Consider the following 40,492-nt stretch of genomic DNA (forward strand, 5'->3'; position numbering starts at 1 on the left):
GCTGCATACCATTGAATAGCTGTTCCTGTTGCCACTAAATTAGCAACTGTCGCTGAATTACAAAAAGTTTGAGCTGATGCCGTTGGTGGCGCTGTAGATGGACCTCCTAAAAAGGTTGGCCCTACATTAGTTACTACTAAAGGACGATTTGTAATAGTTCCCGTTGTAAATTCATCACAACCAACATCTTTTAAAGTTGCAAGAGGATGACGAGATTGACCGCTAATATCAAATAATAAACTAGCATCATCATCTATATTTGGAATGTGTAAAATAGCAGGATAATTTGAACTTGATGCATCAATAGCTGGACTTCCTGTTGATAATCCAAAATAACCATCCGAATTTGTTGACAAAAGAGGATTAACAGAAGTCATACCTGAAGCGATAGTAATTCCTAAAGTTCCTTGATACATATTTCCTGCAAAAGTGGTTCCACCATTGGCATTCATGAAAATATTACCTGAATCTTTTTTGAAGATATTATTTGCCCAAGTATTATTTGTAGCACCAATTCCACCAAAATCAATATCGGCACAATTATAAAAAGTGTTGTGAACAAAATTTATATTATTTAAAACTACGGGATAAGTTGTAGTATCGTATTCATACGTTACGGCATCCGCATTAGAAGCCCCAGTTGTGCTTCCCGAATTTTCGAAATAGTTATTATAACAATAAATGTTATTGGCCTCTTTGACTCTAATACCTCCCGCATTGATGAAGAAATTACTGTAAGCCACATTATTATCACCATTTCTAAAAACTAACATTGCATTTTGTTGGTTAGTAAAAGTACAAAAACGTATCGTATTCTCCTGCGATTTAACAGAAACCGATTCGCTATCTCCAAGACCCGTATTATTAAAATAACAATATTCAACAATAGATCTTGATTTATTAGCGTTTTCTGTACTTATACCGATTCTGATTGGCTCATTGCCGTAATCACCACCTGTTCCTGCAAAATTTTGGAACGAACAATATCTAATTTTGTGATACCCTGGTGTTGTATAGGATGTACGTATTTGAATTGCACATCCTAATTCATCTATATTGTCATCGGCTAACTTAGATATATTAGAATATTCTACAATATTATATTGCGAATCTTTAGCAATTTCAATGAATTTTTTAGCTCTATAACCGTCAAAGTTCAATTGTGATAATATGTTGTGACTTCCATTAACTTCAATTAAATAAAGACCTCCTACATCACCCGAAGTAAACTGAAAACCATTAAATTTTATATAATTTCCATTAATATTGATATCATTAATACCATCTAAATAAACTCCACCATTAGTAGCAGCTTTAACAGTAATATTACTTCTCCCAATATTCAAAGTGGTATCGGTATAATGTCCGTCGGCAAGTATAATAATATCTCCACAATTGGAAGCATTTATTGCGGATTGTAAAGCTGCAATTGAACTTACATTTACAACACTTGCATTAGCATTAGCAGTTACTGTAACTGCAACTGCAGTTCTTGAAGTTTCGCTGATTCCAGCATAAGAAAGTGATACATAATAAGTTCCGGTTGTTAAAGCAGTAGAAGCATCTAAAGCAGTTCCACCAGTAGCAGCTGAATACCATTTAAAAGAAGTTCCTGAAGAGGGAACTAAATCTGCAACGGTAGCACTACCACAAAAACTCTGAGCTGAAGCAATTGGTGCAGCAGTATTGCTTTCTCCAATTGCAAAACTTCCGAATCCTGTATTTCCTGTTGCAGATATTGTTGTAGTAGTTGGTGTTCCTACAGTTGTAAGAGGACTCCAAGTACTATTATCATATCTACGCACTACATAATTTGAAGCGGTTGTGCCCGCATCATTATCAGTACTAGCATAGTTGAACGTTGCTTCATACGTTCCAAAACCTGCTAAATTAGTATTCGTTAACAACCAATATCTATTTAATTTTTTAGTATTATCGATACCTGAATCTGATAAATCTGATAAAGCTATTGGATACGATTTAATAGCTAATTCTCCATCAGCAGATGTGTTTCCTGAAAAAGTTAATGCTAAAGGAAAATAATTTGTAGCATCTCCAATTGCAAAGTTAAATGATGGAGAATTACCAGAAGATGTAGCTTTTTTCAAGTTTCCAACAACCCAACCTGTACTTGAACTTGCTCCTGTAATACTACCTAAAGGACCAACATTCAATTTTAAAGCACTAGTATTTCCGGGTGTAGTTATTGAAGAAACAATTGGATAATAATCAACAGAATTAACAACAACAGCTGGAACAGAGTTGGTAGCAACCGTTACATAATCACCAGTAAATAATTTACCAGAAACAAAATTTAATGTTCCATTTACAGTAATGTCATTTCCTCCTGTATATGTAATTGTAGTTACAAATCCTGAAGCATTTGTATTGGCAGTTCCTGTATATGTAGATGCAAAATAAACACCCTTAGGACAGTCAATTGTCATATTCTTAATACCTGTTGCAGGATTAATTTCACCACCATTATAAAAAGAAGTTCCGATACTAATTGGGTTAAATCCATCATTTTTAGCGAAAACAAAGTTGATTCCTGAGCCAAAAGTACGTGCAGTAGATGTTCTAATATTACCATCAGTTGTTCCTGAAATACCTTTACTAGATGTAATAACAAGAGTACAATCAGATTGAGCAGCAAATGATCCCGTACCTGTTAAATTATAAGTGCCTGAATTGTAAGTATCAGCAGCAATAGCCCCTGAAGCCTCATTTCCATCTCCAAACGAAAACTTTCCAGTGCTTGTAACTGTTAAAATACCTGGTGTATTTAATCTAATGCTTTGATTCATGGTTACACCTAGTGGATTAGAAACAGTAATGTTTCCTGTAAGTGTAGTAGTGTAGTTTTGACTACCATTAGCAGCCGAGGGAGATGTTAAAGTAGAACCTGGCAACCCACCTGTGTGTTGCGCTACAGTTGTTCCATCAAAAAAGTAATTAGAACCCGCATTTAAAGTCGTAGTAGTGGTAGTAATAGCTGTAGCAATAGAAACATTGTTTCCTAATTTCAAAGAAGCCGCTGCATTTAATACAAAACTACCCGCTCCTGAAATTGTATAACCCGCTAAATTAATAGTCCCTGCTACAGTTAATGTTTTTCCGGTATCTACGGTAAAGTTACCCTCTAAAGCAATGGTATGTCCAGCAGAGATTGTAATATTATTGGTACCTGAAGGAGCCGAAGTAGCTGTTAACCATGCAACACCATTATAGTACTCCCAAATATCTGTACTAGTTAAATTTCCTGAAGCAGTAGACCTAAAATTGGCTATTGTAGAAGAGATGTTCACAAAACTACCGATAAGATTCGATTTAATAGAGTTAGAAGTGGTAATATTATCTCCCCTAGCTATTACATCATAATAATAATTCCCTTGAGCTAGACCAGTAAGCACCCTAGACGTTCGTGAAGCTGAAACTGTAACTGGATATCCGGCTTCAAGAGACAAATTTCTTCCTCTTACAAATACGTCATCCAAAGAAATACCCCCTGCCGTAATAGTATTAATTCCATCCGTAGCTAAGGTAGTGTAATTAATCCAACGAAGATATACCAGAGGTTGATTATCACATTCAACTGGTAAAGGAACATTATTTAACACACCCGTAGTCCAATCTCTAGCAACAATTATGGTAGCTGAAGGAACATCTGTATAGGTTCCGTTCGCTCCAATTTTATATTGTACTTTGAAATCACGAGCTGCTGTTGCAGCTTGAGAAGCATATTGTTTAGAAGATACGGTTGTGTTATAATACCCTAAGGTATTTACCTGTATTTCCCAGTTAGTACCAGAAGCTAGCCCACTTACAGGTGTCCAAGCCGATGTCGTTGCAGTAACACAAGTGTTTGAAGCAACTGTTCCAATCCCAGCAGTCCCTTTTGATTGCACTACAGCATTTGTAGTATTGTTGGCAGATGTAGTAGTTGCCAAAAGGTTGGTATCAAAATTCCAACCTACAATATCAGATTGCGTAGGAGTAGCATATAAAGAAAACCTATAATCAGTGGCACCAGCAACAGCACCCCAGTTAGCAGTAAAACCAGATTCAGTAGGATTACTCGAAGCGGTGGCCACAGGAGCCGTTAAAGGCGTCAGTGTAGCCCCTTGCATTAGATTCGAATTACCAGAGTTTACATATTTAGATACAATACCCGTAGTACCAGTAACATCATCTTTAGAAACCACTACATCATAATAGTATGTACCAACATCTAAACCTGTAATGGCTTTTGAAGTAGCCAAATTATTACCTTCAGTAACTGCTTTTACAACAGTAAGTAGATTTCCTTTTACCAAAATATTGTCAATACGAGAAGTTCCTCCAGTAGAAGGAGTGGTCATTTCAGCACCTGAAGTATTAGTAAATGAAGTTTGTACCCAACGCAAAACTACGTTTGGATTGTTATCACATACCTCAGGTAAAGCGATGTTGTTTACACTAGAATTCCATGCATCAGTTGCCAATGTAAGTGTAGTTCCTAAATCTGTAAAAGTTCCACTAGTTCCTGTACTACTGTATTGTAATTTCCAGTCTCTAGGACCTGTACTCGTAGAAAATTGATCCGAAGAGATCGTTACATTTTTATAGCCTACGGTATTCGCCGTTACTTGCCAATACTTGTCCGGAGCAGCTTTTGGAGTACCATAAACGGCATCTACACCCTCTGTACCAGATAGTAGAGCAGTAGAATAATAAGTGGCACCTCTAGCAGCAAAACCAGTACTTGGGTTACCTGAAACTGTCGTGTTTATTGCACCACCCCCATTCTGGGTCAAGGTTTGTGCTGTATTGTTCGCCGTAGTCAGATTGGCTACTACTGAAGTTGCAGCAGTTTGTGTACCATCAGTAATTGTCCAGCCCACAACAGTAGAGGCACTAGCCGCAGCCGAGTACACGTTGATGTTATAGGTAGAAACTACAGGAGCCACAATCCAATTTGCTGTAAAACCTGAAGCAGTAGGAAGACTACTCGCTAAAGCTACCGGAGTAGCGATTTGCGTCGCCGTTTTTCCTGAAACAAATGATGCTGAGGAATAATTATAAGAAGCATCAAAAGTATAAATCTTAAAATGACTGGTATCCGCAGGGTTTAAACCCGTTGACACATAAGACAAATCAGTTCCAATATAGACCACTTTCCCATTTTTTGGAGGTGTAATTGGATCTGTAACGGGCGGAATTCCAGTATTAATGATATCATTAACCGCATAAATAGTTTTTTGTGTTGGATTTGCTCCTGGATTCCCAGTTTCTAAAGATGGATCACCAGAATAACGAACCACCATATAACCCCCACCATCAACACCACCTGAAGCAGCTATCCAATTAGTCGTCATTGAAGACAAGGTCTGATTCGTTATCGAAGCAGTACCTGGCGAATTTGGTGGAGTATCGTCAGCAGCAGCAGTTGTTGCTCCAGTACCCGAAGACTCTCCAGAATAATTTCTCGCCTGATCAAAAGTATATACTTTATAGTAATAAGTAGCATCTGTTGTCAAACCTGTATCTGTAGTTAACAATCCAGTTCCTACATAAACAACAGTACCAGTCAAACTACCTGTTCCGTTAGTAAACGTATTTCCAACTGCATAAGTTGTTTTTTGAGTTGGGTCATTATCGGCATTAGGACTTGTTGCATAACGCACCACTAAATAACCACCACCGTCAATACTTGCGGCGGCATTCCAACTTACTGCCAAGGTAGTAGCGGTCGCTCCAGACACCGTGACAGCACCAGGATTACCAGGAGGTGTATTATCCGATTGAGTAACTAAATTTAATGCAGAAGAATAATTAAACGCTTTATCAACCGTAAAAATTCTGTAATAATATGTCACTGCGGTATCAGCCACAGTATCTATAAAACTAGTAGTTCCTGTTCCACCTATATACACAACAGTTCCTGTACCTATAGTATTATTCACACCATAGATACCATTTACATTTGGAAGAGGCTGAGCAGTTGGGTCAGCGGTATAACGTACTACCATATAACCTGTTTTGTCAGCGTCTGCAGATGCTGTCCAACCCACATTAAATGTAGTTGCTGAAACAATAGAAACCGTTGAAGCCGTTGCAGCTGTTGGAGGTGTAGTATCAACACCACCTGCATACACTACGAAATCATCAATAAGAACATTTGAAGATGTTATTGCAAGATGTCTAACACCTGCAAAATTTGTGCTAGCTCCTGCAGCTACAGTATTTGTCGTCGCAGTATAGGTTGCCTTAACCCAAACCCCTGACGAATAAGTAGAGGTTACAAGTCCAGATTTACTATCATTAGTAGTATTATAAATTGAACCTTGCAAACTAGCCGTTTGATCTGTTGTCGTATTATAATAAAATTGTACAGTGTGATTAGTATTGGCAGCAGGCGCATTTGCGGCTGTAGCCGTGGTAGGTGATTGTATTCTTGTAGTAACATCATTGGTTGTATGACTCGCATACTTACTCCCTGTTCTAGCTACTGCAGCATTATTTAAAATTGCTCTGACAGGTGATTTACCAGTGCTATTTACACTCCAAACAGTCGTTGACAAAGTACCTGCTAATGTACTTGCGGCATAGTTTTCAAACCCTCCCTCCATATACGGAAAGGATCCGATGGTTTGGGCTTGCCCCCAACTTGCATTACTTCCAAGCAGTAAAAATAATATACTGCAAATAAGAAAATTAAATCTTGTTTTGTTAAATAATAATTTTTTCATAATAATATAGGTTTGATTAATAGGTTTTTTATTTTGATTGATAGTCATTGTCTTGATGACAAACAAACATCAATCAAAATACATTGACAAATTAAGCAAATGTAATTTAAGGCTAAGTCCGAAAAATAGGGTAAAATTGTCCACACCTCTATTTTTTAGTATTAATTTGCTAAATAAAATTCATTATGTAAAAAAAATCAACAAAATTTTTACACATAGTATAATTAATAAATCTTTGGGAATTATTAGTTTTCATAATAAAATTTATAGTAGTAGGCAAAACTAAACCTGTCAAAGTGTCCCTTTTTTTCTTCGAGAATTTTTATTTTAAATTCATAAATTATTATTTATAATTTTTCATTAATTTTACACAGAAGATTTATCTTATATAATGTGTAATTGAAGATAATAAACTACATTACAGGGTCTTTACTGATTATCGGCTTATGTTATTCTGTACAATTTTACCCCTACATTCGTATTTTGAATACTATTTAGAGTGCTATTTTTGAAATCTATAATACAAACAAAAAAATATTATAACCAATACCTTATTTTTTAAAAACTTTATTAAAAAAATGAATTTAAAACAAACCATTATGAAAAAATCATTACTCAATCACAAATCTTTACATTTTGCAATTTTATTGCTTTTGCTGTGTGCTAATGTATCAGTAGCACAGAGAACTATAATTCATGAAACATTTGGTGGAGTTGACATTGCAGATCCATACACTGGTGGAACTTCTACTACACCAGCATCTCCAAATCAAATTACTTACACAAAAGCAACTTCAGCCACAGTTTCTGCTGCAGTTTCAGTTGGAACTTCAAGTAGTAGTGGTTATCTTTCAATTACAGCTGGTGCTGTGCCAGCACCAGTTACTACAACTGGTAGAACATATTTATCTGCACCTATAACTTCAGGCAACTTTGTGCAAATTTTAAAGAACAACCCCTATCCTATTACTTGGACATTTAATATGAGATTAAACAGATCTTCAAATATTGCTGGTTTAACAAGTAATGCAAATTCTAATTATGCACCTGCCGTAGTATTGGCTGCAAGTAGTTCTGATTTACTAAGCGAAACTACTAAAGGATATGCGGTTTCTATATCTTTAGGTTCAGTGGCATTACAACAAAAAATTGAGTTAAGTTCCTTTACAGGAGGATTAGGTTTTGCTGGTACAACACCTGTGGCTCCAGTAAGCATTATTTCTTCACCTGATTTTCTAAATGGTAGTTACGTTAGCGTAAAAGTAACTTATACCCCTTCAACAGACACTTGGTCTCTTGCAGTAAAAGATAGTGGAACAGGTCCTTTTACAGATCCTGCAACTGATACTTATCCAACACCTCAAACTGCTATTAATACAGTCAATACTTCAGAAACTATGACGCATTTTGGATATTTTTATTGTCATAAAAGTAATGGTAGTGTTTCAGGAACAGTATTCCGTACAGACAACTATAAAGTAGTTTTAGAATCTCCATTTGTTCCACTACCAACAGTAGAGAAAAGACAAGCTTTTAACAGTATTACTTCACCAACAGTATTTGATTTAGTGGCAACAGGCGTTAATGGTGGGACTATAAATTGGTATGATGTGCCATCGGGAGGACTTTCTTTATCTTTATCAACGCCTTTAGACTATAAAAATTATTATGTTTCTCAAACAGTAAGTGGTGTAGAAAGTGATAGAGTTGTTTCTCAAGTATTTGTAGGCGATACCACTTTAAAAACATTGCCGTTTCATGAAGATTTTGCTAATTATAACACTAATGACAAGCTAATAGTTATAAATAATGATTCATTATCAGGTACTGGTTTAGGCTCATGGAGTGTTAATAACCCTTCAATTACAGCGCCATTTGGGGCTGATACAGATGATGCTTTGATCGCAGCACAACCGTCTAGTTGGATTTCAAGTGTATTACCAACTCCAACAGGAAAAGCAATTACTTTTGATAAATCAGGTATTGATCCTCAAATTCTTTTCAATGCCCCTACGGCAGGATCAGTCTATGCATCTTGTTTGTTTATGGTAACCAATCTTTTATCAGATAGCGGTGCATCTATAACTAATGGTACCTCTGGAACGAGTGCAGATACACCAAAAGCTCCAGGACAATTTTTTAGTTTAGGTTATTCTGCAGGAGCAGGACAAAACACTGCTTACACAGCAGCTGTTTATCTTAAAACAAGTACTATAGATGCAACTAAATTCAATATTGGTATCAATGCCTCACCTTCTGATCCTATATTAGCTGATGATATTAAATGGGATACAACTGATTATGAGGTTAACACTCCTATCACTTTAGTGACAAGTTATTCTTATGATGATTATGTTTCTAGATTATGGATTAACCCAACTGATAATTCAGCAGAACCAACTGCAAATGCTACTACGTTACCAAGATCAGCAGCTCTTGCCGTAGATAGACTTCGTTTGACTCAACAGTCCTCTGCAACTACTCCGTTTATTACTTTAGACGAAATTAGAGTGGCAAACAACTGGGGTGAAGCTCTAGGTGCTTCCTCTACTTTAGGAATTACTCCTGTTAAATCTACAGGAATTAAAATCTATCCTAATCCAGTTTCAAACGGAAAATTATACATCGCTTCTGCTACTAATTTAGAAAAAGAAGTTGCTATTTATAACACTTTAGGTCAAGAAGTACTTCAATCTAAAACAAACAATCAAGCAATTAATGTTTCTAATTTAAGTAAAGGAACGTATTTTGTAAAAATTACAGAAGCTGGAATAACGGTTACAAAAAAATTAATTATTCAATAATTAATTATTAGATTCAAGTGAAAATGCGGTATTTTTATATAAAATATCGCATTTTTATTTCATAAAATCAACCTCATGAAAGTAAAAGCAACCCTTTTTGTTATTGCACTGCCCTTTTTTAGTTATTCTCAAGTAGTTTTAAAAGCTGATGGCCAAGGAAATACCTACGAATTAATAAATAGCGTGTTAGCGCCAGGAAATGAAGCTGTAGAACATCCTGAATGTGTTCACGGTGCTTTTGGAAGACACATCGCCGAAGTTTGGGATGAAGATGCAAAAGCAAATGTGTTTGAATTTTATTCCCATGTGACTCCAGACAACGATCGTTGCGAAAAATTTGATAGACAGCGTGTAGAAATTAAAACCTATGAAGCTTCGCCCGATAATCTGAAAGGAACGCTAGGGGAAACTATCACCTATAAATGGAAATTTAAATTGCCTAAAGGATTTCAACCTTCAGGCAGTTTTACCCATTTACACCAAATTAAAGCCGTTGGCGGTTCGCAAGACTTGCCTATTTTTACAATAACAGCTAGAAAAGCTAAGATAAATCAACTTATTGTAATTCATGATAACGAAACAACTGTTGCAAGTGCTAATCTTTCTGAATTTGAAGGCGTTTGGGTTGAAATTACAGAGAAAATCAAAATTGGCGCTAACGGAACCTATTCTATTACGATTAAAAAAGTAAAAAATGGCGAAGAATTGCTATCTTTTAGTAGTAACGACATCATGACCATTAGACCCGACAATGACTTTATTAGACCAAAATGGGGTATTTACAGAAGTCTTAAAAAAGCCGCTGATTTAAGAGATGAAGCAGTTCGATTTAATGATTTTTCTATCCAAGAAGGAGTTAACTAATTGTATTTAATTAAATAATAAAGTGAAATTAGCAGCAATTATAGTTCTTATTACTATTAATATTTCCTATTCGCAAGTTGTTCTTAACGCAAATGGACCCGGAAATACATACGAAAGAATTACCAATTTTTTTGCGCCTGGAAACGGAACCGGAGCAGTAGAAGCACCCGATGAAACTCCCGATGGTTCACACCAAGATTTTGGAAGGCATATTGCAGAAGTATTTGACACGGATTTAAATAAATATGTTTTTGAATTTTATTCACATTATGCATTAGATAATGATGTTGCTACTTTATCTACAGATCGTCAAAGGATAGAAATTAAAACCTATGCCGCTTCACCTGATAATTTAAAAGGAACTTTGGGAGAAACAGTTATTTATAAATGGCGGTTCAGATTACCTACTGGGTTCCAACCCTCAGGAAATTTTACGCATATTCATCAAGTAAAAGGAGTAAATGGGGATGATGACAGTCCGATTTTTACTTTAACTCCAAGATTAGGAACTCCCAATAAATTAGAATTAATTTATGTTGCCAACTCGACTTCTGGAACAGATAAATTAAACATAGTAGATTTATTACCATTTGAAGGCAATTGGATTGAAGCTGAAGAAATAATACAAGTTGGAAGTTCTGGAAGCTACTCTATTACATTAAAAAAACACAGCGACGGAACTATTTTACTATCCTATAGCAATGCTACTATGGCAACTATTCGTCCTGATAATAGCTTTATACGTCCGAAATGGGGGATTTATCGCAGTTTAAATGATGTTGTAAACTTGCGCGATGAAGCTGTCCGATTTTCTGATTTCAGCATCGAAGAAGTAAATTTAAACACAACTGCTATTCAAAATGAGAAGCAAATAGCTAGTTTACCCAACCCTGTGCATGACAAATTAGAAATTTCAAATAAGATCATGCAGCAGTTCGACAAGTTACGATTGTTTGATATAACGGGTAAATTATTACTCGAAAAAGGTAATTTGTTGAATGAAATTGATGTTTCTTTTTTAAAAACAGGAATGTATTTTATACGATTTAGTAATAAACAAAACCAATCCGTAAGTATTAAAATTATTAAAACATAAATCTATGAGAAATTCAATACTAGCTTTCCAAATGTTTTTCTTATTTTATTGCAACACTGCAACTTTTGCCAAAATAAAATTACCAAGTATAATTGCCTCCAATATGGTATTGCAACGCAATACTACAGTAAAAATATGGGGCTGGGCAAATCCAAGCGAAAAAATAACAATAAAAACAAGTTGGATTTCAGAAGCATTGAAAGTCACAACACCTGATAATGGTCGTTGGGAGATTGCAATAAAAACAACTTTAAGTAAGGAACCACAAACAATTCAACTAAAAAGCAGTGAATCAACTATCAACATAGAGAATATAGTATTTGGAGAAGTTTGGATTTGTTCGGGTCAATCTAACATGAGAATGCCATTAAAGGGATATACTGGACAACCAACTTTTGACGGAAATTCATCTATTGCAACTGCAAAAAACATCAATTTACGCTTATTTTCCATTACTGAAAACGGCTCACCAAACCCATTAGATTCTGTAAGTAATTATAAAAAATGGAGTGTTTCTTCGCCCGAAACGGTAAAAGACTTTAGTGCTGTTGCCTATTTTTATGGGAAACAATTACAAGAAATTTTAGACGTTCCTGTGGGTTTAATAATGACTTCTTGGGGAGGAACGCGAATTCAACCTTGGATGAGTAAAGAAGCCGTAGCGCCTTTTTTGGATGTCAATAAAGTTAAAAAAGACACCACCGATAAATACAAAAGAATTCCTTCGGCCATTTTTAATGCGATGATAAATCCAATTACTTCTTATACTATCAAAGGAGCTTTATGGTATCAGGGAGAAACCAATCGAGACGAACCAAACATTTATCAAAAATTACTTCCTGAAATGGTAAAAGATTGGCGTAAAGAATGGAATATTGGGGATTTTCCTTTTTACTATGTTCAGATTGCTCCCAATAAATACATCGATAAAAGCAATTCGCAATACCTTAGAGAAGCGCAACTTAAAGTATTAGAAGTAATTCCAAATTCAGGAATGGCTGTGCTTTCGGATATTGGTTCCGATGCAACAATTCATCCACCAAGAAAAAAGGAAGTCGCTGAACGCTTATTATTCCTTGCTTTAAACAAAACCTACGGAATGAAAGACGTTGATTGTACTGGGCCTATATATAAATCAATGAGTGAGAAAGAAGGTGCTTTGTTACTGAGTTTTGATGCGGCAGAAACTGGCATTTTTTCACCTGAAACTGAATTAAGCAATTTTGAAATAGCAGGTGAAGACAAAATATTCTATCCTGCAAAAGCTGAAATTATTGCCCATAAACAATTAAAAGTTTCAAGCTTGGATGTAAAAGTACCTGTTGCAGTTCGCTATGGCTGGAAAAATTGGTTTGTAGGAACATTATATGACAATAACATGCTTCCAGCTTCTTCTTTTAGAACGGATGATTGGGAATAAGAAAAAAATTTATAAATAAAGTTTTATTGTTGCTATTTAATTTTAACAATCAAAGGATTATTGATTTTAGAAGCATAATTAGTTAAATAATTTTCCCAAGCTTCTTTGGTTGTAAATTCACCTTGCTTTTTCCAACCGAAACCAGTGTAATAAACCACTTTGTTGTCTTTTACTTTTAGCAAAGCATATAAATTGCACAATTCCTTTTTAGGATTCATGTATTTTTCAAAACTAACCATAGTTTTTTTAGGAAACACTATTCCTGTTCCTAACTCAGAATCATCAATTGGTTGCCAATAATCAATCCAACCTTGTTTGCTATTTCCTTCGGTTTTCCCATCGTTATTATGCAAAGTTATTCCTGCTGATAACCTAGTAGTGCCTGAAACCGTAATTTCAAATTTAGATAGAAAACTACCATAATCCAAGCTGATGCGTTTTACTTCTGTTATTTTGTTTCCTGCTGCATCCCAATCGGCATAGGTTAAAACAAAACTAGTTCTTATAGGACCAGTGGTAATTGTTTTCCAAGTAGTGAAATTTTTAGAATAGTAATAGGTTGTATCTACTTTTATCGCTATTCCGCCTATTCCTCGACTATCACCTACGTGAAAATTATCTAAACCTTCACCCGTATCTTTGTGATAAGTTCCTGTTCCAGTAGTATATTTTTCGTACCATTTGTTCAAAATGGGATACTCTACTCTTTTCAACCAAGCGTCAATTCCACTGGTTAATGTTCCGCCTTTTACTTTGTCTTCTGTCATTTTTTGAGCTACAGGACCATAGGTTCTAAAAGCCACTTTATTATTTTCCCATGCGTAATCGTCTGTTCTTTCAGGAACAAATCTAGAGTAGCAATAAGTTACTGGCTCATCAGTTTTAGCATCATTATTTACTAACAGCTCATATTTTTTGGAAGCTGAAGCTTTAATTTTTGGTTGAAATAAAAGCAAATCTGTAATTCCATCACCATTTTCATCAACACATTGAGCAATTAAAAAAGTGGTGGTTCCAACCTCTCTGACACCAAATTTTTCTAATACATCTGAAGATTTTAAACCCAAAGCACTTTTAGATACTTCAATCGTTTCAAATTCACGGTCTATCTTTAATGGATTGGATATTGTAATAATTATTGGTTTTTGAGCATACGAAAATAAGGTGCTCAAAAGTAGTAAAACTACTATTTTATAAGTAAATTTCATATTAATTCTCGTTAGAAGGCTTTCCAATTGTAGCCAATATTCCGCCATCAACATACAAAATATGTCCGTTGACAAAATCACTCGCTTTTGAAGAAAGAAATATTGCTGCACCTGACAAATCATTTGGATTTCCCCATTTAGCTGCAGGAGTCCTATTAATAATAAATTCGTTAAAAGGATGTCCATCTACTCTAATTGGTGCCGTTTGTGTAGTCTCAAAATAACCTGGACCAATTCCGTTGACTTGAACATTGTATTTTGCCCATTCTGTTGCCATATTTTTGGTAAGCATTTTTAGTCCTCCTTTTGCAGCAGCATACGCCCCTACTCCATTTCGACCTAACTCACTCATCATGGAGCAGATGTTGATGATTTTACCTTGTTGTCTTGTAATCATGCCTTTAGCAACGTGTTTTGACACGATAAAAGGGCTCACTAAATCAATATCAACCACTTCTTTAAAATCAGCAACTTCCATTTCGATTAAAGGAATACGCTTGATAATTCCCGCGTTATTAATTAAAATATCTATTGGACCTACTTCACTTTCAATTTTGCTAATAGCGGCCATTACTTCGCTTTCAAGAGCAACATTAAACTTGTAACCAAAAGCAGTTATGCCTTCATTTTTAAATTCTAATACCGCTTCATCAATTTTAGCTTGGGATGAATTTCCATTAATAATAATTGTTGCTCCTGCATGACCTAGACCTTTGGCCATTGCCATTCCTAAACCGTGAGTACTTCCAGTAACTAAAGCTATTTTCCCGTTTATGTCAAATAATGAATTTTCCATATTATCTTAATTCTGTTATTTTGCATACATCCATATCTCCATAATCAAGGTTTTCCCCTGCCATTCCCCAAATAAAAGTATAATTGGATGTTCCTGCCCCTGAATGAATTGACCATGGTGGAGAAATTACCGCTTGGTGATTGTTCATCCAAATATGACGCGTTTCTTGAGGTTGACCCATAAAATGACACACGGCTTGGTTTTCTGGAATATCTAAATAGAAATATACTTCCATTCTTCTGTCGTGAACGTGTGCTGGCATTGTGTTCCAAACACTTCCTGTTTTCAATTCTGTCATTCCCATTTGCAATTGGCAAGTAGCTACAATTCCGCCTATAATCATTTGGTTTACCGTTCTATGATTAGCAGTTTCTATAGAACCCAATTGCAGTTTATTTGCTTCAGCAAGGCCAACTTTTTTATTCGGATAATTGGTATGCGCGGGAGCAGAATTCAAATAAAATTTAGCTGGATTTGAAATATCATCACTTTTGAAAACTACTTCTTTAGTACCACTTCCAATATATAAGGCATCTTTGAAACCCAATTCATAAATTACCCCATCGGCAATAACAGAGCCACTTCCACCAACATTAATGATTCCTAATTCTCTTCTTTCTAGAAAATAACTAGATTTTAGAGGGTCAATAGTTTCTAAAGTTAATGGTTCCAAAGGCACTGCAGAACCCGCAATATACCTGTCGTAATGAGAATAGGTAAGGTTTACTTTTCCTAATTGCATTAAATTGTCAATTAGAAATTCGGCTCTTAATTGGGCTGTATTATATTCTTTTACGGCTTGTGGATTTGAAGCGTATCTTGTTTCGTAGGATGTGGTCATTGTGTATTATTTTTTTTATTTTGATATAAATTTAAAAAAAGCTGATATAAAAATTGATAAATAATGTTTAAAAAAAAAGTGATTATAATTTTTAATAATCACTGTTTTTTTATTCTTAGTAACCTGGATTTTGAGGAATCGTTAAAAACGAATTTGTATCAATTTCATACTGAGGAATTGGCAATAAAAAACGATCCACGTTAGCATTTGATTGAAGTTCGGTTAGTGTTACTGGTAATACATTAAAGCTACTATATATTTTTCTATACATATTTGTAAAATGTTTTTTCATAATATACTCTGCGCCTTGTAATTTTAATCCAGGAAAAGGATCTGTAGATGCAGATAAAGAAGACATTGTTGTAGAAAATCTAAGAATATCAAACCAACGTTGATTTTCGAAAGCAAATTCCCACCTTCTTTCATCTGCCAATGCTTTTTCAAAAACAGCTAGTGTTGCAGTTGTTGGTAAAAGAGGAATAAGCGCTCTGGTTCGTATTCGATTTATAATATCTATACTTGCAGTACTATTACCGTCAGCTTCTGCTTTCATTAGTAATACATCTGCATATCGAATAACTGGCCAATCATTTTCGGAGTCATTTGCTAAAACAGTTGGCGAAATATATTTTTTTACATAAAAATCACTAGTCCCATACAAACCAATATTAACTCCCTTTCTTACTGCAGATGGGTCAATATTGTTGACGTAGTAATTAGGGGAGCTGGGATTGTTGGACCCAGGCTTAGTAATTTCTAATACTGGAGTATTATATCCTTTCCCATCACCATTAATTATTGCATTTCCAGAATTAGTTGGTGCAAATAAATTAGACAATGGATTACCCATTCCTAGCCCTCCCCCTTTAAATCGAATAGCAAAAAGTATTTCGGAATTCATTTCGTTGTTCACAGAGAAAACGCTTTCATAAGTATCTTGTAAACTATATCCTCCCGAACTAATAATACTATTAAGCAATGTTGCTGCTTCCGCTTTTCTATTTAATGTTAGATATACTTTTGCCAATAATGCTTTTGCCGCCCATACATTAGCATGACCAAGATCAACAGAATTTGCTGTAAATGCAGCTACATTACCATTTGTAATAGCATTTAACAAATCGGCTTCAATTAATTTATAATTGTCTGTAACCGAAGAACGATTTATTGTTTTGGCTTGTTCGGGAGTAATTGGTTCATCAATTAAAAACACACGACCGTACAAACGCACTAAATTAAAATAGTGATAGGCCCTGATGAAAGAAGCTTCTGCAGCAATTTTTTTACATTGATCAGCCGTAGCATCAATTGACACGGACTCATATTCAATAATTCCAGTTGTTGGATTATAATTTGCACCAGCAGCATTCAACACAGTATTTGTATTTTTAATATTATTATAGGTATTTAACCAATATTTATAAAGTCCTTGATGCGTCGTAGGAGGATAAAACTGATCTAAAAAGGCTAAATCAAGATTTGGCGTAGAAGTACTGGTACCACCATCCATTACGGTATTATCACTTCTAAGTTCTGTTAATGACCATTCATCGCTTAATGGCTTTTGAAGCCCGTTATAGCAAGCTGTTAAACCTGTTTGTAATTCAGTATAATTTGAATAATAGTTTTCAGCAATAATATTCGATTCAGAATTTAAATCGATATAATCAGAACAACTAGATATTGCAACTAATAATACAATACTTAAATATTTGATTGAGTTTTTCATTGTAACTACTTTTTAAATTAAAAATTAATATCTATTCCAAAAACAATTGTTTTGGCAATTGGAAATGCTCCTCTTTGGTAACCTGCCACTAAAGCAGAACTGTAAGGCCCTGAGGTAGATCGACCCTCTGAATTAATTCCTCTATACCCGCTGGCTGAACGGAAATATACGTTTTGAGCTGAAGAATACAAACGTAAAGAACTTAACCCTATTTTCTTTGCTAAAGAAACTGGTAATGTGTAGCCTAAATTAACTTCTCTAAGGGCAAAATATGAAGCGTCTTCAACTACGTAATCTGTTAACATCCAGTTAAAACCAATTTCTTCATAAGGAGTTCTTCCGTCGCCAGGATTTGCAGGGCTAATCCAACGGTTTGAATTATAATTAGCATTTCTTGATTTAGTTTCGCCATAGTTTGGATCTCCATTAATTAATTCTCCACCTTGAACACCTTGCCATGTAAAACTAAAATCAAATGCTTTAAAGGTAAAATTGTTTGTAAAACCCCAAGTGAAATCTGGATAGGGATCTCCTATTATTGTTCTGTCATTTGTATCAATAATTCCATTACCATCCACATCAACAAGTCTTAATCCGCCTGGTTTAAAAACCGATGGTAAATCTGAAGTTAATCCAGAAGCGTCAATTTGGGCTTGAGAAATCCAAATACCGTCTGTTTTATATCCGAAAAATTGAACTAAAGGACCCCCAACAACGCTTTTGTAAATTTCATTTCTTTCACCATAATTAAGTAAATACGCTTCATTGCCTAACTCCTTGATTCTATTTTGTGTATGTGATAAATTAGAAGAAGTAGACCATTTAAAGTTATTGGATTTTAAAATTGTAGCCGCTAATTCAAATTCATATCCTTTATTGTAGAGACTTCCTATATTATTCCATGAAAGTGGCACGCCTGAAAAAGCCATTGTTGCTTGTTGCAAAAGTAATTTGTCTGTTACAGAATTATATACATCTACTGACAAACTAAATCTGTTATTCCATAATGCTACATCAAGACCAAAATTAGTTTGATAAGTTCGTTCCCATGTAATGTCTTCATTCGCATTTATGTTGGGGTTTTCAACTTGACCACCAGATTGAGTTCCTGTTCCAGGTCCAAATGAGTAATTAGCAGATGATAACAAATTTTGAAAACCATAATTCAAAATTCTATTATTCCCAGAAACACCATAACTTGCTCTAAATGCTAATTTATTGAGCCAATCTACTTTATCTAAGAACGATTCTTTATTAACAACCCAACCAATAGAAGCCGCTGGAAAACTTCCCCATTTTCTTCCTGGTCCAAAATAGGAACTACCATCAGTACGATAACTCGCAGAGAGAAGGTATTTGCTTTTATATGCATAGTTTATTCTACCTAAATAAGACAGCAACCCCACTTGATTTTTAGATCCAAAAGTACCTGATTTATCAATAAATAGTGCATTGTTTAATGTGGTTATATTGTCACTTGGATAATCTAATCCTGTAGTTTGAGTATTGGTACTCTTGGTTTGTTGTGCCGTAAATCCTGCTAATAATTCTAAGGAATTATTTTCAAATTCTTTTTTATAATTCAAAGTATTTTCAGTTAACAAATCAAGATATGTATTATCATAGTAAATACCTTTGTTTACAATTCCATCACCATCTGCATTTCTATCTGTCCAATCTAACTTGGTGTCATATTTCATATAAAGCGTATTCATTGTTTTGAAATCTAAGCCAGGAAATAAATTTACATTTAATATGGCGCCACTTTGCAAACCATATGATTTTGCATTTATATCATGGCTCAATAAAGAAGCCATTGGATTATTTTGAGCAGAATTGGAAGGAGAACCAGTTGCAGGAGTAAAAGTTGTACCGTCTGGCAAAATCAATTGAGATCCATCAGGATAAGTTCCAGTATATGTTAATCCAATAAAGTGTCTAGGGTGGGCATAATCACCCGGTTGAATACTTACCCACTGTGGGTTTTGGTTTACAAAAGCTGCCGTTAAATCATTGTGTTCATAAGGAAGCCATGTTGGATAACGCCAAAAATTCGTCAAGTTTTCAGAAGGCGATTCTTTTGTAGTGTAAGACGGGTTTATATTCACAGATAATTTAACTCTTTTGCTCAAATCAATATCAAATTTGGTTCTGAAATTTAATTTTTGGAAATTACTCTTCAACATAATACCCTCGTCACCTTGATACCCTCCAGAAATATAATATTTTAGACTTTTTGTTCCTCCAGTAGCACTAAATTGGATGTTTTTGAATTCGGCAGTTCTTAAAACTTCATCCTGATAGTTGTATCCTTTGCCTCCAAGCATTGTTTGTTCTACTATGTAGGCTGCAAGTAAGTTATTTACTTTGGTAGGACTCCCTTGATAGAATATATTTAAAGCATTTGGATTGATTAAACCTTCAGCTTGAATTGCTGGATCGGTATTTCTAATCGCCTGTTCTCTGTAAAGCAACTCCGTATATTCAGAAGTTGATAAAAGATCATATTTTTGATACGCACTTTTAAATCCAGTACTGTATTTAAATGAATATCTTGTCTTATCTGCTTTTCCGCTTTTGGTGGTAATTAATATAACTCCACTTGCTCCTCGAGAACCATAAATTGCAGCAGAAGCAGCATCTTTTAGCACCTCAACAGAGGCTACATCTGCCATGTTAATTGTGCCCAAACCATCAGGAATTGGTTGTCCATCAACAACAACTAAAGGATTTGCTCCTGCATTTATGGAGCTAATTCCACGGACAGTAATTTGAGCATCGGCACCTGCTTCAGAAGAAATATTTTGAACTTGAACTCCAGCAATTTTTCCTTGCAAAGCCTGATCAAGTCTTGAAACCGCGATTTCATCCAATTTCTCATTTTTATATTTGGAAATAGCACCCGTCACATTAGATCTTTTTTGAGTTCCATATCCAATAACAACGACTTCGTCTAGTTGATTTTTTTCTTCTAGAAGCGTAATGTTAATTTCTTTATTTTTCCCAACAACCACAATTTGTGGAGCAAATCCTAGATAGGAAAATCTTAATATTGATTTAGAATTTTTTACTTCAATAGTATATTTTCCATCCAAATCAGTGAAGGAATCTTTATCTTCAAATGTTACAGTTACATTTGGAATTGGAATGCCTTTGTCGTCAACAACTTTTCCTGATACTTTCTTAGGGTCACCTTGGCTGTATACGATTGAAGTGAAAATTAGTAAAAAAAATAATAGTGGTTTTTTCATAACTTATGGTTAATTAAATTTTTTTGGTTGTAAATTATCATAAAATAATGTTAAATAACAAAATTTATTTGAAGCGTAAAAATATAGGTTCTTGGTTTGATAAAAATCCGTTAATGGTATAAAAATTGTACATCTTGTATTTATTAATTTACTTTTTTATAGTTTTCATAAAAAAAATAAAAGTCTATAAAGTTATATGTATTTATTTAATAATGATTTAAAAAAATGTTTGAAGAATTAAAATACTAACTTAATACTTTTATCCATAAAAAAAGGCATTCTTTCGAATACCTTTTTCTTTACTATTTTAGTTAGGCTTAAAACTAACTTATATGGATGGATGGATTATTCTCCTGTTTTCCCCTTTTTCTTATCCACATTACTAGCATGTCTTCCACTTCCACCTGCATTGTCTAAAATGCCTTTTTCAGGACTCAATTCTTGTAGTACTTTTTGAAGGCGATCATGCGCTTGACTCGCTTCTTTATCGGATTTAATATCAGTAACCAACTTTTCTTCAAAAGGTGCATTGCTCATGTCAAATAGCTCTCCTTCACGATTTAATTTCCATTTAGCTTCTCGAACATACCATTTATTTCCTAATTCAATAAAAATCCATTCTCTCGGATTTCCTTTTTTTCCTAATAATTGAGGCAAGAAACTACGACCATCAATGATATTTTTTGTTGGCAACTTTGCCCCAGCCAAATCTGCAAAAGTAGGCAAGATATCACTTGAGTCTATTAATAAATCATTCACCTTACCAGCTTCAATAACTCCTGGCCAGTTGGCTATGGTAGGAACTAAACTCCCACATTCAAGCATAGTCCCTTTTTTGCCTGAAAGTGCTTTCCCTCGAATTGTACTTCTCCCCGCATATTGACTTGCGGTTCCATTGTCACCCATGAAAACGATTAGGGTATTTTCTCTTAATTTTAAATCATCAAGTGTGCTTAATAGTTTTCCCACTAACTTGTCCATATAAGCAGTATTATCCTCATATAAATCACTTCCAGGCTTACTGTCTGGCGTTCGCTGAATTAATGCGTGAACGTGAACCATTGAATAATATAGGAAAAAAGGTTTGTCTTTGTTTAATGTTATAAAATCAACTAAATGTTTATGCATCAAGTCGGGCATATAAGTTAAAGTATCTAACTTTTTATTTATTCCATTTTCGATATAATTTTCTGATTTCTTTTTTTCGGTTGCCCAATAATCTCCACTGCCTTGAAAGGTAATATAATCATCAAATCCAAAATCTTTAGGCGTTAACCCAAACTGGCTCCACTTCCCTACCATAGCAGTAGCATATCCCTCTGGTTTTAAAACTGATGGTATCAAAACCTCATTCTCTGGTTTAATTTGAGCAACCATATCTTGATTTACAGCACCAGTCCTAAATGCATATCTTCCTGTAAGAATCATTGCTCTTGAAGGTCCACAAAGTGGTGCGGTATAGCCATGGGTAAATCTAATTCCTCCTTTTGCCAATTGATCAATAATCGGAGTTTTATTATTATCCGAACCATAGCAACTAACATCTCCAATACCTAAATCATCAGCAAGAATGTATATAATATTAGGTTTAGAAGTTTCCTTTTTAACTTTTTTATTTTGAGCAGAAACACTAAAAATAGTTGCAAATGCAACCAATACAAGAGTGAAAGAGAATTTATTCATGACTTTAATCATATTAATAGGTTAATTCAATAATATCAGATTGATAGGTTTTTAAGTCTATTTTTTTGGCTAATGTTTCATATTCAGGATTGGAATATTTTTTTGCAGCCAGTTTTAAAATCTTAATCGTTTCTCCAAAACTAATTTTTTGAATTTGCTCATATTCCCAAATTTTTTCATTTTTTAAATAAGGGACAATCCATTCCAAGGCATTTTTGATGTTTTTGCCCTCACTTATTTGTTGATTCCAAAGGGATACATTGTTATTTTCTGCCAATTTTGCGATTAAAAAATAGCCATATAAATTCATGTTAACATAGTTCCATGATTTTGTTCTTGCCAATTCAAAAGGCTGACTTCCATCTGACTTTAATTGGCTTTCCATTCTGTTTTTAAAAACTTCAATTTCACTATTAGCGACATCTAATCTATTGGAAAATAGTGCAAATGCAATTACTTGTTCACTATAAAAAGTTCCATGGTTGTTTTTTGAATCAGCTTCATCTTTGCCAATTGGACTTTCAAGCATCCAAGTTAAATATTCAGAAAACCATTTTTTTAATTCCTCGTGGTCTTTGGTGTTCCAATTGGGTGTATTTTGAATTAAAATGGCGGCATCTCCCACTCGAAATAAATCTCGAGTTTCTATTATACCTGTTCCCCGACCAGTATTTAAACCTGGGATTCCTTGACCGAAATTAAGGTGTGGATTTTGTCGTGTTTCAGGATTTAAAAACCAGGTTTTTATGAGTTTTGAAGCAAAATTAGCATACTTCAACTCTTTTGTAAAATAATAAGCTAAAGCCAATGATAAAGAGGCGTCTTCAATCTTGTCAATTTCTTGCGAATCAGAGATATCGTAATAAGTAGGATTTCTTTGCCCGTCTTTTTTAATATAAGGTAATCCATCGGGTTTTGATGGATCTGGCCACCAATAAGGACCGGTACTCATATAATCGTGTTTGTCACCACTAGGAGGCAATTGCTTTTTATTCATTACAGAATATTCATTTGCTTCTTCGATTAATTTATCTGCTTTTTTTATAAGCGATTTTAGTGCTCTAACTTTATCAGCATCGTTAGCCAGAATTAAATCATAATTTTTTTGCAAGTCTTTCCCATCAATAGCCATCGTTTTAGGAAAACCACTTTCTTTAGAGCTATTAATTTGAGCTTGCAAATTTCTTACTATCAAAAAAATAATGAGAAACGAAATAACTACTTTTGGATTTACCATTTTGAAATTATTAAAAATAGGGGCGAAATAAAAGTTAAATATACTAATCTCCGGATGTTTTCCAATTTAAAGTATCTCCTTTAAAATGTCTTAATGCTTCGGCTTCGGTTTTAATACCTTTATCTCCTTGGTCATTCATCCAATTTTTTAATTCAGCAACCAATTTAATTTTTACAGAAGTTAACGATTTATCATCTGCTAAATTATCTAATTCATAAACATCTTTTTTGATGTTATACAATTCAAATTCTGGTCGGTTTCTATACAATTTAGCGTGTGCTGCTTTTTTTGGCGTTGTATTTTTTGCTTTTAACCAACTATTATATAATTTGTTTTTGGGCTGCGAACCAGAAGATAAAAAGGGTTCGTTATAACTTAAATTCCAAATTAATTTATAGTCATGATCTTGAATGGAACGAACTGGGTAATTATCGGATCCATTTTTAATTCCTCTAGTAGTATGAACACCATAAACATATTCACGAACTTCTTTAGATTTTCCCTTGAAAGTAGCATAAAAACTTTTTCCGTCTAGTTTTATTTTGCCTTCTTTATCTCCTCTTAGAGTCTCAGGATCGCCTCCTGCTGCCTCATATAGCGTTGGCACTACATCAATGTATTGAGCTAAAATATCGGTTCTAGTATTTGGCTTAATTACTTTAGGCCAACGAGCAATAAATGCCGATTTTAATCCCATATTATAACAAGTCCATTTAGCAAATGGCATGGAACTTCCGTGTTCACTAGCAAAAAGAAATAAGGTATTGTCTTTATTCTTTTGATTATCTACCATCTTAGTACATTTACCCACAAGACTATCCATGTAGGTGATTTCGGCGTAGTACTTAATCAAGCTTTCTCTGGTTTCTTCGGTATCAACCATATAAGGAGCGACTGAGATTTTGCTTGCATCATATTGTTTCACATCGCCTCTGTTCCAAGGACCATGCGGTTGGTTTGAAGCAACAATCAGTAGATAGGGTTTAGAAGTATCTTTATTAATCCATTTTTCTGCATCAGCTAGTTCTACATCTTTTCCTTCACCATTATCACTGTTTCTTCCTCCCAAATATTCAAAAGGAAAGTTTGCCATTGGAGCGTAATGTTGTTTTCCTATCAAAGCCACACGATAACCAATTTTTTTGAAATGCTGAACAACCGAAACGATGTTGTCATATACTTGAGCATGATTAGGGTAACTACCGTTTTTTACTGGAAATAAACCAGTGTATAAACTCTGACGTGTGGGACCACACATGGCAGTAGCATTATTCATATTATCAAATAACAAACCTTCATTTGCCAATTTTGTTAGATTGGGTGTATGAACGTCTTTATTTCCATAGGGTTCACAATCTATAGAGGTCATATCATCAGCTATAAAAAGGAGAATATTGGGCTTAGCATTTGGCGCTAATATTTTAGTAGAATTATTTACTAAAACTCCTTGATTTGTTAATGAAGCTATAACTGGTTTATTAGTGTTTTCTCTATCTGATAAAAAAGATTCAAAATCGGTTTTAGTAAATTTAGCATTTTTACAGACATTTTTTTCAATTTGGTGATTCTTGAATTTAGAATCCAAAAGTTGAAAAGAAGAAGCAGTAATAATAACTAAACTAGCGAAACCTAGCAGTAATATCGATTTGTTTTTCATGTTGTACTATTTAATCTTATTTATTTTGGTTGATTTTATGTTTTCCCAAACTTCAAAATTTCTGTAGGCAAAATGGGTCCATTGCATTTGTCTAAATCCAATTTTTCCATCTTCTAGAATTTTTCCATATTTGATTCCGTCATCAGTCCAATCGATAACTTTTCTCTCATCTACAAACAAAAGAATTTTACCTTCATGCTTTATTAATTTCATTTTATGAATTGCTTTTGATTGCACTGGAATTCCAATTTCACCTGTTTGCACCAAATGGAAACCTTTATTTTTTCTTAAGTTGGCGGTTTCCCTGTTCGGGTTATCTCTTCCATTAGCATAATAGGAAATATGGTAATCATTCATAGCGCCTTTGGTATAATCGGTAAAAGTCCCTAGGGTTCTTTTTGGCATCGAAACATCAAAAATACTTTCTCCTTTCAATCCTTTAGCCGAGAAAAAAACAATACACAAACCAGCATCTATTTCCTGATTTTGAGCTTCCCATTCCGCAATGAAATTACCAGGAAAATCTTTTGGACACCAAAAAACATGATGGCCTTCTTCATTAGGCGAATATATATGCATCCAATTATTTTTGAATTCCACTTTTGCAGGGCCTTCTAGTATCCAATCTTTTACCATTTCGGAATTAGATAAAGCATTACTATAAAGCAATTTTCCTTTAGAGAATTCTTGCCCATAAATAGTACCAGTAAAAATTACTAGTAAAACAAAAAGGTTATTTTGTAATCTGTTTTTCATCTATTAATTATGCTCAATTTTATATTCAATGACAATATTAAATAATGGGATATCACTAAGGTTTTTAGTTACATGTAACACTGACTCTGCAAATTTTACTGTATTTGCAACTTGAATTCCGGTGCCGGGTTTACCATTTGGAGAATATCGAGGATCGGTTAATTGCACTTGATTAAGTCTCACCACCACTCGTTGCGCATGACTATGTAATGCTCTAGTATCTCCGGGATTTAGTCGTTCTTCAAAAACTCGAAATTCAGTATTCTCATATATAATTTTGTTTTTTAAAGGCTCTAACCATTCACTTGGTTTTGTCAAAGGTGGATGTTCTTTCTTTAAGGCAATTTCAAAATAAGATCCTTTAGGCAAATCATAGAATTCATTCTCTAAAAAAACGGCAATTCCACCTCTATTAATCTTTATTGTACCTCGATTGCTTTTAAATTTTATTTTATCTAATGCAACAATAATTCTTGTTCCAAAATTTGGTGTATTTGCTAAAGTGCAAGCGGCTCCATCTCGAAGGACACGCATATAGGCATTATCTAATGCAATCGAATCTTTAGTACTTTCAAATGGATAATGCAAATGATTTTTTGCTAAAGATATTTCGCCCTTAAATGCTAATAATATAAATATTAAAAAGATAGTCCTCATAAATAATTATTTAATTAGAAACACATCTAAATCCTAAATGTTCCATAGAAGAATCAGCTGAACTTTTCATTCTTGCCGAAACTCTGTAACCACTACAATATGATTCATTGCATAAAAACGAACCGCCTCGCATAACTCTTTTGGCTACCAAAGGTTCATCAGGATCGTAACTTTTTAATGGCCCTTTTGGATTTAATGCCACTTTAACTTTTTTGAAGGAATCATAATAGGTGTTATTGTATTTATCGGCGCACCATTCCCAAACATTTCCAGCCATGTCATATAACCCATAGCCGTTTGGCGCAAAAGATTTTACTGGTGCTGCGCCAATAAATCCATCGGTTGCCTCATTTTTATAGGGAAAATTTCCTTGAAATATATTACAATGAACTTTGCCCTCATCTACGCTTTCATTTCCCCAAGTATAAACATTCTTAATCAGTCCTCCTCTGGCAGCATATTCCCATTCGGCTTCGGTTGGCAATCGTTTTCCAGCCCATTTGCAATACGCATTGGCATCATCCCAACTAACATGAACTACAGGATAATTATCTTTTCCTTCAATATTACTTTCTTTTCCTTTTGGATGTTTCCAATCTGCACCGTGCGACCAACTCCACCACTGACTGTAATCTTGCAAACTCACTTCGCCTTCAGTTGGTACAAACACTAAAGAGGCAGCTTTCAATGTTTCGGAATTTGGTTTTTCGGTATCTGGAGGCAATTGTTTTTTTAGTTCCTCCCAATTGATATCTTTTTCTGCGGTTGTGATGTATCCAGTCGAAGCTACAAATTTTGCAAATTGCGCATTAGTAACTTCTGTAACATCCATATAAAAACCACTAACTTTTACAGCATGTTTTGGAAATTCATCTTGACGCGCTTGGTCGTTATCACCTCCCATAGCAAAAGTTCCGCCGGGTATCCAAACCATGCCCATAGGACTAGTTGTAGGAGTATTTGTTATTAATTTTTCTTTAGAATTAGATTTCGTTTTAACTCCAAATCTATTAGGGATAGTAGCGGTACAGCAGGATTTTGTAGCGCCCTTTTTTTTAATAATAGTTTGAGCCACTATTGTGTAAGGGTTATTAATAAATAAAATAAGCATTAGAAAAATGACTGAAATATTGTATTTCATATTTTTTTAGATTTAGGATACTATAAATTATAAATTAATTTCTTGCCATTGTTAGAACATCTACTTTACTTGAGACGCTAAAAAATCTAGCATTTTAGCTTTCAAATCCTTTGCAACCGATTTATACTCTTTGTCATCTGCCACATTATTAGTTTCATTTGGATCCTTATCGTAATCATATAATTCGGTTCCCACTATCAAATCGGCATTGAAAGTTTGATTGCTTCTAAAATCATTAGTCATCCAAATCGTATATCGGTATCTTTTATCTCTCAAAGAATAGCCCATCACTTTTGATGAAGCGTAACCTTGACGTTCGGTTTCACTTTTAGTTCCGCTGCGTGGATATTGACTAATAGAAAAGTCTTTTACTGATTTTGCTTTCTTATTCATTAATGGCATTAAGCTTTTTCCGTCTAAAGTTTGTGGTATTGCAACTCCTGCTAAATCACATAATGTTGGAAAAACATCAACAAATTCTGTTGAAGCATTAGTAGTTGAAGCCGGAATTCCTGGTGCAGAAATGATCATTGGTGTTCGAGTTGCTTGTTCAAAATTAGTATGTTTACACCAAATATTATGATCGCCTAAATGCCAACCGTGGTCTCCCCAAAGGATAATAATAGTGTTTTTAGTTAAGTCTAAAGCATCTAATTTATCTAATAACTTCCCAACTTGAGCATCTGTATAAGAAACGGCAGCATAATAACCGTGAATTAATTCTTTTTGTTTGTCGATTGGTAAAGTCAATCCAAAATCTTTTTGATCCGTAAAAGACAACAAAGGTGGAATATCGTTATAGGCTCTAATTTCTCCAGCATTATGATAGGCTGCCTCTACACTATTTTTTGATTTTTCTTGAAAAGCAGCCAGAGGCATATCTTCCCTTTTGTATAAATCCCAATATTTTTTTGGGGCTACAAAAGGCAAGTGCGGTTTAGAAAAACCAACCGCGAAAAAGAATGGTTTAGAATCAGATTTTAATTTTTCTAATATTTCTAATGCACGTAAAGCATTTGCTCCATCATTATAGGCATTATCAGGAACATCAGCAGATTCAACGGATGGTTTTACCAATTTTGAAACATAATCATCCAATTCTTTATCGGCTAAACCTTTATCTTGTCCTTCTTTGGTATATTTCGCAGCCAATTCTTTTGTTTCAGGCAATTGATAAGCTCCTAAGATTGGCATTCCGGTTTCTTTAGCATAATAACGCTCTTCCGTTTTGAAATAATTATAATATGGAACGCTCCAAGAAGGGGCATCCATTTTTTTATCGACGCAACGAGAATCATAGATTTTGCCAATTCCCTGTGTTGAATATCCTTGCGACACTAAATATTGAGGCAAACTCAAAATATCTGGATTGATGTCACGCATTTTGGTTTTTAAATCCCAAACCTTAGTATAATCTGGGCGTTTTCCTGTCATTATACTCGCTCTTGTTGGTCCACAAACCGCTTGTTGGCAATAATTACTCATGAAAACTGTTCCCATCTTTGCCAATCTATCAATATTTGGGGTTTTAATTAAAGTATTTCCATAACATCCTAAAATAGGTTTTAAATCGTCAACAGCAATAAATAGAATATTAGGTTTTGTTTTTTCTTGCGCCGTAAGGGGCAAAAGGAACAAAAGTGTAAAAACGATTGTAATTACTTTAATAAATTTTGGATAATTTTTCATTTTAATTAGTTTGTATAGTAGGATGCTCTTATTTTAAAAAGGTTTAATGCGATTTATTATTTTTGAATAACAATTTTTAACACTTTCGAATAATTAGTTGAATGCAATTGCATTAGATAAATTCCGTTTTTTAAATCGGTTACATCAAGCTGTTTTTGATAGTCAATTAACTCAATTTGAGCAATAATTTGTTTTTTTACCACTTGACCATTTACAGTAATGATTGTTACTTCTGTATCGCCATTAATCGTATTTGGAAATTGAATCGTTAAATTATTTTTTACAGGATTTGGAAAAACAATTGCTTTTGTAGTTCTTACATCTATTACACCTGTTGCAAGTGTCACTAAATAAGAAGGCCCAACTTCTGCTAAAGTCAATGGATGGTTCGTAGTTGTTCCTGTGGAATAATATTCATCGCAACCCACATCTTTAAGAGTTAAAGTTGCAGGTCTTGCTTGTCCACTTATATCAAATAATAAATTGGGGTCATCATCAATGTTTGCAATATCCAAAATAGTTGGATAACTAGAATTTGCATTATTTACAGGACTGCTCGATGATAATCCGTAAAAACCGTCAGAGTTTAAAGCTAAATTTGGAGGTGTATTGGACATTTCTGTAGGAATAGAAAATCCTAAAGTTCCTTGACGAATATTTCCTAGCCAAGAAGTCCCTGAATTTGGATTATTAAAAATATCACCTGCATTAGAACTTTTTTTGAAAATATTATTTGCCCATGTATTATTTGTAGCACCTATTCCTCCTAAATCTATATCGCCACAATTATAAAAAGTATTGTGAATAAAATTAATATTATTAAGATTAATTGTTCTAGGTGGATCTAGTGTGGTCGGAGCTGAAGGTGATACATAAACATAAGTAACTGCATCAGCAGAACTTCCCAACCCCGAATTTTCAAAATAATTGTTGTAACAATAAATATTATTGGCTTCTTTGACTCTTATTCCACCCGCATTAATGAAAAAATTACTATAAGCCACATTATTATCTCCATTTCTGAAAACTAACATTGCGTTTTGTTGGTTGGTAAACGTACAATAACGAACAACATTTTCTTGGCATTTTATTGATATACTTTCACTGTCTCCAGATCCCGTATTATCGAAATAACAGTGTTCTACAATAGTTCCTGATTTATTGAGATATTCAGCACCTAGGCCAATTCGAATTGGTTCATTTCCATTATCTCCACCCAATCCATAATAGTTTTGAAAAGAACAGTAGCTGATTTTATGATAACCAGGAACTGTGGGAGAAGTTGATATTTGTATCGTACAACCAATTTCTGCTGCAGCCGGCTTTTTTTCTACATTACAATATGAAACTTGATTGTATTTTGAACCTTCTTGAATTTCTATATATTTTTTTGCATAATAATTACTAAAATTCAAATGCGTTATCTTATTATAATCACCAGAAATTTTGAGTAAAGAATTACTCCCAATATCACCAGATGTAAACTGAAAACCACTAAAAGTAACATAGTTTCCAGAAATTGTAATATTATTAGTTCCATTTAAAAACACACCGCCAAGATTTAAAGCCTTTACCGTGATTCTATTTTTACTAATTGTCAAAGTAGTATTTAAATAAGTACCATCAGCTAGATTAATTATATCGTTTGCAGCGGAATTAGTAATAGCGGCTTTCAATTCAGCTATAGAATAAACCGTATATTCTGTTGCTTTCAATTTTTGTATAAACAATAAATTTAGCAAAACTAAAAAAGTAACTAATTTGAAATTTTTCATTTTTATAATATTTAATTAAAATCTATTTTTTAAGTATAAATTTAATGGTTTTAGAATTCGTGTCGTTTATTATTTCAGCAAAATAAATACCATCATTCAAATTAGAAACATCAACATTGAATGCCAATTTATCATCAGAATAATTAACTATATCCATTTGTTTTTTAACAATTTGTCCATTTACATTAAATATAGAAATCTTGCTTTTTGAAGTAAACATTTGATTGGAATGAATTGTAATTTGAGAACTAGCTGGATTTGGGGTAATAAAAATTTGATTTTCGGTATCAAGTGAGTCAAATTGATTACTAGATAAGGTAGTTATTCTATCATTTAATTGTGCCATAAATAAGCTTGGAATTGCTTCTATATGTATTCCTTGCGATTGGATTACACCTATTGGTTCTGTAGTGGCATCACCATTACCAGTTATATCTGGGGAAATACAACCAATTGCCCAATTTATCTCATCGCCCGGCGGATCTTGAATAACCATTCTTGTAGCGTTACAATTCCAAAACATAATTTGTCCTCCGGCCCAGCCATGACCGCTTCCCATGTCCAATCGGTTTTGAACATTCATTCTTCCATCACCAGTTAAATTATCAAATAAAATTCCGGTAGACCAACGGTGATGAGGACCAATATCACTGTTTTGAAGGGTAGAAGATGAATTATAAAAAACATTCGGGCCACAAGTTCTACTTCCGTTTACATAATCATGACGACCATCTCTAGTTACACAATTTTGAACCAAACATCGCTGTCCATCTAAATTAAATGAATACCTTCTACCACCATCAATTATAGATTTTGCATCTAACATTTTACAACTATCAACAGTAATAAAACTAGCATCAGAATTAATATGAACTGCCGAATATCCAAAATAATACACTTCTAAATTACGAGCCCAGCTATTGTAAATATTATCAAATGAGACCGCTTCCCAACCATGATTTTCATCTGTAGGAGATGCATAGGTTGATGAAATTCGCATATTTTCGATACCACAATTTTGAATTCTATTATCTGTAAATTTAACTAATTCTCCTGAAGAATATTGGGGGTCAATAACATCCATAATGGGAGCATCTAATGTAATTATATTACCGCTTATTGCCATTATTTTTCTTTCTGAATCCATGTCATAACCACTAGCAGTCCAATTTACAGCGTTAGGATCAATTGTAGTCAACAAATCCATTCCTAACAAGCTAATCCAAGCCGCATTTGGAATTCGGTGCACAAAAACCTTGTCGCCTACAGCAAAACTATGTCCAGAAGCAACGGTAATTTTTTTGGTACCAATGGGAACATAGGAATCCGTAATTGCTTTTCTGGTTGAATTAGATGAATTATAAAAAGTACCTGAAGTTCCAACAAAGTTAAATAAGTTATCTTGAGAGTTAGGAGTATCGTTTATGATAGATCTAGTAAATTTAAAATTGGTTCCATTACCTTCAAAACCTTCTCCACGAAGAACTATTCCACTAGTATTTATTGTTATTGCTGTATTAATTTCATAAGTACCACTTTTAAAAAGAATGGCTCCTCTAAAGCCATCGCTATTTAATGGCTGGGTTGAAACGTAATCAATGGCGCTTTGAACATTTGCAGAATTATCACCCGAGACAGCGTAAACAGTTTTAACAACTCCAACGGTTGGAATTGGAACTTCGCTATTTTTATAACCTACAGCGCTAAAATCAGGTATTACATTGCCTTTTGCATCTGCAGTATAGACTAAACGACCATTGGTTCCAACAGAAATCAAACTTGAAGTCTGAGCATTACTATTTCCTTGTAATAATACAATTATTAGAAATACAAGGAAGTAGTGTTTTTTCATTTTAAAATAAAATTACAGGGAAACTATTGTTTCGTTTCTTGACTCTTAAAAAATGCAATCATTTTTGATTTTAATGTAGCTGAAATTGATGTATAATTTTTATCCTTTACAACATTTACTTTTTCCAAAGGATCTTTTACATAATCATACATTTCAGAAGCATAAACTTGCGATTCATTGAAAGTATCATTACTCGTAAAGTTGTTCATCCAAATGGTATAACGGTATTGATCCGTTCGCAAACTGTATCCCATCATTTTCGAATCGGTGTAACCTAATTTAGCCATTTCAGCTTTTTTTAATTTCCTTGGGTATTGACTAATCGCATATTCTTTTCCTTTAGTTTTATTGTTCAACATTAAAGGTTTTAAACTTTTTCCGTCCAAATTTTTAGGAACAGCAACACCTGCTAAGTCACAAATAGTTGGAAATACATCTACAAATTCTGTTAGCGAACTTGTTTTACCTGCATTGATTCCAGGACCAGCAATTATTAATGGTGCTCTTGTAGCTTCTTCAAAATTGGTGTGCTTGTGCCATAAATCATGATCGCCTAAATGCCAACCGTGATCGCCCCAAAGAACTATTATAGTGTTATCAAGAGTTCCTAGAGATTCTAAAGTATTCAATAGAATTCCCACTTGCGCATCCATATAGGATATAGCTGCATAGTAACCATGAATAAGTTCTCTTTGTTTTTCAAGTTGCAAACCTATTCGAAGGGAATCTGCTGGTAAAGTTGCAAATTCAGGAATATCCAAATAATTACGTAATTCACCCGATTGGTGATAGGCAATAAGCGGTCCATTTTTAGAATGCTCTTGAAATGATGCTATCGGCATATCTTCGCGTTTGTATAAATCCCAATATTTTTTTGGTGCTACGAATGGAAGGTGTGGTTTAGAAAATCCAACTGCCATAAAAAAAGGTTTGTCGCTTTTAGAAAGGGCAATAATTTGATTTTTCGCTAATAATGCATTCACTCCATCTTGATAAGCAGTATCTGGAACATCTATACATTCTGTAGAAGGTCCTTTAATGCTTTTGGGATTTTCATCATTTGCTGCCATATCTTTACTCTGTTTTTTTCTTTCAGCTATGATTTCTGGTGTCATTCTATCTTTCGTTTCAGGCAACTGATATTGCCCGTTTGCAGGGATTCCAAATTCCGCTGGAAAATCAGATTCTTTAGATTTTAAATAGGGAATACTCCAAGAAACTGGATCAACACCACCAATAGCACTTGAAGGATGGTAAATTTTTCCAATTCCAGAAGTGGTGTATCCTTGTGTAATTAAATATTGTGGAAGTGTCACAGTATTTGGATTTACATCTCGCATTTGTGTCGTTAAATTCCAGATTTTTGTAGCATCAGGACGAGTTCCTGTCATTAAACTAGCACGCGTTGGTCCACAAATAGCTTGTTGACAATAATTCTTATTAAAAACAGTGGCCATTTTTGCCAATCTATCTATGTTTGTGGTTTTCACTAATGTGTTCCCATAACACCCTAAAACAGGTTTTAAGTCGTCAACTGCAATAAATAAAATATTAGGTTTATTGGTTGATTTATTTTGTGCAAAAACAGAAGTTGTAATTGCAAATAAGAATAATAAATAAGCTAATTTGAAATATTGATTTTTCATAAAAATGCTATTGACTATAATTTAACTTCTTTTGATTTGAAATAAGCAACTAATTTTTTATCTAAATCGGCAGCAATTTCTGCATATTTTTTATCGTTAGCAACATTTACTTTTTCTAATGGATCTTTAAAATAATCGTATAATTCTTTATTGTAAACTTTATCAGTACTGTAAACTTGGTCACTTGTAAAATTTTTCAACCATACCGTGTAACGATATTGTTCTGTTCGCATTGAGTAACCCGTTAGCTTTCCTTTTCCATCTACAGCTTTATTAATATCAGCTTTATCCATTTTTCTTGGATATTGACTCATTGCATATTCTTTTACAGAAACTTTATTATTTTTCATTACTGGAACCAAACTTTTTCCATCCAAATACGTTGGTACTTTACCAACTGCTAATTCACAAAGTGTAGGAAATACATCCACAAATTCAGTCATTGATTTTGATTGACCAGATTTAATTCCTGGTGCAGCAATAATTAAAGGTGCTTTGGTTGCTTGCTCATAATTCGTATGTTTTCCCCACATATCATGATCTCCAAGATGCCAACCGTGATCTCCCCAAAGTACAATAATGGTATTATTAAGTGTTCCTAATTTTTCTAATGTGTTCAATAAAATACCAACTTGAGCATCGGTGTAAGAAACCGCTGCATAATAAGCATGAACCAATTCTTTTTGTTTTTCGATGGCTAAACCAAATTTATTAACACCTTTATCAGTATATTTCGCAAATTCTTTAACTCCGGAATAGCTACTTACTTCTCCCGAATTTTGATATGGGAAATCTTTACTGTTTGCCGCATGTTCTTGAAATTCAGCTACTGGCATATCTTCACGATTGTACAAATCCCAATATTTTTTTGGAGATACAAAAGGCAAATGTGGTTTGCGAAATCCGACTGCCATGAAAAATGGTTTTTTGGCAGCATTTAACTTTTCAATTTGCTTTACTGCTAGTTTAGTACTAACACCGTCATCATAGGCATCATCCGGTAAATCAAGACATTCAAAAGCAGGTCCTCTTGCACCTTCTTCATCATCTGCTTCTTTTTTGTCTTTCTTTTTATCTTTTCCTTTATCAACTTCCTCTTTTGCATTTAATGCTTTTAATTCAGGAGATTGATAATGTTTTTGGACAGGAAAACCATTATAATAATCTGATTCTTTTGGAAATAAGAATGGAATAGACCAAGATTGCGGATCAACTTTTTTGTCCACACAACTCGGATGAAATATTTTACCAATTCCAGAAGTAGTATAACCTTGACTGATAAAATACTCTGGAAGTGTTACAATATCAGGATTCATATCCCTCATTTTAGTATGTAAATCTCGTATTTTAGTCACATCTGGTCGCATTCCTGTTAAAAGACTTGCACGTGTTGGTCCGCAAACCGCTTGTTGGCAATAATTATTCAAAAAAACCGTACCCATTTTTGCCAATCGATCTATATTTGGGGTTTTTACCAGCGTATTCCCATAACAACCTAAAAGTGGCTTCAAATCGTCTACTGCGATAAAAAGTACATTTGGTTTTGTTTTTTCTTGAGCGATAATAGTAGAAAATGATATTATACCTAAAAGTGAAGCTGCGATTAATTTTTTCATTATTTTATTTAATTATTTTTTTTTTAGACTTCGTAAATTGATTTAAGTTTAACTAATATTTATTTTAATACCCATAAAATAGGATTTCGAACTGGCATGTTCCTTACAATTTCGGGCGTTGTAAAATTGGCGTTAAGCGATTTCCATAATTTAATATACTTTTTGTTTTTATAGGCTATTCCACCAAAAAGTAAGCTCGATTGTCTCACTGGCCATTCATCCCAATACATAACATCATGTTGAAACGGCCAATCTGTTTTATTTTCTATATATGGAAACATGAATTTTAATCCTAATTCTAAATTTTTTCCGTCGTTTGAAGTATATGTAAAAAGATTGTCTTTTTTGGTTGATAATATTTGACAAATACTTGTCATTGCATCTAAATTAAACAAAGAATAACCATAGGGTTTTGTTCTTTTTAATTCCAAAGGAAAACTACCGTCTTTTTCCATTTGGTTAGGTAACAATGTGTTTTTATAAAAGTTTCTACAAAAATCCATGGTTTTTTCATCACCAATTAAATCCGCAAATGCAGCTACTTGCATTGTCCAACATACACTGTGATTATTCCCATTATCACGTTCTGCAGTTCCATATTCATGGGTTGTAATCCAATGTAAATAATTTGAAAACCATGATTTAATAACTTCTAAATAAGTTTTTGAAAGTGCTGATGAATTTTCAATGGCATGAATTGCTTTGGTAACCTCAACCAAATGAACAGTATCAATAATTCCAATGCCACGACCAGTTGCGACTCCTTTTATTGCTTGAGCATATAGTAAATTAGGATTCATTTTAGTATCCTGATTTACAAACCAAGCTTTCAAATGAAGGGCTAATTTTTCTGAATATTTTTTATCATTAGTTAGAATATAAGCAGAGGCCAAAGCGCCAGATATTTGACTAAACCGTATTAATGCTTCTCGATGTGAAGTGAAATTTGCTGGATTAGTCAATCCGTCTTTTCTAATATAAGGACCTTCCAGATTTTTTTCATCTGGCCACCAATAATCACCTTCGGAATAAAAATCGTGACGGGTTCCCGCACTTCTAACACAATTTGTGGCTGTTACTGTTTCAGGACTTTCATTCAAATAATCCTCAGCATTTTTTAGAACGCGACTTCTTTCAATTTCATTTAAATTAAAAGCCATCTTACTATTAGAACAACTAATAGTTGTAATTCCAATAAGTAATACAACAACTTTTAGGCTAATTTTTTTCATTTGAAAGAGGTAGAAATACCTGATTTATTGTTTTTTGAATTTTAAAAATTCTCCCTTAAAATTTTGATTTAAGATATTCATTTCAATAAAATCACTTGATGTATTTGGAATAACTTCTATTGACGCTTTCCCATTTGACATTCTAATTGACTCACTTCCTGTTGGAGTTCCTTGGTTTTTTAGTGTTTGACCACCTGATAAACATTGGAAATATACTCTGTCTTCATAATCCAAACAACGTAATTTATTTTTATCGACTGCAATAGCGGTTACCAAATAATTTCCATTTTTCATTTTTTCTGCTGATAATTTTAATCCATCGGCAGCACCATTTTTTGTATAACGATAATTTACATCAATAGTATCGGTTACTTTTTTTCCGTCATTTGTAATTCCAACAGCAACAAAGGTATTTTTCCCTTCTGCAAAATTTACTTCCCAAGTCAATCCGCATGCTGGATAAGCGGTAATATCTCTTGTTTTTATTCCTAATGAAACACCATTTTGAAAGAACTCCACTTTAGGACAATTACTAAAAACATTCAAAATTCGGGGGGTGCTTTTTGGTCCTTGACGCTCTGTCCAAGTATGTGATTCGATATAAGTAAATGGTTTATCACTCCAGTAACTTTTGAATACATAATACGCATCTTTAGGATTTCCATTTCTGTCAACTAATCCTTTTTGATTCATATACGGAATATCATCTTCAGGGCGAAGAGGCGTTGCAAAGTCTTTAAAAGCCCATTGCATATTGCCGACAAATGTTGGATCGTTTTCAGAAATATGCAAATGCCAGTCAAATAAATCAACAATATAATTTTCGCTCCAATCACCAATTTGGGCAATATTAGCAACTTTAGTTTGTACAATTGCTTCTTCCCAACCTTCTGATTTTATTTGACCTTCTCCATTAATTGGATTTTCAGAATGACGGCCAACGTGACTGTCACCGCCATATTCAGCATGAATAAAGTGCTTGTAATCTAATTTATATTTGTCAATAGCTTTCTTGTAACTTTTGAAACTACCAGAATACCAGCCCGACCAAATTGAGGGAGAAAAGACATCTACAATTTTTGAACCTTCTTCATATTTACGTATTACAGTTTTACGATTAGGATCTAATTTGTGAGCAATATCATTAAGTTCTGTTAAAAAAACGTTCATTCTTTTGGTATTATCACCATCTTCAAAATCGGGCAACCAACTCATTTCATTTCCTAATGACCATAGAATAATAGATGGGTGGTTGTAATTTTGTTGTATTATTTCGGTAAGCATATTTTTAGCATTAGTTTGCCAAACATCATTTCCAATGCCACCACGACACCAAGGTAATTCGTCCCAAACTAATAATCCAAGTTCGTCACACGCTTTGTAAACTTCGGGATCTTGAGGATAATGAGCCAATCTAACAAAGTTAGCGCCCATATCTTTTATAGATTCCATATCTTTTCGCTGTTGTTCATTTGACATTGCTGCCCCAACCCCAGCGTGTTCTTCATGACGGTGGGTTCCTCTAATTAATACTCTTTTTCCGTTGAGAAAAAAAGGACCGTTATCTTTAAATTCGAACCATCTAAAACCTACTTTATCTTCAATTTTATCTTTTTCAATTCCATTTTCTAATAATGAAACCGCAACAGTATATAAATTTGGTTTTTTTATATCCCATAATTCAGGATTTTTAATATCATTAAAAGCAATTGTAGTTTCCTCTCCTGATAAATTTCCTTTTTTTGTCGCTACTATTTTTCCTTTTGGATTTGATAATTGGGCTACATAATTGAAACTGTTAGGATTTTGAAGATTTTTTACTGTTGCAATTACATTTAATGAAGCTAATTTTTCTGAAACTTTAGGTGTAATTATTTTAATGGCATCTAAGTTGTTTTTTGCCATTGAAAGTAACCAAACATCTCTTGTGATTCCTCCATAAATAATAAAATCGCTTTTTTGAGATGGAATTATTTCAATGTTATAACTATTATCAACACGCACGAAAACCTCATTATTTCCTTCATTTATAAATTTAGTAATATCAAAAGTGAATCCGATATATCCTCCAATGTGCTCCCCAACTTCTTTTCCGTTTACATATACTTTTGTGGTAATATTAGAACCTTCAAAATATAATTTATATAGTTTATTGGGATTAATATTTGAAATAACAAGATTTTTTTTATACCAACTTGCACTTCTTCTGTAGCCAGGTTCATTATCGGTTGCGTCTTGACTGTTCCAAGAATGAGGCAAGTTTAAGGCAACCCAATTCGTTGCGTTTTTAACTTCTGATATATTTTTGGCATCATTTTCTAGGTAATTCCAATCTAAATTCAAGTTGGTTTTAGATCTGACTACAGTTTCTGATTTTTGGGCATAGATAGCGTTAAAACCAAATAATAAAATTACAATTAGTAAGTATGAGTGAGTGTGAATTTTGAATTTCATAAAAATTAAAGAGATTGTTTTCTAATAATTGCTTCCAAAAAATAATAATCAGCATATACAATTGGCTGGTCAATTTCATCTTTTTTAGGCCAATTTCCAGTACTGTGATCTAAAATAAATGGTCCATTTACGGCATCATTTAATAGATATTTATCAGAACTTAGTGTGGTTATTACTTTATTTGAATAGTCTAAATAGGCTTGGTTTTTTGTAAAAGTATATAATTCTAATAATGCAGAAGCCATTACTGCTGCAGAAGAAGCGTCTCTTGGTGCATTTGGTATACTAGTGTCATTAAAATCCCAATAGGGTATTCCATCTTCGGGTAATGTTTTATAATTTATGTAATACTTGGCT

At 33.8% G+C, this 40,492-nt stretch carries 23 protein-coding genes and 1 pseudogene; 4 read left to right on the top strand and 20 right to left on the bottom strand.

Going from position 1 to position 40,492, the window contains the following annotated elements; translation table 11 throughout:
- A partial coding sequence (locus ACOYLT_RS02035) for a chondroitinase-B domain-containing protein (protein WP_422852174.1) occupies nucleotides 1-6,731 on the bottom strand: 6,731 nt, incomplete at its 3' end.
- 599 nt (nucleotides 6,732-7,330) lie between these two features.
- On the opposite strand from ACOYLT_RS02035, the gene ACOYLT_RS02040 reads away from it, so the two are divergent.
- The 4 genes from ACOYLT_RS02040 (at nucleotide 7,331) to ACOYLT_RS02055 (ending at nucleotide 12,915) form a co-directional block, all read left to right on the top strand.
- Nucleotides 7,331-9,535: a T9SS type A sorting domain-containing protein gene (locus ACOYLT_RS02040; protein WP_422852175.1), complete on the top strand. Its 2,205-nt coding sequence runs from the start codon at nucleotides 7,331-7,333 to the stop codon at nucleotides 9,533-9,535.
- Between the two features lie 75 nt (nucleotides 9,536-9,610).
- Nucleotides 9,611-10,399 (top strand): fibronectin type III, encoded by a 789-nt coding sequence (locus tag ACOYLT_RS02045; RefSeq protein ID WP_422852176.1) that lies wholly within the window; start codon nucleotides 9,611-9,613, stop codon nucleotides 10,397-10,399.
- A 22-nt stretch (nucleotides 10,400-10,421) separates the two neighbouring features.
- Nucleotides 10,422-11,495 carry a T9SS type A sorting domain-containing protein gene (locus ACOYLT_RS02050; protein ID WP_422852177.1) on the top strand — a complete coding sequence of 358 codons (1,074 nt, stop codon included), beginning with the start codon at nucleotides 10,422-10,424 and terminating at the stop codon, nucleotides 11,493-11,495.
- Nucleotides 11,496-11,499: 4 nt separating this feature from the next.
- Entirely contained in the window at nucleotides 11,500-12,915 is a 1,416-nt protein-coding gene (locus ACOYLT_RS02055) for a sialate O-acetylesterase (protein ID WP_422852178.1), read from the top strand.
- A gap of 32 nt (nucleotides 12,916-12,947) precedes the next feature.
- Here the strand turns inward: ACOYLT_RS02055 and ACOYLT_RS02060 are convergent, their stop codons facing one another.
- The 19 genes and pseudogenes from ACOYLT_RS02060 to ACOYLT_RS02150 form a co-directional block, all read right to left on the bottom strand.
- A complete protein-coding gene (locus tag ACOYLT_RS02060; RefSeq protein WP_422852179.1) occupies nucleotides 12,948-14,123 on the bottom strand; it encodes a DUF4861 family protein in 1,176 nt (391 codons plus the stop codon).
- A 1-nt stretch (nucleotide 14,124) separates the two neighbouring features.
- Complete coding sequence (locus ACOYLT_RS02065) at nucleotides 14,125-14,919, bottom strand: gluconate 5-dehydrogenase (protein ID WP_422852180.1); 795 nt, start codon at nucleotides 14,917-14,919, stop codon at nucleotides 14,125-14,127.
- 1 nt (nucleotide 14,920) lies between these two features.
- Nucleotides 14,921-15,760: a 5-dehydro-4-deoxy-D-glucuronate isomerase gene (gene kduI, locus ACOYLT_RS02070; protein WP_422852181.1), complete on the bottom strand. Its 840-nt coding sequence runs from the start codon at nucleotides 15,758-15,760 to the stop codon at nucleotides 14,921-14,923.
- Nucleotides 15,761-15,875: 115 nt separating this feature from the next.
- Nucleotides 15,876-17,489 (bottom strand): RagB/SusD family nutrient uptake outer membrane protein, encoded by a 1,614-nt coding sequence (locus ACOYLT_RS02075; protein WP_422852182.1) that lies wholly within the window; start codon nucleotides 17,487-17,489, stop codon nucleotides 15,876-15,878.
- A 17-nt stretch (nucleotides 17,490-17,506) separates the two neighbouring features.
- Nucleotides 17,507-20,740, bottom strand: a complete 3,234-nt coding sequence (locus tag ACOYLT_RS02080) for a SusC/RagA family TonB-linked outer membrane protein (RefSeq protein WP_422852183.1) — start codon at nucleotides 20,738-20,740, stop codon at nucleotides 17,507-17,509.
- 345 nt (nucleotides 20,741-21,085) lie between these two features.
- Nucleotides 21,086-22,423 (bottom strand): sulfatase-like hydrolase/transferase, encoded by a 1,338-nt coding sequence (locus ACOYLT_RS02085; RefSeq protein WP_422852184.1) that lies wholly within the window; start codon nucleotides 22,421-22,423, stop codon nucleotides 21,086-21,088.
- A gap of 13 nt (nucleotides 22,424-22,436) precedes the next feature.
- Nucleotides 22,437-23,660: an alginate lyase family protein gene (locus ACOYLT_RS02090; protein WP_422852185.1), complete on the bottom strand. Its 1,224-nt coding sequence runs from the start codon at nucleotides 23,658-23,660 to the stop codon at nucleotides 22,437-22,439.
- Nucleotides 23,661-23,703: 43 nt separating this feature from the next.
- Nucleotides 23,704-25,317 (bottom strand): sulfatase family protein, encoded by a 1,614-nt coding sequence (locus ACOYLT_RS02095; protein WP_422852186.1) that lies wholly within the window; start codon nucleotides 25,315-25,317, stop codon nucleotides 23,704-23,706.
- A gap of 6 nt (nucleotides 25,318-25,323) precedes the next feature.
- On the bottom strand, nucleotides 25,324-26,073 hold the full coding sequence (locus ACOYLT_RS02100; RefSeq protein WP_422852187.1) for a DUF1961 family protein: 750 nt from the start codon (nucleotides 26,071-26,073) through the stop codon (nucleotides 25,324-25,326).
- A 3-nt stretch (nucleotides 26,074-26,076) separates the two neighbouring features.
- Nucleotides 26,077-26,730 carry a hypothetical protein gene (locus ACOYLT_RS02105; RefSeq protein WP_422852188.1) on the bottom strand — a complete coding sequence of 218 codons (654 nt, stop codon included), beginning with the start codon at nucleotides 26,728-26,730 and terminating at the stop codon, nucleotides 26,077-26,079.
- Between the two features lie 10 nt (nucleotides 26,731-26,740).
- Entirely contained in the window at nucleotides 26,741-27,871 is a 1,131-nt protein-coding gene (locus tag ACOYLT_RS02110; protein WP_422852189.1) for a formylglycine-generating enzyme family protein, read from the bottom strand.
- 60 nt (nucleotides 27,872-27,931) lie between these two features.
- The gene (locus tag ACOYLT_RS02115) at nucleotides 27,932-29,560 is read right to left on the bottom strand and encodes a sulfatase (RefSeq protein ID WP_422852190.1); all 1,629 of its coding nucleotides are present in this window, start codon (nucleotides 29,558-29,560) and stop codon (nucleotides 27,932-27,934) included.
- Between the two features lie 56 nt (nucleotides 29,561-29,616).
- Nucleotides 29,617-31,335 (bottom strand): chondroitinase-B domain-containing protein, encoded by a 1,719-nt coding sequence (locus tag ACOYLT_RS02120; protein WP_422852191.1) that lies wholly within the window; start codon nucleotides 31,333-31,335, stop codon nucleotides 29,617-29,619.
- Between the two features lie 22 nt (nucleotides 31,336-31,357).
- Nucleotides 31,358-33,187 (bottom strand): T9SS type A sorting domain-containing protein, encoded by a 1,830-nt coding sequence (locus ACOYLT_RS02125; RefSeq protein WP_422852192.1) that lies wholly within the window; start codon nucleotides 33,185-33,187, stop codon nucleotides 31,358-31,360.
- A 23-nt stretch (nucleotides 33,188-33,210) separates the two neighbouring features.
- On the bottom strand, nucleotides 33,211-34,833 hold the full coding sequence (locus ACOYLT_RS02130; RefSeq protein ID WP_422852193.1) for a sulfatase: 1,623 nt from the start codon (nucleotides 34,831-34,833) through the stop codon (nucleotides 33,211-33,213).
- A gap of 14 nt (nucleotides 34,834-34,847) precedes the next feature.
- Complete coding sequence (locus ACOYLT_RS02135) at nucleotides 34,848-36,449, bottom strand: sulfatase (protein ID WP_422852194.1); 1,602 nt, start codon at nucleotides 36,447-36,449, stop codon at nucleotides 34,848-34,850.
- A gap of 59 nt (nucleotides 36,450-36,508) precedes the next feature.
- A complete protein-coding gene (locus ACOYLT_RS02140) occupies nucleotides 36,509-37,681 on the bottom strand; it encodes an alginate lyase family protein (protein WP_422852195.1) in 1,173 nt (390 codons plus the stop codon).
- Between the two features lie 24 nt (nucleotides 37,682-37,705).
- Nucleotides 37,706-40,135: a glycoside hydrolase family 2 protein gene (locus tag ACOYLT_RS02145; protein ID WP_422852196.1), complete on the bottom strand. Its 2,430-nt coding sequence runs from the start codon at nucleotides 40,133-40,135 to the stop codon at nucleotides 37,706-37,708.
- A gap of 5 nt (nucleotides 40,136-40,140) precedes the next feature.
- A pseudogene (locus ACOYLT_RS02150) lies at nucleotides 40,141-40,492 on the bottom strand (glucuronyl hydrolase); the annotation flags it as partial.

Origin of the sequence: Flavobacterium sp. (genome assembly GCF_049318185.1) — a bacterium.
GTDB lineage: Bacteria > Bacteroidota > Bacteroidia > Flavobacteriales > Flavobacteriaceae > Flavobacterium.

Coding starts and splice junctions, on each gene's coding strand:
- ACOYLT_RS02045 (WP_422852176.1), top strand. CDS start 9,611: ATGAAAGTAAAAGCAACCCTTTTTGTTATTGCACTGCCCTTTTTTAGT.
- ACOYLT_RS02125 (WP_422852192.1), bottom strand. CDS start 33,187: ATGAAAAAACACTACTTCCTTGTATTTCTAATAATTGTATTATTACAA.
- ACOYLT_RS02065 (WP_422852180.1), bottom strand. CDS start 14,919: ATGGAAAATTCATTATTTGACATAAACGGGAAAATAGCTTTAGTTACT.
- ACOYLT_RS02110 (WP_422852189.1), bottom strand. CDS start 27,871: ATGAAATACAATATTTCAGTCATTTTTCTAATGCTTATTTTATTTATT.
- ACOYLT_RS02130 (WP_422852193.1), bottom strand. CDS start 34,833: ATGAAAAATCAATATTTCAAATTAGCTTATTTATTATTCTTATTTGCA.
- ACOYLT_RS02105 (WP_422852188.1), bottom strand. CDS start 26,730: ATGAGGACTATCTTTTTAATATTTATATTATTAGCATTTAAGGGCGAA.
- ACOYLT_RS02095 (WP_422852186.1), bottom strand. CDS start 25,317: ATGAAAAACAAATCGATATTACTGCTAGGTTTCGCTAGTTTAGTTATT.
- ACOYLT_RS02055 (WP_422852178.1), top strand. CDS start 11,500: ATGAGAAATTCAATACTAGCTTTCCAAATGTTTTTCTTATTTTATTGC.
- ACOYLT_RS02120 (WP_422852191.1), bottom strand. CDS start 31,335: ATGAAAAATTTCAAATTAGTTACTTTTTTAGTTTTGCTAAATTTATTG.
- ACOYLT_RS02090 (WP_422852185.1), bottom strand. CDS start 23,660: ATGGTAAATCCAAAAGTAGTTATTTCGTTTCTCATTATTTTTTTGATA.
- ACOYLT_RS02135 (WP_422852194.1), bottom strand. CDS start 36,449: ATGAAAAAATTAATCGCAGCTTCACTTTTAGGTATAATATCATTTTCT.
- ACOYLT_RS02075 (WP_422852182.1), bottom strand. CDS start 17,489: ATGAAAAACTCAATCAAATATTTAAGTATTGTATTATTAGTTGCAATA.
- ACOYLT_RS02100 (WP_422852187.1), bottom strand. CDS start 26,073: ATGAAAAACAGATTACAAAATAACCTTTTTGTTTTACTAGTAATTTTT.
- ACOYLT_RS02085 (WP_422852184.1), bottom strand. CDS start 22,423: ATGAATAAATTCTCTTTCACTCTTGTATTGGTTGCATTTGCAACTATT.
- ACOYLT_RS02140 (WP_422852195.1), bottom strand. CDS start 37,681: ATGAAAAAAATTAGCCTAAAAGTTGTTGTATTACTTATTGGAATTACA.
- ACOYLT_RS02145 (WP_422852196.1), bottom strand. CDS start 40,135: ATGAAATTCAAAATTCACACTCACTCATACTTACTAATTGTAATTTTA.
- ACOYLT_RS02060 (WP_422852179.1), bottom strand. CDS start 14,123: ATGAAATTTACTTATAAAATAGTAGTTTTACTACTTTTGAGCACCTTA.
- kduI (WP_422852181.1), bottom strand. CDS start 15,760: ATGACCACATCCTACGAAACAAGATACGCTTCAAATCCACAAGCCGTA.
- ACOYLT_RS02115 (WP_422852190.1), bottom strand. CDS start 29,560: ATGAAAAATTATCCAAAATTTATTAAAGTAATTACAATCGTTTTTACA.
- ACOYLT_RS02040 (WP_422852175.1), top strand. CDS start 7,331: ATGAAAAAATCATTACTCAATCACAAATCTTTACATTTTGCAATTTTA.
- ACOYLT_RS02080 (WP_422852183.1), bottom strand. CDS start 20,740: ATGAAAAAACCACTATTATTTTTTTTACTAATTTTCACTTCAATCGTA.